This is a genomic window from Streptomyces sp. HmicA12, from assembly GCF_000373565.1.
GTDB lineage: Bacteria > Actinomycetota > Actinomycetes > Streptomycetales > Streptomycetaceae > Streptomyces.
The window spans coordinates 445,686-503,356 of record NZ_KB891797.1; the positions used below are offsets into that span (position 1 = coordinate 445,686).

Consider the following 57,671-nt stretch of genomic DNA (forward strand, 5'->3'; position numbering starts at 1 on the left):
AGCAGGGCGACGGCGGTCTCGTCGAGGCCGAGGCCATCGCGAGCCACGCCCCCGCGTACGGCGACGTCGCGAGCGCCTCCGACCCGGCCGACCCGGGCCGGCTGCTGCTCGGCCCGCTGCACCGGCACGCGGCCGTCGGCTTCCACCTCGACGCGCTCTACGCCACGCTCTTCGTCCGCCCCGTCCGGGCCGCGGCCGACCTGGTCCGCTTCCTGGACCGCGAGGTCGTCGAGACGTACGTGCGCGGAGCGGCCGAGACCCCCAAGGCGCTGGGCTGGGCCGTGCGCCGCGCCCAGACCGGAAACGTGCAGACCTACCTCAGCGCACTGCTCGCAGGCACCGTCGTCCTGGTGGTCGCCGTCGTCCTCGTCGCCACCGCCGGAGCGTGAGCAGCCGTGATCGATATCAGCGAATCCGTGATGCAGTTCCTTCTCGCATTGATCGTCGTCGGCCCGCTCATCGGCGCCGTCCTCGCCCTTCTCCCGGCCCCGCCCGGGCTGAAGGGAAAGTCCCCGGACCAGGCCGTGCTCCGCCACGGCGTGACCGTGACCGGCGTGATCCTCATCGCCACGATCGTCCTCGCGCTCGGCTTCGACCACGACCGGCCGTCGAGGATCCAGGCCACGACCGACATCAGCTGGATCCCGGCGCTGCACGTCCGTATCCACCTCGGCATCGACGGCATCTCCCTCCCCCTTCTGGTGCTCACGGCGCTGCTGACGTTCCTGTGCGCGCTGTACTCCTACTTCAAAATGCCGAGCGGGCCGTCCCCCAAGGCATTCGTGGCCCTGATCCTGCTGCTGGAATCGGGCACGCTGGCGACCTTCGCCGTCCTGGACCTCCTCCTCTTCTTCCTCGCGTTCGAGATGGTCCTCATCCCGATGTACTTCCTCATCGCGCGATGGGGCGGAGCCGAACGGCAGGCCGCCGCCTGGAAGTTCATCCTGTTCACGCTGCTCGGCTCGGTCGTGATGCTGCTCGGCATTCTCCTTATCGGCGTTAAGTCGGGCACGTTCGACATCATGGCACTCGCCACTGACAACGGCCGGGGTCTGACCACATCCGTGCAGGTCATCGCCGTTCTGGCGATCGGGATCGGGCTCGCGGTCAAGACCCCGATGTGGCCGCTGCACAGCTGGCTGCCGGACGCGCACACCGCCGCCCCGACCGTCGGCTCGGTCCTGCTGGCCGGCGTCCTGCTGAAGATGGGTACGTACGGATTCGTCCGGATCCTCCTGCCCGTCGCCCCCGACGGCTTCCGCACCTTCGCCCCGTACCTCGCCGCGTTCGCCGTCGTCGGGATCATCTACGGATCCCTGGCCTGCCTGAACCTCGCGAAGCAGGGCGCGAAGGGCGACCTCAAGCGCCTCATCGCGTACTCCTCCGTCGGCCACATGGGCTTCGTGCTGCTCGGCATCGCGACGATGACCCCGACCGGCGTGAACGGCGCGCTGTTCGCCAACATCGCCCACGGCCTCATCACCGGCCTGCTCTTCTTCCTCGTCGGCGCGCTCAAGGACCGGACCGGCACCAGCGACCTCGACACCCTCGCCGAGCAGGGCGGCATGGCCCTGTACGGCAAGGCCCCGCGCCTCGGCGGTCTGCTCGCCTTCGCCGCCGTCGCCTCGCTCGGCCTGCCCGGACTCGCCGGGTTCTGGGGCGAGATGCTGGCGCTGTTCGGCGCGTTCAAGCCCGCGGACGACCTCAGCCGCCCGGCCTTCCTCGTGTTCATGGCGATCGCCGCGTTCGGCACCCTGCTCACCGCCGCGTACATGCTCGTCGTGGTCCGCCGCGTCTGCATGGGGCCGCGGCCGACGGAAGCGGCCCCGGCCGTCGCCGACGTGCAGGGGTACGAGTTCGCCGCCTGGACCCCGCTCGTCGCCCTCACCGTCCTCGCGGGCCTGTGGCCCGCCGCCCTGCTCGGCCTCACGAACCCGGCCGTGCAGAAGCTCCTCGCAGGAGGCCTCCAGTGATCGCCGTCGCCGCGCCCTCCGTGGCCTCCCTCGTCCAGTCCGTCGACTGGGTCGCGATCGCGCCGCCCACCATCGCGGCGGTCGTCGCCCTCGTCGTGCTGGTCGCCGACCTGTTCGTGGGGGAGGGCCGCAAGGCGGTCCTCGGCTGGATCTCCGTCGCGGGCCTGGCCGTCGCCGCGCTCGCGCTCCTCCCGCTCGTCGGTGACGAACGCTCCACCTTCTGCCTCAAGGGCGTCCCGTACGACGCCTGTAGTTACACGGCGGACCGCTTCACCCTGGTCGTTCAGTTCCTGGTCCTCGGCGGTGCCCTGCTCACGGCGCTCCTGTCGATCAGCACCCTGAAGGACGCGAAGAACGCGAACAAGCCGCTCCCCGAGGGCGAGTTCTGGTTCCTTCTGCTGTCCTCCGCCGCGGGCGCCGCCCTGCTGCCCGCCTCCCGCGACCTCGCCACCCTCGTCGTCGCCCTCGAAGTCGCCTCGCTGCCCGCCTTCGCCCTCGTGGGCCTCAAGCACGGCGACAGGCGCTCCTCGGACGCGGCCCTGAAGTTCTTCCTGTCGTCCGTCACCGCGACCGCCGTGACCCTGCTCGGCGTGAGCTTCGTGTACGCGTCCACGGGCAGCCTGCACCTCACCCGGATCGCCTCCGAGCTCACCCACGTGGACGGTCAGCTCCACACGCTCGCCCAGGTGGGCGTGGGCCTCACGCTCATCGGCTTCGCCTTCAAGACGGCCGCCGTGCCGTTCCACTTCTGGGTGCCCGACACCTACGTGGGCGCGCCGCTGCCGATCGCCGCCTACCTGTCGGTCATCGGCAAGGCCGTCGGCTTCTCCGGCCTCATCCTCGTCACGGTCGTCGCGTTCCCCTCGTACGCCGACGTGTGGGGCCCGGCCCTCGCCGTCCTCGCCGCGCTCACGATGACCGTGGGCAACGTCGCCGCGCTGCGACAGCAGGCCACGCGCGCGTACAGCGCCGTCCGGCTGCTCGCCTGGTCCTCCGTCGGCCAGGCCGGCTACCTCCTGGTGCCGATCGCCGCGGCCGCCTACTCCGACGACCCGCAGAAGTCGATCGGCTCCACGCTCGCGTACGCCCTCATGTACGCGGCCGTGAACCTCGGCGCCTTCGCAGTGGCCGCCCTGGTGGCCCGTACGAAGCCGCTCAACCGGATCAGCGACTACACGGGCCTGTACGCCTCGCGCCCGCTCGCCGCGCTCGTCCTCGGCTTCTTCCTGCTGTGCCTGGCCGGTCTGCCGCCGGGCATCATCGGGCTCTTCGCGAAGGTCACGGTCTTCTCGGCGGCCGTCGACGCGGGTCTGGGCTGGCTCGCCGTCGTCATGGCCGTGAACGTCGTGATCGCGCTCTACTACTACCTCCAGTGGACCGCGACGCTCTTCCGCGCTCCTGAGGGCGAACCGGCGACATACAGGGTCTCCGCCCCGCTCACCGCCGCGATCGTCGGCACCGCGGTCATCGCGGTCGCCCTGTCCGGCGCGCCACAGATGATCCTTCGTTTTGCTTCGAGCGGCCTCTTCTGAGCACCCTCTTACGGCAACCTGGTAACAGGCCGTTGTAGGACACACTTGTTAGGGGACGTACGCCGTGCTGAGCGGGTTCAAGGACTTCATCCTTCGCGGGAACATCATCACGATGGCCATCGGCCTCGCGGTAGGTACCGCGTTCACAGCCGTGGTCACCGCACTCAGTACGGCGTTCATCGCGCCCCTGATCGGTATAGCCACGCAGTCGACGGGTGACTTCAGTGAGGCGCACTTCACGGTGGAGGGGACCGACTTCCCGTACGGCAAGTTCGTCAGCGCGATCATCGCCTTCCTGATCACCGCCGCGGTGCTGTACTTCCTGATCGTCGTCCCGATGATGAAGGTCCAGGCGCGCATCGACCGGGGCAAGCCGGTCGACATCAAGGCGGCGATGCGCGACTGCCCCCGCTGCTTCACACAGATCCCCGGGATCGCCACCCGCTGCGCCCACTGCACCAGCGAGATCAAGGCCGACCCGGAGGCGCTCGAACTGGCGGGCCTGCCCCAGCAGCGCTGACCCGTACGGCCTACACGCGCACCTCGCCCTCCGGCCGCGCACAAGGGAACTAGTCCTCCTCGTCTGGCGTTGACCAGTACGGGAGGGTCCACTGGACAGGGACACACGCAACCCGCGCACCGACCCGCGCACCCAGTGGCACAAGAGATAGAGCAGTGGGTTCCCCTGCCGCACCATCAGGAGGGCGTACCGTGCACCGCCGGCACAACGGGCTGAAGACCGCCGTACTCCTCGGAGGGCTCTCCGCCCTCATTCTCGTCATCGGCAGCTTCTTCGGCCGCACGGGGCTCATCGTGGGCCTCGTCATCGCACTCGGGACGAACGCGTACGCGTACTGGAACAGCGACAAGCTGGCCCTGCGCGCGATGCGCGCCCGCCCGGTCAGCGAGTTCGAGGCACCCGCCCTGTACCGGATGGTGCGCGAACTCTCCACACAGGCGCGTCAGCCGATGCCGCGCCTGTACATCTCACCGACCGAGGCGCCGAACGCGTTCGCGACGGGCCGCAACCCGCGCAATGCCGCGGTGTGCTGCACCGAGGGCATCCTGCGGATCCTGGACGAGCGCGAGCTGCGCGGCGTCATCGGGCACGAGCTCAGCCATGTCTACAACCGCGACATCCTGATCTCGTCGGTGGCCGGCGCCCTCGCCTCCGTGATCATGTTCCTGGTGAACTTCGCCTGGCTGATCCCGGTCGGCCGCTCGAACGACGACGACGGCCCCGGCATCTTCGGGATGCTCCTGATCATGATCCTGGGGCCGCTCGCCGCGTCCCTCATCCAGCTCGCCATCAGCCGCTCCCGGGAGTACGAGGCCGACGCCTCCGGTGCCCAGCTGACCGGCGACCCGCTGGCGCTGGCCAGCGCGCTGCGCAAGCTCGACGCCGGCACGAAGCAGCTGCCGCTGCCGCCCGAGCCGCGGATCGAGACCGCGAGCCACATGATGATCGCCAACCCCTTCCGTCCCGGACAGGGAATGTCGAAGATGTTCTCCACACACCCGCCGATGGCGGAGCGCATCGCCCGGTTGGAACAGATGGCTGGAGGCCGCCGCCCGTGAAGACGATCCTGAACGTCATCTGGCTGATCCTGAGCGGCTTCTGGCTGTTCCTCGGGTATCTGCTGGCAGGACTGCTGCTCTGCATCACGATCATCGGCATCCCCTTCGGGATCGCCGCCTTCAGGATCGGGATCTACGCCCTGTGGCCCTTCGGGTACACGGCGGTCGAGCGCAGGGACGCGGGCGCGGCCTCCTGCATCGGCAACGCGCTGTGGCTGATCCTGGCCGGCTGGTGGCTCGCCCTCGCGCACATCTTCACGGGCATCGCGCTGTGCGTGACGATCATCGGCATCCCGTTCGGCATCGCCAACTTCAAGATGATCCCCCTCTCGCTGCTGCCGCTCGGCCGCGAGATCGTCCGCACGGACCAGCCGTTCGCGACGCGGTAGTTCCTCCGGGCATCCTCCCGGGCGCACCCCTGTGACACGGTGGAACGCAACCGTGGGGCGCCTACATGTCGTCTTCCTGGGCAACAGTGGATCAAGCATTCCGTCGATCCACGGATACAGCACAACAGGAAGGCAGTTACGGCATGGGCATCATCAGCTGGATCATCCTGGGCCTGCTCGCCGGTGCCATCGCCAAGATCCTGCTTCCGGGCCGTGACCCGGGCGGCCTGGTCGGTACCACCCTCATCGGTGTCGCGGGCGCCTTCATAGGCGGCTGGATATCGAGCCGTTGGCTCGACCGCCCCATCAGCAAGGACTTCTACGACGGCGCCACCTGGGTCTCCGCGATCGGTGGCGCCCTTGTACTGCTGATCGTCTACCGCATCTTCTTCGGCAATTCCCGCGAGCGCCGCTGACCGACGGGCACCGCTGACCGAATGGCGCCGAGCGCCGCCCGGTTCCCTGTGCGCCCCCTGCGCGCCGGGGCGCAGCTCCCCCTCTTCAACTCGCCTTCGCGCAACCCCTGCTGACCATTCGCGAGGTCTCTCCACGGAACCGTGGGGCCTGAGCCACCCGTTGTGGAAGCATGCGAGTAACGGGGAGGTGGGAGCGTGGGGCCCGAGGCAGGGGAGCCCCACGTGACGCGTATGGAGTTCTTCACGGACGGAGTGCTCGATCCACAGGCGTGCGGGGACCAGCGGACCGCCGCCGTCCTGACCGCGGCGGCCCAGCGCGCCGGCCGACGGCTGCGCCCCAGTGACGTGGTGCACGCGGCGCTCACGGCCCGCGACGCGGCCCTGCTGTCCGCCCTCGACGTGGCACTCGTCGACGGCGCGGCGCCCGGCCACCTGCTGGAGGCCATAGCCGTCTACAACCCGCCGGGCGTGGCCTACGAGTTCGACGGCTCCCCGGAGCGGGTGGCGCCCGAACTGCTCGCCGCCTTCGAGGAGTTCGCGACCCGTAAGGACGGCGAGGACGCCAAGGAGGGCAAGGACGGCAAAGACGGCAGGGACGGCGAGCAGGTCGTGGGACCCGCCGTGCTCGACCTGCTCCTCGCCTGCGTCCTCGCCCACCCCGACGAGCAGGACCGTGACTTCCTCGGCGGCGTCCTCGACCTGGAGCGGGCCGCGGAGGCGTTACGCCGCCGGGTGCGGGTCCGCATGGAGGCGCCGCGCGAGCTGTTCGACGAGGGCTCGGGGCGGCTGCGCTCCGAAGGGTTCACGGCCGACGCCTGGACCGTCCTGGAGCAGGCCGCCGAGCGCGCCGCCGCACTCGGCTACGACCGGCTCCTGCCACCGCACTGCCTGCTCGCCCTGCTCGGCGAGACCGAAGGACTCGCCGAGCGCCTCCTGCGCCTCCAACTCCCGCCGCAGATCGGCCTGGTGAAGGCCATCGAGCTGATCTCCGCCGCCTTCCGCCTCTCCGACCGGTCGCGCCCCGAGCCGCCCCGGCTGCACCGCGACGACTGCGGCGAGGCCCTCGTCGCCCTGCTCGCCGCGGCCCGCCGCGCCGCGGCCCTGTGGGACGCCGAGCGGGTCGACACCCCGCACCTGCTCGCCGCGCTCCTCGACGACCCGCCGCAGCGCCTCGCCGTCGTGCTCGCCGGGGAACCGCTCCGCCTCGACCTGGACCGGCTGCGCGCCCACCTCGCGGAGAACCTGCGGGCCCGGCGCAGCGCCGCCCCGCGCGAGTCGGCGTACAAACTGCCCTCCTTCCTGCCGCCCGCGGAAGACCTCACCTGGCTGGCGAGCAGCGAGAAGCCCGCCCGCCATCTCGACCGCTACTTCGATCCGCTCTGCCGCGCCCTGCACCGCTCCGAGAGCAACCACGTGCTGATCACCGGCCTGCCGGGCGTCGGAGCCACCACTCTGCTGCGGGAGCTGGCGCGGCGCGCGGCGGCGGGTGAGATCCCGTTCCTGCGCCGCAAGCGGTTCCTGCGCGTGGACTGCCGGGACGTGGCGGAGGAGGAGAGCGCCGCCCAACTGGCCGGGATCATCGGCCACGTGGAGGGCCGCACCGACATGGTGGTGTGCGTGGACGGGCTCGGCCCGCTGCTGCGCGGCCCGCGCGGCAGCACCCATGTGCTCGAGCTGCGCCGCGCGCTCACCGAGCGCCGCCTCCACCTGGTCGGCGTGCTCGCCCCGACCGACTACGAGGATCTGCTCGCCGCCGACCACGAACTGCGCGACCTGACCAGCCGCATCGACATGACCGAGCCGGACCGCGACAGCGCCCGCGACATGGTGCGGCAGGCGGCGGACTCGCTCTCCGAGGAGTTCGGCGTCCAGGTCGAGGACCACGCGGTCGACCGGGCCGTCGTCCTGGCCGGCGAGTTCATCGCCCACCGCAAACTGCCCCAGTCCGCCGCGCGCGTGCTGCGCCGCGCCTGCGAGGACCTGCACTACGCGCGCGACCAGCTGGACGATCCCCGCACGGCGGTCACGTACGACGAAGTCGTCGACGTGGTGGCCGAGTTGTCGGGCGTGCCGCGCGGCCAGCTCGCCGGCGCCGCCTCCGGCGAGGACGACAGGGTGGACTACGAGGCGGCGCTCGGCACGCGCGTGGTCGGCCAGGAAGCGGCGGTCAAGGTCGTCTCCGAGCAGCTGCGGCGCATCAAGGCGGGCCTCGCGGACGCCGGTTCGGGCCCCGCCGCGGTGCTGCTGTTCGCGGGCCTCACCGGTGTGGGCAAGACGGAGCTGGCCAAGGCCGTCGCCGGGCTGTACTCGGCGTCCAAGCGGCTGCAGACGTACTCGATGGGCAACTTCACGGAGCCGCACAGCGTCGCGGGCCTCATCGGATCACCGGTCGGCTACCACGGCCACGACCGGGGCGGCCGGCTCATCAACGAGCTGAACGCGGACCCGTACTGCGTCTTCCTCCTCGACGAGGTCGAGAAGGCCCACCCCGAAGTGCTGCGCCCCTTCCTCAATCTCTTCGACGAGGGCTGGATCACCGACCAGCGCGGCGTGAAGGCCCACGCCGACCGGGCCATCTTCATCCTCACCACGAACGCCGGGCACGAGATGATCTCCCACGGCGCCCCGTACCGCGGCGACAAGGAGATCGCCACGGCCGTCGGCGAGCGCCTGGCCACGCTGCGCCACCGGCAGGGCGAGGCCGTCTTCACCCCCGAGTTCCTCGCCCGCATCGACCGCGTCGTCGTCTTCCGTCCCCTCGCCCAGGAGGCGATGTACGGCATCGGGCGGCTCATCGTCGAGCGGCGGCGCGCGCACTGGGCCGAGCGGCTGGAGAAGGACCTCGTCGTCTCCGACGAACTGCTGCGGTACGCGGCCGAGCTGGGCCACGATCAGGACGTCGCCGCCCGCGGCAGGGAGGGCGGCCGGATCATGCACGCGCTGCTGACCGACCTGGTGGACACGCCGGTCCTCGCGGCCAGGGAGGAGCGGCCCGCCGAGTTCCGCGCGGCCACGCGCATCGAGGTGACGTGCGAGGCGGCCGCGGCGTGGGATCACCCGTTCGCGGACCCGGCGGTGCGCCGCAGCGAGGTGCGGCTCGTACCGCCGGAGCCCGGTGACACGGCGGACGCGTCGCACACCGCCACGGGCGCGCGGGCGCACCACCGGCCACCGGAACCACGGAGCGCCGCCGAGGAGTCCTACGACACGGCGCGGTCACCCAAGGGCGGGGAGGTGCCGGATGGAGCGGACGGCTGACCCCGACCTGCGCGAGTTCGTCGGCCGGGTGATCGACGGACGCTATGAGCTGCGCGAATGGATCGGCGGGGGCGGGTTCGGCGGGGTGTTCCGCAGCGAGCAGTTCCTGTTCGGTCACGAGGTGCGCCCGGTCGCCTGCAAGGTGTCCCGGCGCCCGGACCTGACCGAGGAGAGCGCGGGCGAGCTCTTCGCCGACGTCCTCGTCCTCGCCAAGGCCATGGGCACCATGACCGACCTGGAGGCGCGCCGCCACCTCGTCCATGTCTACGACGCGGGCCTCGCCCGCGACCTGGGCGGCCGCGCGTACCTCGTCATGGAGTACGTCCAAGGAACCACGCTCGCGGACGAGTTCGCGCGCATGGGCCGCGTCCCGCCGCGCCTGATGGTGAAGTGGACCCGGCAGATCGCCGTCGCGCTGCGCGGACTGCACTGCCTGGTGCCCCCGCTGCTGCACCGCGACCTCAAGCCGGACAACGTACTGCTCGGCAACGACCGGGCCGTCCGCCTCATCGACTTCGGGCTCGCCGCCCGGATGCGCGCAGCGGGGCAGGCCGACGGTGTCGCCGGCACCACGCGGTACATGGCGCCGGAGACCGCCGCGGGGGCCAGCCTGCCCGCGTCCGACCTGTACTCGCTCGGTCTGCTGATGTACGAGGGGCTCACCGGCCGGCAGCCCTACGAGCACCTGGTCGTCCCGCTCGACCTGCCCGACCGGGCCCTGGGGGAGTGGCTCGTGGAGGCCAAGCGGAAAGCGCCGCCGGTCCGCCCGTCCGCCGTGGAGGGCTCCGTGGCGCCCGAGCTGGACGCGATCGTCATGCGCTGCCTGGAGCTGCGCCCCGAGGACCGGTTCCGCGGCGCGGACGACCTCATCGCCGCACTGGACGGCCTGCCCGGGCCCGGCGACGCCGCGCGACCGCAAGGGCTGGCCGAACTGGCGAAGGCGCGCAACCACGTGAAGGCCGGGCAGCCGCGGGAGGCCGTCGACCGGCTGCGGGTGGTGCTCGGCAGGGGCGGGGCACCGCGCGAGTTACTGCCCACGCTCCTGGCCGAACTGGCGGGCGCGCACGAGAAGTTGGGCGAGCACGCTGCCGCCGCCAAGCAGTGGGCGCAGGCGTTCGAGTACGTACGCGGCGGGATACGGCCCCCGGAGGGCATGAACCGCAAGGGACTCGCCCACCGGGCGGAGGCCGCGTTCCGCGCCGCGGGCAACAAGTTCCAGGCCGACCATTTCGCGCGGCTCGCGCGGGACGGGGGATGAGACGCATGCGATCACGGGGGAGCGCACGGGGGATGTCCGGGGGCTTAGGCCCGGGCGGTGCGGAAGCCGTCGAGGGGCCGCGCGGGGAGGCGCCCCGCACGAGGGCACCGGTCGCGAGGGCGCGGTGCGGGAAGGCACCGGTCACCAGGGCTCCGGGCCGGTGCGCGCCGCCCAGGAGCACACCGCCCGCAGGCGCGCCGTTCGCACGGGACGGGGTGTGACGGATGCAGCCGCAGCGCTCGATCCGCAAGAGTCTGTCCGGAGTGGGACGCCTGGAGAACGCCTGGGCCGGCGCGCTGGCGGAGAGCGATCAGGCCCGCGCGTTCGACCGGATGCGGGACGTCCTCAAGGGGTTCGAGGAACGGCCGGAGCAGACGGCCCCGCTGTGGCTGTCCTTCCAGGAGTCGTTCCTGGAACCCCGGTTCCGGCCGCTGCTCACCGCCGACGACCTGCGGCGGCTCGCGGACCTCGGCGAGCGCATGACCCAGGAGGGCCGCGTCGGACTGCACCAGACATGGATCCCGCTCGCCCAGGCGGTCCTGGGGCGCGGCACCCCCGACGACCGGGCGTGGGGCGTCGTCCTGCTCACCCGCCTGTACCGGGCCCCGCAGGCGTACGAGGAGGCCCGCGTCGGCGCGGCCGTGGCCCTGGTCGAGGCGAACGCGGAGAACGACTCGGCGCTGGACGTGTACGCCGACCTCGTCGGCCGGCACGCGCGCCCTCCCGCCGCGGTCCTGGACCACGTACGACGCCTCCTCTCGACGGGCTTCGACGACCCCGCCACGCGCGTGGAGCGGGCGGCGGCGCTGGCCGCCCGGCTCTCCACGGCCCGCCCCGGCGCCCCCGTCACCGACCGGGCGCTCGGCTTCGCGGCGCTGCTGCTGCACGGCAGGCCGGTCGACGCCATCGGGCACTTCGAGTCCGCCTGCCGCGCGGATCCCGGCGACCCGGTCGCGGTGCACGCACTGGTCGCCGCGCATCTGCAGGCGGGGCGCCACACGCGGGTCAGGGCCGCCGTCGCGGGCCACGAGGACCGGCTCACCCCGCGCGCGTGGCAGCTCATCGACCTGTGCCGGACGCTGACCTGGCTGGACGACGACACCTTCGTCGCCGACGCCGCGCAGGAACCGCTCGACGCTGCGCGGCTCACCGAGATCGCGGAGGGGCCCGACAGCGCGCCCTGGGTGCGGTACGCGCTGGGCCGCCGCCAGCTCCTCGAAGGCCGCGCCCACCCCGCCCACGAGGCACTGGCCGCAGCCGCCGCCGCGCAGCCCCGGCGCGACGATCTCGCCTACCACGCGACGTGGGGGCGGCTCCTGGACGGCCGCCGCAGGGAGATCGCCGACCGGGTCGACACCGACGCCCCCTGGCCGCTGGTCTGCCTGCTGCTCGACGCCGAGCCCGATCTGACCGTCCCCGCCGACGTGCAGGAACGCCTCGCGGCGGACGCCGGAGCATGCGCACCCGTCGTGCGCGCCAGGCTGCGCATGGCGCACGGCCGCCGCCCCGCCGGGGACCTGCCCGACTGGGACCACCTCGACCTGCGCGGCGCCGGCCTGCCGCACCGACTCGAAGCGCTGCGCACCATGCTCGCCGCCGAGCTGCAGCGCGGTCGCCCGCACGAGGTGGACCGGCTGATCCGACTGCCCCTCTTCCAGCGGCTGCCGCGCGCCGAACAGCGCCTGTGGGAAGGCGTCACGGCCCAGACCGCCGACCCGCGCAGGGCCGCCCGGCTGCTCGTCGAGGCCCACGCGCTCGGCCGCGACCGGGCCGCGCAGATCCGCGCCGCCGTGGAACTGCAGGCCGGGGACGCGGCGGCGGTCCACACCCTCCTCGAAGGCGCGGTGGGGCGGGCCGCCGAACTGCTGCGCGCGCGGGCCGAGATCGTCCAGGGCAGGCCCCGCGCGGCGGAGCGCCGCCTGCTGCGCGATGCCGTACGACAACTGCCCCGCGCGCGATACGAGTTGGGGCTCATAGATCTACGGAGAGCAGCGGTGCGCTGGGCCGTGGGCGAGGCGGAGGCCGCGCAGCAGGAGGCCGAGCAGGCCGCAGCCCGGCTCACCGACGCGGCGCTCACCGGGCAGGACGCTGTGCCGCCCGTGCCCCGGCAGGCCCGCGCGCTCGGTCAGGCGGCCCGGCTCCTCGCCGAGCGCGCGCTGCACCCGGGGCGGGGCCGCTCGCCCTGGCGCGTGGTGCGGCACCAGCCCGCATTCGCCCGCTTCCTGGGCCTGGCCCAGCTCCTGGCCGAACCGGACCACACCGAACCGGCCCTCGCCGAGGCCCTCACCGACTGGACCCCGGCGGCCGAGGCACCGGGCCTGACCGCGGCCCTGGCCCGTGCCCGCGCCCTCACCCCTGACCCCGACCCCGAACACGCCGCACTGCTCGTCGAGTTCCGCCGGCGCCACGGCCTTCCGGAGGCCCTGCCCGGCACCGACCCGCTGGCCACGCTGACAGCGGCCGCGGACGCGCTGGACGCGGAGGCCTCCGGGGGCGCCGAGAACGGGGCGGGGCGGCAGGCGGCGGTAAGGGTCTTGCGCGGAGAGGCCGGTGGCCCGGCCGGCCCGGCCGGGCCAGGCGGGCCAGGCGGGCCAGGCGGGCCAGGCGGGCCAGAAGGGAGGGGTGGGCGAGAGGTGCACGACAAGGCAGGAGGGAACGGCGGGAACGGCGGGAACGGCGGGTACGGCGCAGGAGACGGGGCGCACGTCCCCGCTGCCCCCGCCGCCAGAGTCCCGGCCGCCACCCAAGCCGCCGAACCCACCACCCCGCGCCCGGATCCCGATGGCGTGGCGCCGGCTCCCGACGCCGTCCCCGACGGCCCCGACGCGCGCCTCACCGGAGCCGCCCCGGACGACCCGGCACGTCAGGCCGCGGAGTTCCTCGCCCATGTGCTGGACGGCGGGACCGACCGTGAACCACCCCCGGCCGGCGGGCTGCCCGGCCTCGCCGCCCCGCTGCTCACCGCACAGGCCGCCGCGCTCGCCGACGGCGACCTGGCCGGTGCCGCGACGGTGCTCACCCAGGGACTCGCCGACCACGACCCCGCCGACTTCGCCGGGCTGCTCGACCTCGACGCCGTCGTGCCGGCCCTGTGCGCCCGCGTGGCCCGCGCGAAGCGGCGTGACGGCCGCGGCGACGCCCTGGTCGGCATCGTCCGGGCCCAGGCGGCCGCACTCCTCCAGAACGCCGGGAACGCGCCCCCCGCCCAGCCCCTCCAAGCCGCCGCGACCCATGCAGTCACCGGGGCCGTCCCAGCTGCCGCAACCACCTCAACCACCGGGGTGCCACAGGTCACCCCAGCCACCTCAACCACCGGGGTGCCACAGGCCACCCCAGCCACCCCAACCACCGGGGTCCCGCACATCACCTCAATCACCTCAATCACCTCAACCACCGGGGTCCCGCACGTCACCCCCACCACCACAGCTCTAAAAACCCTCGCCCACTGCGCCACTGCCCTGGGCGACCACCCCACCGCCGACGACCTCTGGCAGCGTCTCCTGGAGGCCGTACCGGCGGGGCCCGAAGTCCCCGAACACGCGCAGTACGGTGCCTACTTGTGCCACCGGGCCGTCATCGCCCACGAGGCCGGCGACACGACCGCCGCCTTCGCCCTCCTGCGCCGCGCGGCGCGGCACCTCCCGCCGGACCACCCCGTGCACCGGCAGCTCACGGACCTGGACCGCGACGACCGTATGGACGCGCTGCTCGCCGCCCTGTTCCCCGGCGCCGTCCCGGGCTTCGAGCGGCGCGGCCGCTATCGCGTCATCGAGGAGGCGGCCGCGCTCTACCCGGCCCTGTGGAACGCCTTGGAGCGGGACCGGCAGACCGCCATACTCCGCGAGTTGGCGACCCTCCTCGACATCGGCGACCCGGACGACCTCACCGTCGCGCACACCCTCGCCGTACTGCACCGCGAGGAGGCCCTGGCCGCCCTGGCCCGCGCCGGGGTCCCCGGCCCCGAGCTCGGCGCGGCCACCGCCCTGTGGGCCCTCCTCCTCGCCCACCCGGCGTTCTGGCGGCACGCAGGCATCGACGACGAGGAGGCGGCGGCCGAACTGCGCCGCGACCTCACCGACGAGCTCCTCACCCTGCACCGCACGCACGGCGCCCGCGCCCTGGACGCGGGCCGCACCGACGACTTCGCCGCGCAGCTGCGCGCGCTGAGAGCCGTACGGGAAGGGCCCGGCGCCACGCGCGCGTTGCTCGCCGGAGGGCCGCTCGCCGCCGCGGTTCCCGACGGGGTCGAGCCGGAGCTGTTCGCCGGCGCGGCCAAGCGCGCGGGCCGGCTGGTCGACGACTGGGCCGCCGACCTGGTGCGTACGGCGACCGAGCGGGTCGACGACCCGGCTGCCGTCGAGGCCCTGCCCGTGGGCGTGGACCGCGACTACGAGGCGGGCATCGCGCTCCTGGACGCCGCGATCCGGCAGGGCTTCGCCCCGGTGCCGGTGCTGACCGCCGTCCTGGAGTGGCACAACCAGTGGCAGTTCGGCCTGTACCGGCTCAGCGACTGGGACGCCGTGCGCGCGGTCCTGGTCAAGGCGATCCCGTACGCGGACCGGCTCGCCGAGCAGTGCGCCACCCACCGCCCGCACCTCAAGGAGAACCAGGTCCTCGGCTTCCACTTCCTGGAGCGCGGCCTGCTCAACGGCCGCAACGTGGAGGCGGTCCGCTTCCTCGAACAGGCCCAGGAGTGGGACCCGGGCAACCAGGAGGTGGACCGGTTCCTCGACTCCCGCCGCAAGGACCTCGTGTTCATCCCCGTGCGGGAGCACAACACCGAGGGCCGCTACGACGAGGCGCTCGCCCTGCTCGACGAGATCCCCGACACCGAGGAAGTCCACAAGACCCACGTCCAGCTGCGGGTCAACGCCCTGTACGGCAAGGGGAAGCGTGAGCTCAAGGAGCGTGACTTCGACGTGGCCGAGCGCTGTCTGCGCGAGGTCCTCGTCCTCGCCCCCGAGGTCACCGACGACCCGAAGCTGGTCCCGGACACGAACCAGGCCCTGTCCGCGCTCCTCAACAACCGCGCGGTCGTGTTCATCAACGCCGCCAACAACGCACCGGCCGGCGACACCGAGGCCCTGCTCGGCCTGGTGGCCGCACGGCCGCTGCTGCGCGAGGCCATCGACTTCAACCCCGCCAACAAGACCGCCGCGGAGAACCTGACCCGCGCGGAGGAGATGACCCGGAGATTCCTGAGATGACCACGGCAGATCGCCGCCCCAGCCCTCACCCCAATCCCTTCCACGTACTGGGCCTGCCGTCCGACGCCGACGAACAGAGCGTCGTGGAGCGGGCCGAGGACGGCATCCGCACAGCGGGCAGCGAGCAGGAACGCGCCCTGTACGACTGGGCGATGCGCGAGCTCATCGGCCACCCGCGCACCCGGCAGCGGCACGCGCTGACGGAGCCGCCGGACACCGGCTACCGCGACCGGGCCTGGGACGCGTTCGTGCGCAAGCACCGCACGAACCCGGCCGACCTGCGCCGCCACCGCCTCACGCCCGACGCCTTCGACCTTCCCTCTGCCGTACGACGCGTCGTACGGGAACTGCACCGGCCCGTCCCCGATGAGGCGCGGGCCGCCCTGGAACACCCGGCCACGGACACCCCGGGCCCGGAACTGGAGGCCCGCGATGTCCTCTTCGGCTGAAGCCGCCGCACAGTTCGCCGGACAGACCACCGCCGAGACGACCGAACCCCCCGCCCTGGACTGGGCCGAGTTCGCCGAGCGCCCGCTCCCCGAGGGCGGCGACGAGGCGGTCTCCCCGCAGGCCGAGCTCGCCGGGGTGCTGCAGCGCCGCCACGAGGACCTCAGCGCTGCGCGCGGAGAGGCGGCGCAGGCGGCGTCGGGCGCGCGCGACACGGTCTTCGAACTCGCCTCCCTGGTAGGGCGGTTGGAACAGCTGATCGCCGACAGCGAGCAACCCCTCGCGGACAGCGGCCAGGCCCGGCTGCACCGCAGGCTGCGCATCCTCAAGGAGCAGATGCTGCAGACCCTGCGGGACGACGCCGTCGAGGTGCGCGACCCGCTGGGCCTGCCCGCCGACGAGGTCGCCGACTGGGTGGACCCGGTCGGCTGGCGCTACGGACCCCAGTTCACCGCCGAGACGGTGGCCCAGACCGATGAGCCCGCCGTGTTCCACCGCGGCGCGGTGGTCCGCCTGGCCCGCGTCTTCATGGGCTCACCGGAACCCGAAGCAGCGCAGAAGCCCGAAGCCGCACCTGAGCCCGAAGCCGCACTCGAACCCGAACCCGTACTTGAACCCGAAGCCGCCCAGAAGCCCGAACCCGCACCTGAGCCCGAAGCAGCGCAGAAGCCCACCGAGACGGACAGAGCCCCGGACAGCGATCCGACCACCGAGACGGACAGAGCCCCGGACAGCGATCCGACCAGCGAAACGGCCGGCGACCCGGACAGCGAAACGGACAACGACGCATGACGCAGCAGAGCGCGAGCCAGCAGATCGTGAGCAAGGCCGTCGGGATCGACCTCGGCACGACCAACAGCGCCGTCGCGGTCATGGATCCCGCCGACGGCGACATCATCATCCACCGCGACCCGGTCACGAAGTCGTCCACGACGCCGAGCTGCGTCTGGCGCTCCCCGGCCGGCGGCGAGGCGGTCGTCGGCCGCAAGGCGTACGCCCGCAAGGGCAGCACCCCGGAGCCGGTCACCTCGGTGAAGCGCCTGATGGGCACGCGGACGACGGTGGACCTCGGCGGCGAGAAGCACACCCCCCAGCAGGTCTCGGCCGCGATCCTCGCCGAGATGAAGCGGCAGATCGAGGCCGACGTCGCCGCCTTCGACACCGAGGGCGTGCGCTGGATCGTGGACCGGGCCGTCGTCACCGTCCCCGCCTACTTCGACCAGCCGCAGATCGACGCCACGCGCGAGGCCGCCGAACAGGCCGGCCTCGAAGTCCTCGGCCTCCTCCACGAGCCGACCGCCGCCGCGAGCCACTACTGCTGGCGCACGGCGACGCAGAACGGCACGTTCCTCGTCTACGACCTGGGCGGCGGCACCTTCGACGTCAGCGTCCTGCGCTGCACGGCAGGCACCTTCGAGGTCCTCGGCATCAGCGGCAACAACCGCCTGGGCGGCGACGACATCGACGCCGCCATGGCCCGCCACCTCCAGAAGATGCTCCAGGCCGACGGTTACGCGCTCGACCTCGACCCGGAGAAGGACCCCGAGGACGCCCTGCGCTTCAGCCAGCTGAAGATCCTCGCCGAGGGCGCGAAGAAGGCCCTGTCGGAGCGCACCGACTACATCCTGCGCGACACCGGCCGCCTCACCGACAAGGAAGGCGAGCCGGTCGTCATCGAGACGCTCCTGGAGCGCGCCGAACTCGATTCCGTGGCACGGCCGTTCGTCGAGCGGACCTTCACCTACTGCGACGAGGCCATCGCCCGCGCCGCCGAGCGCGCCGGCATCACCCTCGCCGACGTCGACCACATCATCCTGGCGGGCGGCTCCACCCACATGCCGCTGGTGCGCCAGATGGTCACCGAGGAGCTGTGCGCCGCCCCGGCCCCCGACTCGCCCCGCCAGGTCAGGGCGGCCTGCGAAGGACCCGTCTACGAGCAGGTCGACACGGTCGTCGCCCTCGGCGCGGCCGTCCGCGCGGCGGCGGTCGGCGGACTCTCGGTGTACGACGAACAGCGCACCGTCCGCGTCTCCTTCCACGGCACCGCCACCACCGGGCGGTCCACCACCTCCATCGGCGGCACGGTGAAGGCGCTCACGGACACCCTCGACCTCACCGACGGCCAGGTCAGGCTCACCACCGCCGGGTTCGAGGACACCGTCGACCTCTCCGCCGAGGGCGCCTTCGCCTTCCGCGACGTCCCCGTGCAGCCCGACACCGAGTCGAGCCTCACCTTCGAGGTCTACGACGCTTATGGCGACCTGCGCGCCACCGCGGGCCGCCAGCTCGCCCACACCTCCGGCGAACAGCGGCCCACCGGCGGCACCGGCGGCGCCGCCATCACCGCCAAGGCCGTCCTCATGGAGGTCGACTACGGCGACGGCCGCACCGGCCGCGAGGAACTCGTACCGGCGATGCAACAGCTGCCGTACGAGCGGCCGTTCGAGTTCGCGCACCCGGGCAAGGAGCGTCTGGAGCTGCGCCTGTTCCAGCAGAGCGTGCCCATCCAGGTGATCACCGTCCTCGTCCCGTCGTCCACCCCGCGCGGCACCGCGATCCACCTCAACGTCGCCATGTACGAGAACGCGGCGATCGCCGTGCGCGGCTCCATCGGCGAGATCTCCTTCGACGTCCCCATCGAGCTGCCCGTCGAGCGCGAGATGCCGAGCGAGACGGAGACCGACGCGCTGTTCCAGCGGTTCAAGGAGAACATCGGCTACCTTCCGGCCGGCCCGCAGAACACCGCGAAGGCGCAGTGGGCGATGGCCGAGCGCGCCTTCAAGGAGGCCAAGCAGGGCGGCGACGTGGCGGGCGCGGTGCACGAGTTCCGCGAACTGGAGCAGGTGGCCGACGCCGTCTCCCGGTTCGGCGGCGAACTCCAGCCGCCCAAGCGGGACTTCGACGACCTGGTGGCCGACTGCCTGGGCCTGCACGCCCATCTGGTGGAGAACGGGGTGCCGGAGGGCAAGACCTTCGACGCCCCCGAGATCGCCCGCGGCATCGAGGAGCAGCGGCTGCGCGGCGAACAGGCGCACGCGGCCGGGGACCAGCGCGCGTACGGCGAGGTGATCCAGCAACTCCAGCGCGTCTTCGGCTACCTGCAGGGACTGATGCGCACCGAGCGGGCCACCGAGATCCCGCCCGCCGTGCGCGCGAGCGCCCAGCTGCAGGCCGACCTCAAGGGGACCGAGGAGCTCATCAGGGTCGCCGAGGCCACCGGTCGGTCCGCCGAGTCCCGTGAACTGGCCGACATCCACCACAAGTTGCGTTCCCAGGAGGCCAGGATCGCCACGGACCCGGAGGGCGTGCTGCGCGACATCAGCAAGCTGAACGCGCGCCTGCGCCAGCTCGCCCGGATGCTGATCGACATCGACGGCGGCAGCGACCACGGCGTCCCGATCTTCCTTCAGGGCGGCGGCCCCGGCCAGGGGAGGCACCAGTGACGGCGCCGGTGACCGCGACGGTCGCGGTGGTCTGCCCCATCCCGCGCTGCCGCGCGCACAACGAGGCGACGGCCGAGAGCTGCCGCCAGTGCGGCACCCCGCTGCGCGCCTTCGTACGCCTCGGTACGCACACCGCGCGGCTGTTCAACGAAGGGCTGGCCGCGGCCCGCGGCGGCGACTTCGCGGCGGCCCGCGACCGGTTCGCGGCGATCGTGCTCTGGTGCCCGCACGACGCGGAGGCCCGCAGCGCCCTCGGCCTCGCCTGCCACGAACTGGGCGACACGGCCGAGGCCCGCCGCCAGTGGCAGCAGGCCGTGGCCCGCCGCCCGCAGGACCGCACGGCGCGGGCGGGACTGGCCCTCCTTGAGGACGCGGGAGACGCGGGAGACGCGGCCGACGCGGGCGACGGGCCCGCCGCGGCTACAGCGGTACCTCGTCCTGCCGGTCCACCGCGTCCCGCAGCGCCTGAATGAGCAAATCGGGTTCCACGCCCAGCTTGTGCAGCAACTTGCGGGCCGTGGAGTCCCCGTCGGCGAGGAGTTCGATGAGCAGTGCCTCCTCGCCGACGGGAGCGCCGGTCTCCTCCGCCTCGGCGGTCAGCCGCTCCAGCTTGCCGCGGGTGCGCGAGTAGAACTCGGCGGGCCGCGGCCGCCCGAGCCGGGCCATCCGGCGGTACGCCTCCAGGCCCTCCTCGCCCTGCTCGGCGAGGGCGCCGCGCAGCACCTCACTGCCGGCCACCGCGAACGCCTGCACCAACAGGCTCGTACTGATCCGCTTCTCCCCGGTCGCCGCGAGCAGCCGCGCACTGCGCACCGCCGCGGCGGCCCCGGGCCCGAGCGCGGACAGATCGAGCCGCCGCTCGTCCTCCTCGGCCTGCTCGCCCGAGCCGGACGTGGGGGAGAGCAGCCGCTCGGGGCGCACCCCGAACAGCCGCAGCAGCTCGGCACAGTTGCCGCCCCCGGTCTTCAGGAACGCCACCGCGATGTCGTCGACGTCCACGGTGGTGCGCCCGTCGGCGACGGCGGCCGCGTCAGCACCCTCGATGACCCGGGCGATGGTGTCGGAGAAGCCGATCCGGCGCCGTCCGCCGTTCTGCGTCGACGTGCCGTTCGACGTTCCGTTGGTGGCCCCGTCGCCAGTGGCCCCGTCGCCAGTGGCCCCGCCGGCGGTAGCCCCGTTGGCGGTCAACGTAGAAGTACGCCACTCCTCCCCACTGTCCCCGGAGCCCGAGCCGGAGCCCGAGCCGGAGCCCGAGCCGCCCGTGGATCCGGCCGGCGCATGACTCTGCACCTCGCGCAGCAGCGCGGTCAGCTGCTGCAGCCGCCGGGCCCCGATCCGCGCGGCGGCCCGCCGGCTCACCTCCTCCGTGTCCAGCAGCGCGGTGAGCAGATCGACCGACGTGATGAGCCCGCGCATCTCCCCGAACCGCCGCGCCGAACGAAGCAGTTCACCGGCCTGCGACGAGTAGGGCAGCCACTTCCGCGACCCCTCCGGCGACGGCGTCGGCGACGGCACGGCGGCCTTCGCGGTGATCCGCACGCTCGGATCTCCGTACAGCACGAACGACGCCCAGGTCCCGTCCCCGGCGTCGGCCAGCTCCGCCCGCGCCCCGCGCACGGCGGCCCCCGCGTCCGTCTGCTCGTTCAGCTGCGCGTAGAAGGCCTCGGCGAACTTCAGCGCGCTCTCGTCGCCCACCGGAGTGCGCGTCCCGACCACGGTCTTGGCCCCCATCACCATGAAGGACATGCACGCGTTCATGGTCTGCGCGGCCTCGGCGAGCGCGCGCGCCCCGGAGTCGAGCGTCGGATTGGCGGAGGCGCACCCGTTGACGAAGACGATGGGCGGGGCCCCGCGCCGGGCCAGCGGCTGCAGCGCGTCGAGACCGATGAACTTCCGGTCGTGCACCAGCAGCCCGGCCGCGTCCGGTTCCCCGGACACGTGCCCCGAGTAGTGGAACAGGTCGTACGGAGCCGCCTTGTTGGCCAGCTCCCCGACGACCCGGGTCATGGTGGCGTCGGAACCGCTGAGCACGGTGCACTGCACACCGCGCTCGTCCAGCCACTCACTGATCCGCGCGATCTCCTTCCGCGCGGAGGCCAGGTCCCCGAGGGTGTCGCCGACCACGAGCGCCCGCCGGATCCGGTCGCTGCTGCGCCCGCCCACCACGGGCCCGTCGACCTTGGCCCGCCGCCCGATGTCATGAGCGAGCCCGAGGAAGTCCTCCTCGTCGTGGAGCAGCTCCCACGGCACGAGCGACTCGTTGCTCTGCACCAGCAGCGGCCCGGTCGCCTCCCGCAGCCGCCGTACGAGGTCGAGCTCCCCGGTCTGCGGGAACAGGGCGTCGTACAACTGCCCCCCGAGCCGCACGAGTTCGTCCCGCAGCCCACCCGCGTCCGTCGGATCGTTGCACTTCACGGCCTCGTCGATCTCTTTGCAGAGCCCCTTGATCAGGTCCTGGCTGACCGGGACGGTGTGCTCCTGCTCCAGCGGCCCGACCAACGACCCGTTCCCCGAACGGAGTTCGTACGAGTACTGGGTGCGGCCCGGCCGCAGTTCGGAGACCCGCACCTGCAGGGTCGTCATCATTGCCCGGGCCCGCCGGAGGCGTCGCCCGCCGTCCGGTGCCGGTCGTAGAACCGGGCGATCGCCTGGTCGGTGGCCCGGTCGGACGGATGCACCAGCTCCAGCGTCTCCCCGCCGATCGACACCCGCACCCGGGGCACGGCCTCGTCCTCGGCCGACGCGGCGGCCCGCAGCGCGGTCGCGGCGTGCCGGCGCGCCATCCACTGCCGCACGGTCTCCACGATCGCGACGACGTTCCCCACCCCGCCCACGATCAGCGTGGCCACTTCGACCAGCTCGGCGACGCGCTGATCGGACTCCGGCGCGGTCAGCAGCGTCCGCTCGACGCGGGCGGCCCCCGCGGCCGCCAGCGCCTCCCGCAGACCGTCCAGCTCGGCCGCCGCCGGATCGGGCCCGAACAGTTCGAGCTCCAGCGTCACCCCTCCCGACCCGGCGCCCCCCGCCGTCCCTGTCGCTCCTGTCGCCCCTGTCTTCATCCCTACCAACCTCCAAGCCCTGCCCCGCGGGCAGCGGAAACAGCAGTGCCACCAGCGTGACACCACGCCCCTCAGCAGACCATCGCATCGCGGCGATCGCCGTTGTTTCCAGGGAAGTTGATGCGGACGTGCGAAGGGGCGACACCCGTGGGTGCCGCCCCTGCCGACTGCCGTGAACCGCTGGTTCTACCGGTAGTTGACGAACTGCAGCGCGAAGTCGAAGTCCTGGCCCTTGAGCAGCGCCTGCACGGCCTGCAGGTCGTCACGGCTCTTGGAGCTGACCCGCAGCTCCTCGCCCTGCACCTGCGCCTTGACGCCCTTGGGGCCCTCGTCACGGATGATCTTCGCGACCTTCTTGGCGTTCTCCTGGGAGATGCCCTCCTCGATGGAGGCGAAGATCTTGTACTCCTTGCCGGACAGCTGCGGCTCGCCGGCGTCCAGCGCCTTCAGCGAGATGCCCCGCTTGATCAGCTTGGACTGGAAGACGTCGAGGATGGCCTTGACCCGCTCCTCGGAGTTGGCCTCCATCAGGATCTTCTCGCCGGACCAGGAGATGGAGGCGCCGACGTTCTTGAAGTCGTAACGCTGCGAGATCTCCTTGCCGGCCTGGTTGAGGGCGTTGTCGACCTCCTGCCGCTCGACCTTCGAGACGATGTCGAAACTGGAGTCGGCCATGTCCTGTGGCTCCTTGTATCGGGGTGTGGCGACGCGGTACCCGGTCCTGATCGGGTCCCGGTCGGGTGCGCACCGGGCAGTTGCACCGAGTGCAAAGCCTAGCCACCGCCCCGCCCGCCCCCGTCGATCAATCGGGTGGCGAAGCACCCCCTTCCATCGGGTATTGTTTACGTCGTTGCCAGCGAGCCCCGCCGAACAGCGGAGCCCGAGGCAGCAAACCCAAGGCGGTGTGCCCGAGCGGCCAAAGGGAGCAGACTGTAAATCTGCCGGCTCAGCCTTCCCAGGTTCGAATCCTGGCGCCGCCACACTTGGGGAAGCCCCCTCCGGACTCCGGAGGGGGCTTCGTCGTGTTCGGGGTGTGGTGGTGCGGCTCAGCGCAGCTGGACGTAGCCCTCCCGCAGCGGCCCTCCGACCAGGTCGAGGACCTTCTCCGCGGCCGCGGCCAGCGGCTCCGGGTCGCCCCGCTCCGCGACCGCCAGGCGGCCGGTGAGCAGGGCCTCGCCGAGCTGCGGGTCCGCGGCGAGGAGGCGGCGGGGGAGCCAGCGGCCGATGCCGGTCCAGGCGCCGTGGTGCGCCGTGAGCAGGTGGGACGCCTCACGGAGCAGGAGATCCGCCGTGGCCAGCTGCTCGTGGCGCTCGTCACCGCGGGTGTCGAGCAGATCGTCCAGGAAACAGGTCACGAGATAGCGGCCGCGCTCCCACTCGGCCGGTGTCAGCGCGGGCGGGCCCGCGTCGAGGAGCTCCCGGGCCCGGTCCCGCACCCGCGCGACATGGCCGTCCGGATCGAGGAGCACCAGCCCCTGCCCGTAGACGAACAGCATCGTGGCGCGGCGCTGGGCCCGGTCCCCCTCCAGAACGTCCGCGATGTCGCCGACGGCGTGCAGGAACAGCTCCGCCAGGCGGCCCTCGTGCCGGATCACCTCGCGGCGGCTGGACTCCGTGTCGGGCAGCAGCACCGCCAGATCGAGGTCGCTGGTCGCCCGAGCCTGGCCGCGCGCGGCCGAGCCGCCGAGCACGGCGCCGAGGGCCTGGGGGTAGTGCTCCGTCAGGAGCCGGCGGGCCTGGGCGGGCAGATCGGGCCCACTCCGCTGCGGGAGCGCTTGATCATCCATGCCGTACGGGTCTACCGGGCGGCACGCGCCCCTGTCCACGCTTTTGCGCCGCCCCGCCCTTGCCGGAAGCCCTGTGCCCCGCGCGCCCACTACCGGACCGCACCACCTGCCAACGGAGCCGCCTGACCCGTCACCAGAAAGCCCCCTCAGGAACCCTCCTGAGGGGGCTTCACCGTGTGTCCGCGCCGATCACCGCGCAGACTTGACCCATGTCGATCACAGCGCGCCGCAGAAACTGCCCCGAGTGCCGCCGCGATATCGCCGTCGTCGCGGGCCGCTTCGCCCGCCACGACCCTCCCGGCGCACGCGAGGCGGGCGAACTGGTCTCCTGCCCCGGCTCGCGCCGCCCGGCCCAGCTCGGCGCCGTGCAGGACGCCCTCGACGGGTACGTCGTCCCGCACGTTCCGGGCCAGATGCCGCTGTTCTGAGGCGCCCGCGCCTTCGCCCGTACATCGCGGGACGAGCCGGCGCGGGTACGTCGCCGCTACGGCAATCAGTTCCCGGCGATCGACTTCACCGCCACCGACACCGGCGCCGACCCGGAGACCAGCTCCAGGGTCAGCCCGGTCGTGGCGGGTGTGTCGAGCAGCTCCACCAGGACCGCGGCCACGTCGTCGCGCGGTACGGCCCCGCGCCCGGTCGACGCCTCCAGACGGACGAGGCCCTTGCCGGCGTCGTTCGTCAGCGACCCGGGCCGCAGGATCGTCCAGTCCAGACCGCTGCGGCGGCGTACCGCGTCGTCGGCCGCGCCCTTGGCCCGCAGGTACACGTCGAAGACGTCGTCGCCGGTGTGCGCGGCGTCCGCGCCCATCGACGACACCACGACGTACCGGCGTACCCCGGCCCGCTCCGCCGCGTCCGCGAACAGCACGGCGGCGTCCCGGTCCACGGTGTCCTTGCGGCCGGCGCCGCTGCCCGGACCCGCGCCCGCCGCGAAGACGGCCGCGTCCGCGCCCTGCAGATGCGCCGCGACCTCCTCGACGGACGCCGACTCGAGGTCGCACAGCACGGGCTCCGCACCGGCTTCCCGCAGGTCGTCGCCCTGCTCGGCCTTGCGGATGATGCCCGCCACCTCGTCCCCGCGCGCGGCGAGCAGACGCTCGAGCCGCAGCGCGATCTGACCATGACCACCAGCGATGACAATGCGCATGTTTCCGACCGTACGCCCGGCTCGGACGGTTTACCGCACAACCAACTGCACAACCGGCCGCACCACCGCACAACCATGTGGGCAACTCGGCGGTCACACGGGTATCGCGGCACCCTCACGTCATCGCCGCGGACGACTACGGGGAGTACGTCATCAGCGTCATACGCAACACCACTCTCACCGCGGCGGGCTGTGCGGCCCTGCTGCTCGCCACCACGGCCGCCTGCGGCACGGTGGAGAACCTCACCGCGGCGCAGAAGATCGACCGCGCCTCGGACAAGCTGGGCGAACGCACTTCCCTGTCCGTGGAGTTGGGCCTGGACGCGTCGCCCTCCGCGCTCACGAAGCTCGCGGGTTCGGACGACGAGGTCCTGCCGCCCGAGATGGCCAAGGCCCTCACCAAGTCCAGGATCAGCATCTCCGTACGGTCCAAGAAGCCGCTCGCCGACTCGGGCGAGAAGGACATCGTCGGCGCGGCCCTGAGGATGAGCGGCCCGCAGGGCGTGCTGGCCGAGTACCGCCTGGTCGGCGACCACGTGTACTACCGCATGGACCTGAAGGCCTTCTCCGGCCTCGCGGGCATGCCGGCCCCCACCGCCGACGACCTGCCCCCGGGCAAGGACGGCGAGATCTTCAAGAACGTCCTCGACGGCAAGTGGGTCAAGTTCAAGACCGACGACATCAAGAAGAGCGCCGCCGCGAAGAACGGCGCGAAGAAGGACGAGAAGGCGTCCTCGGGGTCGCTGGACTCCGCCACGCAGAAGAAGATCATGAAGGCGGTGCGCGGCGCCCTGACGGGCAACGTCACCCTGTCCGACAAGGGCGAGAGGAACGGCGCCGAGCACGTCACCGCGAAGGCGCCCCTGCGCACGCTCCTGAGCGACCTGGTCGACCGGCTGCGCCCCCTCACGGACGAACTCCCGGAAGGCGCCGAACTGCCCACGGCCAAGGACCTCAAGGAGGTGCCGGACAAGAAGGTCGCCGTCGACTTCGCCATCAAGGACGGCGCTCTGTCCCGCGTCTCCATGGACGTCGCGACCCTCGCGGACGACGCCCACGGCGCCAAGGTCCCGCTGTACCTGAAGTTCGGCGAGGCGGGCGACGTCAAGGCCCCGGCGGGCGCCACCGAGATCCCCGTGAAGGAGCTCGTGACGAGCGGCATGTTCGGGATGGCCGGGCCGGGTTACTCCGAGGAGGAGTTCGGCTCGTCGGGCTTCGACGAGCTGGACGAGGACTTCTAAGCCCCGCCCGAACTCAAGCCCGAGCTCAAGCCCCAACCCTCGTCCGAGCCCTCGCCTTCGTCCGAACCCGCGTCACACGGTTCGGGACGCGGTTCGGACGCGGTTCGGGACGCGGTTCCGGCTCCCGGCCGCGTACGTCACGTACGCGGCCGGGAGCAGTGACCTGCACGCCCTCAAGCCGGCCCCCCGCCCCCGTACTTGGCCGCCCGGCCCTGCCGCGGCAGATCGAGCGCCACCGCGGCCGCCGAGTCGCAGTACTCCCGCACCGCACTGGTCCGCGCCACAACACGCCCCCGGTGGACGACGATCCGGCTGTACGCGAGCGACAGCGCCCCCGCCAGCCTGTCGCCCCGCACCGCGAGCAACTCCGCGGGGAACCCGGCCTCCAGGCGCACCTCCGGCAGCCCGAGCGCCGCCCGCGCCGCCGAACTCACCGCCGCGTACGCGTCCTCGGCCCGCAGCCCGTACCGCGAGGCCAGCAGGTACGCGGCCTCCAGCGGATCGCCCCGGCCCACCGGGTTCGACACGTCCCGCAGCGCCCCGCTGCCCGCGGCCACCCGCACCCCGGCCGCCCGCAGCAGCCGCACCGGGGCGACCCCGCGCCCGTCCACCCCCGCGCACCCGCCCTGCGGCAGGCAGGCCACGCTCACCCCTGCCGCCGCGAGCCCGTCGACGGCCCGCCGCGCCGCCTCCGCGGGCAGCCGGCCGAGCCCGCCGAGCGGACCGATGACGACCCCGGTGCGCAGCCCGCCCGCGGCCGCCGCGAGCCGCCCGAGCCGGGCCGGATCGGCCCCGTCCGTGTGCAGGTCGACCGGGCAGCCGTGCTCGGCGGCGACCTCGAGCACCGCCTCCACGTAGCCGATGGGGTCGGGGTCGAGATCCGGGCACCCGCCGACCACGGAGGCGCCCATCTTCACGGCGTCCCGCAGCATCGCGAGCCCGTTCGCCCCGGCGGCCCCGGTCAGCAGCCGCGGCATCGCCACCGTCCGCAGATCAGCGAGCCCCACCAGCGAACGCCGCGCCTGCAGCACCGCCTCCAGCGAACCGAGCCCCTCCATCTCACCGATCCGCACATGGGAGCGCACCGCGGTGGCCCCGTGCCCGAGCTGCAGCAAGGTGGCCTCGGTGGCCCGGCGCTGGACCTCCTCGGCGTCGTAGGACACCGGCCCGTCACCGTCCGCCGACAGGGCCGTGTCGCCGTGCGCGTGCGGCTCGACGGGGGCGGGCAGCAGGAGGTAGCCGCTCAGGTCCACGCGCGAGCCGTGCGCGGTGAGGCTGCCGGCCGTGCCGACCGCCTCGATGCGCCCGCCGCCCAGCCGCACGTCCACGGTCCTGCCGTCGGTGAGCCGGGCGCCGCACAGCAACAGGCCCGAGGTGTCGGGCGCGTCGGAGGATTCGGGCGAGGGGGGCTGCGGCGGCGGACTGTCGGGCATCGGGCTCCAGAGGCTCGGGGACCGGATCTCGGGATCGGGCTCAGCAGGATCAAGATCATGCGGACCGGGTCGAGCCTAGGGCGGCGGAGAGTGCGCTTCGGGGAGGGCCGCAATAGTCGTACTGATGGGGTCCGAGGGGCAGTTGATCCTCCTGGGAAGGGGCCTCGCCCTTCCCGGCGACCGGGCCCACGAAACGGATTTGGGCGATCGGCGCGCAACCGTGTAATGTCTTCCTCGCTCGCCCCAATAGCTCAGTCGGTAGAGCGTCTCCATGGTAAGGAGAAGGTCTGCGGTTCGATTCCGCATTGGGGCTCTGGTGTGAAGTTCCCTCACCTTCGGGTGAGGGGTCATCTCATCAAAGCGGTGTAGCTCAGTCGGTAGAGCAAGCGGCTCATAATCGCTGTGTCACCGGTTCAAGTCCGGTCACCGCTACTGACAGTAGCCGATTGTGGGGTCGGTCCTTCGATCGGCTACTCTTTCATGCGTTAATCCGTCCAACTCGTCCGTCAAGGAGCACTCACGTGGCTGCCACCGACGTCCGCCCGAAGATCACGCTGGCCTGCGTGGAGTGCAAGGAGCGGAACTACATCACCAAGAAGAACCGGCGTAACGACCCGGACCGTCTTGAGATGAAGAAGCACTGCCCGCGTTGCAACGCGCACACCGCGCACCGCGAGACGCGATAAATCAGGCTCGTACACGAGGCCGTCCCCGTCAGGGGGCGGCCTCGTGTCGTTGCACGACCCGTTTCCGCGGTTCTCAGGAACGGGCAGCAGGAACACAGGCAGCAGGAACACACAGGAGGTGCCGAGTCCATGGCGCTCGACCAGTCCTTCGTGGGGCGGAGCTACCCGCCCACCACCGGGTACGAGGTGGGCCGGGAGAAGATCCGCGAGTTCGCGGAGGCCGTGGGGGACGCCAACCCCGCCTATGTCGACCGCGCGGCCGCGCAGAAGCTCGGCCACCCGGACGTGATCGCCCCGCCGACCTTTGTGTTCGCGATCACCTTCAAGGCGGCCGGTGAGGTCATTCACGACCCCGAGCTCGGACTCGACTACAGCCGCGTCGTGCACGGTGACCAGAAGTTCGCCTACACACGCCCGGTGCACGCCGGGGACACACTCTCCGTTACCTCCACCATCGAGGGCATCAAGTCGCTCGCGGGCAACGACATCATCGATGTCCGCGGAGAGGTCCACGACGAGAACGGTGAGCACGTCGTGACCGCCTGGACCAAGCTCGTCTCGCGCGCCGCCGACTCCGGGGAAGGGGCCTGATCGCCGTGGCTACCACCATCAAGTACGCCGATGTCGAGGTCGGCGCCGAGCTGCCGGCCCAGGCGTTCCCCGTGACACGCGCCACGCTCGTCCAGTACGCGGGTGCCTCCGGCGACTTCAACCCGATCCACTGGAACGAGAAGTTCGCGGTCGAGGTCGGCCTGCCGGACGTCATCGCGCACGGCATGTTCACCATGGCCGAGGCGATCCGTGTCGTCACCGACTGGACCGGCGACCCGGCCGCCGTCGTCGAGTACGGCGTGCGCTTCACCAAGCCGGTCGTCGTCCCGAACGACGACAAGGGCGCCGAGGTCGAGGTCAGCGCCAAGGTCGCGGCCAAGCTCGACGACAACCGCGTACGGGTCGACCTGGTCGCCATGAGCGCGGGCCAGAAGGTGCTCGGGATGTCGCGGGCGGTCGTTCAGCTGGTCTGACCGCCGCCGTCGCGCCGCCTTCATGTGCGCAGGTAAGGGGCGTCCTCCATGGGGGCGCCCCTTACGCATGTCCAGGGGTTGACTTAGGTAGTGATTGGCCACTAACTTTGTCGCATGGTCAGGATGAGTGCGGAGGAGCGGCGCGAGAGCGTCGTTCGCGCGGCGATGATCGAATTCGCCCGCGGCGGCTACAAGGGCACCTCCACCGAGGCGATCGCCAAGCGCGTGGGTGTCTCGCAGCCGTATCTCTTCCGCCTGTTCCCCGGGAAGCAGGCCATCTTCCTTGCCGCGTCCCGGCGTTGTTGCGAGCGGACCACCGAGGTCTTCCGCAAGGCGTCGGAGGGGCTGCACGGCGAGGAGGCCCTGCATGCCATGGGGAAGGCCTATCAGGCGCTCATCGCCGACGACCCGGACGTCCTGCTCATGCAGATGCAGATGTATGTCGCCGTTGCCTCCGCGGAGGCGGCCGGTGACCCGGAGTTCGGTGAGTCGCTGCGGGCCGGCTGGATGGAGATGTACGACACGGTCCAGCTGGCGCTGGGGTCGGGCGTCGGCGACACGACTCAGTTCCTCGCCTACGGGATGCTCGTCAACGTCCTGGTGTCGATGGGATTCCGGCCCGATCACCGGGTGTGGACCGGCTTCTACGAGTCGGCTCAGCCCAAGTAGTGCGGTGTGTGGCACGGGGTGCGCACTTTTGTACCCATGAAAGTTAGTAATCAATAACTAACCTTAGGGATCGCAGGGGGCAGCAATGTCACAGCAACAAGCATCGACTCGGCGCGGGGGAGCCGCCTGGGCCCTCGTCATCACCAGCCTCGCCGGATTCATGGCGGCCCTGGACAACCTCGTCGTCACCACGGCCCTGCCGTCCATCCGCCAGGACCTCGGCGGCGCCCTGGACGACCTGGAGTGGACGGTCAGCGCCTACACGCTCACCTTCGCCGTCCTGCTGATGTTCGGCGCCGCGCTCGGCGACCGGTTCGGGCGCAGGCGGCTCTTCCTGGTCGGCATCACGATCTTCACCGGGGCCTCCGCCGCCGCGGCGATGTCCACCGGGATCGACGCCCTGATCGCCGCCCGCGCGGTGCAGGGCGTCGGCGGCGCGATCATGATGCCGCTGACGCTGACCCTGCTCAGCGCCGCCGTCCCGGCCGCCAAGCGCGGCATGGCGTTCGGCATCTGGGGCGCGGCCAACGGGCTCGCGGTCGCCTCCGGGCCGCTCATCGGCGGCACCCTCACCGAGCACGTCTCCTGGCACTGGATCTTCTGGCTGAACGTCCCGGTCGGCCTCGCCCTGCTGCCGCTCGCCCGGCTGCGCCTGAAGGAGTCCCACGGCACCGGCGCCCCGCTCGACATCACCGGCACCCTGCTCGCCAGCGGCGGCCTGTTCGGCATCGTGTACGGCCTGGTCCGCGCGCCGATCGAGGGGTGGAGCGACCCGATCGTGCTCCTCGGCCTGTTCGGCGGGGCGGCCCTGCTCGTCGCCTTCGTGCGGCACGGGATGGTCAGCGCCAACCCCATGCTCCCCATGCGGCTCTTCCGCTCCCGCGCCTTCAGCGGGGTGAACGCCGCGAGCCTGCTGATGTTCCTCGGCATGTTCGGCTCGATCTTCCTGCTCAGCCAGTTCCTCCAGGGCGTGGTCGGCTACTCGCCCACCGAGGCCGGCCTGCGGATGCTGCCCTGGACCGGCATGCCGATGATCGTCGCCCCCATCGCCGGCTACCTCTCCGACCGGATCGGCGGCCGGTCCGTCGCCGCCGCCGGACTGTTCCTGCAGGCCGTCGGGCTCGGCTGGTTCGCCTTCGTGCTCTCCGCCGACGTCTCGTACGCGGCCCAGCTGCCCGGTCTGATCGTCAGCGGCATCGGAATGGCGCTCTACTTCGCCCCGGCCTCCAGCCTGGTCATGGCCAGCGTCCGACCCGAGGAACAGGGCATCGCCTCCGGTTCCAACAACGCGCTGCGCGAGGTCGGCGGCGCGCTCGGAATCGCGGTCATGTCGTCGATCTTCTCGGCGCAGGGCGGCTACGACTCCGCGCAGCACTTCGTCGACGGCATCCAGCCCGCGCTGTGGGTGGGCGCCTCCCTGGTCGCTCTCGGCGGTGTCGCGGCCCTGTTCATCCCGAAGACGCGACGCACGGTGACCACCGTGCGCGACGACGCCGAGGCCGCTCCGGTCCTCGAGAACGCCTGACACCCGCGGCACCTACGCAGCCGAAGGGAGCACCTCATGCCGACCCTGCCCTGGACCACGCCGAACACCCCGCCCGCGGGCGCGGAGGCCCTCGTCTTCGCCTCCCGTTTCGAGACCCGCACTCTGTGGGGCGCCTTCAAGTTCTTCCTCCGTACGCCGACCGTCTGGCGGCACGTAGGCAGGGCGCCCGGCGCCTACGGGGCCACCTTGAAGGCGCAGCCCTTCAAGCGGACCTTCTGGACGCTGTCCGCCTGGGAGTCGCCCGAGGCGCTGAAGGGCTTCGCGGCCTCCGCGCCGCACGGGCCCGTCGCCGCGGGCCTGCGCGGACAGATGAAGGACGCGCAGTTCCTCACCTGGAAGGCGCCGACCGACGACCTGCCGCTCGACTGGAAGGACGTCCTGCGACGCTTCCGGTGAGACCCGGTACGAGAACGGCCCCGTCAGCGCGGCGGGGCCGTTCTCGTACCCTGGAGCGCGTGCAGGAACTCCACGAAGCCCCTCTCGCCCCCCTGACCACCTTCCGGCTCGGCGGGCCCGCCACCCGGCTGCTCACCGCGACCACCGACGCCGAGGTGATCGACGCGGTGCGCGAGGCCGATGCCGCCGGCACCCCGCTGCTGATCATCGGCGGTGGCAGCAACCTCGTCATCGGCGACAAGGGATTCGCCGGCACCGCACTGCGCATCGCCACCGAGGGCTTCGAACTCGACGGTACGAAGCTGGAGTTGGCGGCCGGTGAGGTGTGGACCGACGCCGTGCGACGCACCGTCGAGGCGGGCCTCGCGGGCATCGAGTGCCTCGCCGGGATCCCCGGCTCCGCGGGCGCGACACCGATCCAGAACGTCGGCGCGTACGGCCAGGAGGTCTCCGCCACGATCACCGAGGTGATCGCCTACGACCGCACGACGGGCGAGACCGTCGCCCTTCCGAACGCCGAGTGCGCCTTCTCGTACCGCCACAGCCGCTTCAAGGCCGAACCCGACCGCTACGTCGTGCTGCGGGTGCGGTTCGAGCTGGAGGACGCGGGCGGCCTGAGCGCGCCCATCAAGTACCCCGAGACCGCGCGCACCCTCGGTGTCGAGGCGGGCGACCGGGTCCCCGCCGCGACCGCGCGCGAGACCGTCCTGAAGCTGCGCGCGGGCAAGGGCATGGTGCTCGACCCGGAGGACCACGACACCTGGTCGGCCGGTTCGTTCTTCACCAACCCGATCCTCACGGACGAGGAGTTCGCGGCGTTCCACGCGCGCGTGGCCGAGCGTCTGGGCCCCGACGCGAAGGCGCCCGCGTTCCCGGCGGGGGAGGGGCTGACAAAGACCTCCGCGGCCTGGCTCATCGACAAGGCGGGCTTCACCAAGGGCTACGGCACCGGCCCGGCCCGCATCTCCACCAAGCACACCCTCGCCCTCACCAACCGAGGCGAGGCCACGACGGAGGACCTGCTCGCGCTGGCCCGCGAGGTCGTGGCCGGGGTCCGCGAGGCGTTCGGGGTGACGCTCGTCAACGAGCCCGTGACGGTCGGCGTCAGCCTCTGAGCACAGCCTCTGAGCTGCGATTTCCCATTGACCGCGCAGGTGGTCGCCCCTGATAGTGACGGCGTCGAGTCGATCGACACGCACATCAGGGGTGGGGACCACACATGCAGGAGAAGAACGGGCAGTCCGTGCTGTCCGGGTGCGAGCGCGCGGAAACGCTGCTGCGCGCGGGGGAGTTGAGACAGGCCCGGGCCGCGGCGCAGGCGGGCATCGAGGAGGCGGGGCCGCACGCGGCCCTCTACCTGGTCCTCGCCCGGGCCCATGCCGCCGAGGACGACGACGACCACGACACGGCGGCGGAGCACGCGTACCGGACCGGGCTCGACGCCTTCCCGGACGACCTCGACCTGCTGGCCGCGTACGCGGAGTTCGGCGCGGCGGCCGACGGGGTCGAGCACCCCGGGCGGCTGGCCCGCGGCAAGAAGGCCGCCGAGCGGCTGCGCGAGCTGGCCCCCGACTCGCCGCAGGCGTGGCAGCTCGGCCGGGGCCCCGGTCCGAAGCCGCCCTCCGAGGCGCGCGTCCAGCGCTACGACGTGCGGATCCTGCTGGACTCCGGTGTCACCCTGCCCCAGGCCGCCGCGACCGCCGCGGAGGCCGCCGCCGCATGGCCGTACGACCGGCGGCTCGCGGTGCGCGCGGAGACCCTCGCCGCGCTCGCCCGGCCGATCGCCGCGCCCGCGCGCGTAGTGGTGCGCCGCCCGTACCTGACGGCTCTGGTGCTGGCCGTGGCCGCGTCCGCACTGCTGCTCACGGTGACGGCGTTCGCGCTCTCGCCCTGGGTGCTGCTCGCCGTCCTCGTGCTGACCGCTCCCGTGCGTCAGGAGCAGGCGCTGCTGCGCGGGGCGCGCCGCCGGGCTCTGGACCGGCTGCCGGTGGAGCACCGCGTGCCCGCGCCGGGAGCGCCCGGGCTCCCGCCCCTGCGGGTCGCCGACAAGCTGATGGTCGTCTTCGGGGCGGCGATCCTGGTGACCTCCGCGAGTGGCGCCATCGGCTGGAACTACGCGCGCAGCACCGCGTACCCGCACTACGAGGCCGAGGTGCCCCGGACGTTCCATGGTCTGCGGCAGCTCAAGGACAACCCCACGCTGGGCCTCTATGCCGCGCTCATGAACGAGGAGGAGATGCCCCCGGGAGGCAGGCGACTGCTGGCCGCCTACGGGGAGGAGGGGGCCGAGCAGCCCGCCGTGCTGCTGTTCGGCGCCACCGGCGACCTGCACGACGTCGAGCCCGGGGAACTGACCGGCGTCTTCCGCGAGGGCGTGGAGATGAGCGGCAGGCACGTGACCGGCACGTGGAACCCCGCGCCGGGACGACTCGGCGGCCGCGTCGAGTGCCTGACGGCCGAGCCGCTCCTCGGGGGTGCTCCGCAGGGAGCCTGCACCTGGGCGGACCGCGGCAGCTTCGGCACGGTCCTGGTCAGTGCGGAGGGCATGAGCCACGCCGGCATCGCGCGCGTGGCCGCGGAGCTGCGCGAACAGACGCTGACGCCGGAGCATGCCGACGAGGCATAGCCCTCAGTACGCCACCCCGACCCCCTGCTTCACCGTCGCCGGGTCGTCGACCATCGCCAGCATCGCGTGCGCCACGTCCGCGCGGGCGATGAAGCGGCCCGAGCGCGGGAAGCCGCCCACCACCGTGCGGTAGGAGCCGGTCAGCGGCTTGTCCTGGAGGCGGGGCGGCCGTACCGACGTCCAGTCCGTCGCGCTGGCCGCCAACTCGGCCTCCATGGCGGCCAGATCGACGTAGACCGGCTTCAGGGCCGCGCCGACGAGCCCGATCATCAGGCGGTCGGCGAACGGGGAGTCGGCGGGCTGCGGGCCCACCGGGCCCGCGCTGACCACGAGCAGCCGCCGGGTGCCCGCCGCCTCCATCGCCCGCAGGACCGACCGCGTCAGCTCCGCCGCGATGCCCGCGTCCGCGCGCCTGCGGGCCCCGAGCCCGGACAGCACCGCGTCCCGGCCCGCGACGGCCGGGCGCAGCGACTCGGGATCCCTCAGATCCGCCCGGAACACCTCCAGGCGCTCGCCGGTGACGGTGAACCGCGCGGGATCCCGCACCACCGCCGTCACCTCGTGCCCGGCCGCCAGGGCCTGCCGGACGAGCTCCTGCCCGATGCCGCCCGTCGCACCGAAAACCGTGAGCTTCATGGCGTACCTCCAAGGCGCGCGCTTCATTGGTGGGTGAGTACTCACTCACCCCTGCTCGCCCTTAGGGTGAGTGAGTACTCACCCCCGCGTCAAGGTTGGTTGGAGCCCGCATGGAAAGCACGGCCCAGAAGCCGGCCCGCGTCCGCATCGTCGACGCGGCCCACGAGCTCATGCTGAGCATCGGCCTCGCCCGCACCACCACCAAGGCGATCGCCAAGGCCGCGGGCTGCTCCGAAGCGGCGCTCTACAAGTACTTCGCCAACAAGGAGGAGCTCTTCGTGACGGTGCTCAACGAGCGCCTTCCGAAGCTGGGTTCTCTGCTCGGCCGCCTCCTTGCGGAAGGCGCCGGAAACCCCGGCCGCACGGTCGAGCAGAACCTCACGGACATCGCCCACGAAGCGGCGCTCTTCTACGAGCAGACGTTCCCGATGGCCGCCTCTTTGTATGCCGAGCCCCAGCTCAAGCGCCGCCATGAAGAGGTGATGCGCGAACTGGGCACCGGCCCGCACAAGCCGATCCAGGGACTCGACGCCTACCTGAGAGCCGAACAGAAGGCGGGCCGCATCGGCTCCGACGCCGACACCTATGCCGCCGCCTCACTCCTCCTGGGCGCCTGCGCGCAGCGTGCCTTCGCCTACGAGATGTCCCCGGACCGCAGGCCGCCGCAGCCGGTGGAGGAGTTCGCGGCGCACATCGCGCACACGCTGCTCACCGGGATCGCCTGAGCCGGGTCAGGCGGCCAGCCACTCCTCCACCCCGTTCAGGAGCTTCTCCTTGACGCCCTCCGGCGCCGCCGAGCCGCGTACCGACTGCCGTGCCAGCTCGGCCAGTTCGGCGTCCGTGAAGCCGTGGTGGCGGCGCGCGATCTCGTACTGCGCGGCGAGCCGCGAGCCGAACAGCAGCGGATCGTCGGCGCCGAGCGCCATCGGCACCCCGGCCTCGAAGAGCGTGCGCAGCGGGATGTCCTCGGGCTTCTCGTAGACGCCGAGCGCGACGTTGGACGCCGGGCACACCTCGCAGGTGACACCGGCCTCGGCGAGCCGCCGCAGCAGCCGCGGGCTCTCGGCGGCCCGCACGCCGTGCCCGATCCGGGTGGCGTCGAGATCGTCGAGGCAGTCGCGCACGGAGGACGGCCCGGTCAGCTCGCCTCCGTGCGGCGCCGACAGCAGTCCGCCCTCGCGCGCGATGGCGAAGGCCCGGTCGAAGTCCCTCGCCATGCCGCGCCGTTCGTCGTTGGAGAGCCCGAACCCGACGATGCCCCGGTCCGCGTACCGCACCGCGAGCCGCGCCAGCGTGCGGGCGTCCAGCGGGTGCTTCATCCGGTTCGCGGCGACGAGCACCCGCATCCCGAGCCCGGTCTCGCGCGAGGCGCTGTCGACGGCGTCCAGGATGACCTCCAGGGCGGGAATCAGCCCGCCGAGCCGAGGCGCGTACGACGTCGGATCCACCTGGATCTCCAGCCAGCCCGACCCGTCGGCGATGTCCTCCTCGGCGGCCTCGCGCACCAGGCGCTGGATGTCCTCGGGTTCCCGCAGACAGGAACGCGCCGCGTCGTAGAGCCGCTGGAAGCGGAACCACCCGCGCTCGTCGGTGGCCCGCAGCTTCGGCGGCTCTGCACCGGTCAGCGCCTCGGGCAGCCGAACCCCGTACTTGTCGGCGAGTTCGAGCAGGGTGCTGGGCCGCATCGACCCGGTGAAATGCAGATGCAGGTGGGCCTTCGGCAACTGACGTACATCACGTCCTACACGCTCCATCCCAAGATCCTGCCGTACACACCTGTCGTCCCGGTAGCGTCTTTCCACCTTCGAGTCCTTGCCCGAACGAAGAAACGGGCCGCCTCCTTAAGGAGGCGGCCCGCTCAACAAGCGGCTGCTGACGACTCAGTCCTGAGCCTCGGCCAGCAGCTTCTGCATACGGGAGACACCCTCGACGAGGTCCTCGTCACCCAGCGCGTACGACAGACGCAGGTAGCCCGGCGTGCCGAAGGCCTCACCCGGAACGACGGCGACCTCGGCCTCCTCCAGGATGAGCGCGGCGAGCTCGACGGAGTTCTGCGGACGCTTGCCGCGGATCTCCTTGCCGATGAGGCCCTTCACGGACGGGTACGCGTAGAAGGCACCCTCCGGCTCCGGGCAGAGCACGCCGTCGATCTCGTTGAGCATCCGCACGATGGTCTGGCGGCGGCGGTCGAAGGCCTTGCGCATCTCGTCCACGGCGGTCAGATCACCGGAGACGGCGGCGAGCGCGGCCGCCTGCGCGACGTTGGAGACGTTCGAGGTGGCGTGCGACTGCAGGTTCGTCGCGGCCTTCACGACGTCCTTCGGGCCGATGATCCACCCCACGCGCCAGCCGGTCATCGCGTACGTCTTCGCGACACCGTTGACCACGATGCACTTGTCGCGCAGCTCCGGAAGGATCGCGGGCAGCGAGGTGAACTTCGCGTCCCCGTAGACGAGGTGCTCGTAGATCTCGTCCGTCATGACCCACAGGCCGTGCTCGACGGCCCAGCGGCCGATCGCCTCGGCCTCGGCCTCGCTGTACACGGCGCCCGTCGGGTTCGACGGCGACACGAACAGCACGACCTTCGTGCGCTCGGTGCGCGCGGCCTCCAACTGCTCGACGGAGACGCGGTATCCGGTCGTCTCGTCGGCCACGACCTCCACCGGCACACCGCCGGCGAGACGGATCGACTCCGGGTACGTCGTCCAGTACGGCGCCGGGACGATGACCTCGTCGCCCGGGTCGAGGATCGCGGCGAACGCCTCGTAGATGGCCTGCTTGCCGCCGTTGGTCACCAGGATCTGCGAGGCGTCGACCTCGTAGCCGGAGTCGCGCAGCGTCTTGGCGGCGATCGCGGCCTTCAGCTCGGGCAGACCGCCGGCCGGCGTGTAGCGGTGGAACTTCGGGTTCTTGCAGGCCTCGATGGCCGCCTCGACCACGTAGTCGGGCGTCGGGAAGTCGGGCTCACCGGCGCCGAAGCCGATCACCGGACGCCCGGCGGCCTTGAGGGCCTTGGCCTTGGCGTCGACGGCGAGGGTCGCGGACTCGGAGATGGAGCCGATGCGGGCGGACACCCGGCGCTCGGTGGGGGACGAACCAGCGGACGGAGAAGGAGTTGCAGCGCTCATAACCCCATCGTTCCAGACCCGAAACCCGCCCGGCACACGGGTTTCCAAGACCGTCGGATCCGAGGTTGATCCACTTCGCGTCCCCATTCGTTCGACGGAGGGCCGCGAAGCACGTACACTCACTGCTCGTTGGCCTTCACCGGCCGCACCAACCGATCGCACTCCGTGCAGCCGGGCGGATGCGGTACGTTGGGGGAAACAAAGGGTCGTAGCTCAATTGGTAGAGCACTGGTCTCCAAAACCAGCGGTTGGGGGTTCAAGTCCCTCCGGCCCTGCTACACACTCCTTCGCCAGGATGTGTGCGCATGTACGTACTGCATTGCACCGCCGTGCGGCTCAACCGGGCGCGGCACGGCCACGACCCGGAATCAGGTGAGGACGAGTGACGGACGCCGTGGGCTCCATCGACATGCCTGATGCCCAGGATGAGGCGCCGGAGTCCAAGAAGGCTCGTAAGGGCGGCAAGCGCGGCAAGAAGGGCCCCTTCGGCCGCCTCGCACTCTTCTACCGCCAGATCGTCGCGGAACTCCGCAAGGTCGTCTGGCCGACTCGCAGTCAGCTTTCGACGTACACCACCGTGGTGATCGTGTTCGTCATCGTCATGATCGGTCTCGTGACCGTGATTGACTATGGGTTCAACCACCTCGTCAAGTACGTCTTCGGCTAAAGCCGAAAGCGGAGGGCGCCCTGACCGGCGCCCCTTTCGCGCGTTCCACCCCTTGTATCCAGGAAGAAGCAGCCACCGTGTCTGACCCGAACCTGAACGACGCCATCGAGTCGGCGGAGTCCGTGGAGGACCAGCTCGACATCGTCGAGGCGGCGGACGCCGAGGACCCGGACCAGGCCGAGGCTGCCGACATCGCCGCCGGCGAGCCCGCCGAAGAGGCAGCCCTCGAGGTCGAGGAAGCCGACAGCGAGACCGATGCCGACGTCGATGACGCCGAGGACGAGGCCGTCGAGGCCGAGATCGAGCAGCTCGAGGAAGAGCAGGAGCAGGTCGACCCGATCACCGCTCTGCGCGACGAGCTCCGCGGCCTGCCCGGCGAGTGGTACGTCATCCACACCTACGCGGGCTACGAGAAGCGCGTGAAGGCGAACCTGGAGCAGCGTGCCGTCTCGCTCAACGTCGAGGACTTCATCTACCAGGCCGAGGTCCCCGAGGAAGAGATCGTCCAGATCAAGAACGGCGAGCGCAAGAACGTCCGGCAGAACAAGCTGCCCGGTTACGTTCTCGTCCGCATGGATCTGACGAACGAGTCCTGGGGCGTCGTCCGCAACACCCCCGGCGTCACCGGCTTCGTGGGCAACGCCTACGACCCGTACCCGCTGACCCTGGACGAGATCGTCAAGATGCTCGCCCCGGAGGCCGAGGAGAAGGCCGCCCGTGAGGCCGCCGAGGCCGAGGGCAAGCCGGCTCCGGCCCGCAAGGTCACCGTCGAGGTCCTGGACTTCGAGGTCGGCGACTCGGTCACCGTCACCGACGGCCCGTTCGCGACGCTGCAGGCCACGATCAACGAGATCAACGCCGACTCGAAGAAGGTCAAGGGCCTCGTCGAGATCTTCGGCCGCGAGACCCCGGTCGAGCTCAGCTTCGACCAGATCCAGAAGAACTAGTACCTACTAGCACCTTCTGGGCACATAGCTTCCGAACAGGTCAGATGGGCTCTCAAAAGCCTGTCTGACCTGCTCGGTTTTTAGCCGCGCATGGATACCCGTTATCGTTGTGCGGTATGCCTCCATCCGGATGATCTGGACGATCATCGTTCACGGGTGGCGGCTGAACACTCTCACTAAGACCCGGAGAGAGAGCACATGCCTCCCAAGAAGAAGAAGGTCACGGGGCTCATCAAGCTCCAGATCCAGGCCGGCGCCGCCAACCCGGCTCCGCCGGTCGGCCCCGCGCTGGGCCAGCACGGCGTCAACATCATGGAGTTCTGCAAGGCCTACAACGCCGCGACCGAGTCGCAGCGCGGTTGGGTCATCCCGGTGGAGATCACGGTCTACGAGGACCGCTCCTTCACCTTCATCACCAAGACCCCGCCGGCCGCGAAGATGATCCTCAAGGCCGCTGGTGTCGAGAAGGGCTCGGGCGAGCCGCACAAGACCAAGGTCGCCAAGATCACCGAGGCGCAGGTCCGCGAGATCGCCACGACCAAGATGCCCGACCTCAACGCCAACGACCTGGACGCCGCGTCGAAGATCATCGCCGGCACCGCCCGTTCCATGGGCATCACGGTCGAGGGCTGACACCCACCTCGTAGGACATTCCGTGGCAGGGCCTGCTCGGCCCGTACCACGACTCCTCTAGAACTCAGGAGCAGTAAGTGAGCAAGCGCAGCAAGACTCTCCGCGCTGCGGACGCCAAGATCGACCGGGACAAGTTCTACGCCCCGCTCGAGGCGATCCGTCTCGCCAAGGAGACCTCCGCGACGAAGTTCGACGGCACCGTCGAGGTCGCCTTCCGCCTGGGCGTTGACCCGCGCAAGGCCGACCAGATGGTCCGTGGCACCGTGAATCTTCCGCACGGCACCGGCAAGACCGCCCGGGTCCTGGTCTTCGCGACCGGTGACCGTGCTGCGGCCGCGGAGGCCGCCGGCGCCGACATCGTCGGCTCCGACGAGCTCATCGACGAGATCTCCAAGGGCCAGCGCCTGAACGAGTTCGACGCCGTTGTCGCCACCCCGGACCTCATGGGCAAGGTCGGCCGCCTCGGCCGCGTGCTCGGTCCCCGTGGCCTGATGCCGAACCCGAAGACCGGCACCGTGACCCCTGACGTGGTCAAGGCCGTGAACGAGATCAAGGGCGGCAAGATCGAGTTCCGCGTCGACAAGCACTCGAACCTGCACTTCATCATCGGCAAGGTGTCCTTCGACGACACCAAGCTGGTGGAGAACTACGGTGCGGCCCTCGACGAGATCCTTCGTCTGAAGCCGTCCGCCGCCAAGGGTCGCTACATCAAGAAGGCCGCCATCGCCACCACGATGGGCCCCGGCGTTCCGGTCGACCCGAACCGCACCCGCAACCTCCTCACCGAGGAGGACCCGGCCGCGGTCTGAGCCCTCTTCGAGGCTCGCTGAAGTCGGCGACGGGCCCCGCATCTCCTTCGGGAGGCGCGGGGCCCGTTCCTCTTTTCCGGCCCGTGCGGGTACGCGGCTGCGCTAGCGTCGCCGTGATCGAACCGGGGGAGTGGATGAGGCACGGACGGGTGGCGGCGCTGGCCGCCGTGGGCGCGCTGCTCGCGGGCTGCGGCGGGGCGAAGGGCCCCGGCGCGGGGGCGGCCGCCGACGCGCTGCGCACGGCCCGCCAGAAGGTCGCCGCGGCCGGTTCGGCGCGCGTCGAGGCGACCATGCGCAACGGAGCCCGCCTCTCCTCCCGCAGCACGGGAACCCTCAGCTGGTCCGACGGCGTCGAGGGCACCCTGACGGTGCGCGTCACCGGCGGCGAACTGGCGGCCTCCACGCGCAGGCTGGGCGGCGACCCGTCCCAGGCGCGCTTCCTTCCGGACGGCTACTACACGCGGATGACGGACAGGTTCGCCGCCCTGCAGGACGGCAGGCATTGGATCCGTTACCCGTACGACGCGACCAGCGACCTCACGCCGGCCGACTGCCTCAAGGCGCTCGGCGCGGCCGATGACGTCCGGAAGGTGGGGCGGGTGACCGTGCGCGGCACCGAGACCACCCACTACGAGGGCACCTCCGGCAAGCGGCATTTGGAGGTGTGGCTCGACGCCCGCCACCTCCTGGTCCAACGCGCCTACCGGGAGGGCGAGTTCACCACCACCGTGCGCTACAGCGACTACGGCACCGCCGCCGCCACGGCCACGCGACCGCCCGCGCACGACACCGTCGATTTCGACGACGTTGTAACGGAGGGTTGACCCATGGGCCCGTTGTCCTAGGGCGCCGTTAGTGTGCAGGTAGTACGCATGTTCCAAGGGGTGGGATTGAGATGACTGTTGTCGTACGTCGCACGGTCGGCGCCGCCGCCGCGACCGCACTGCTGTGTACCGGGGCCGTGGCCTGCTCCGGTGGATCCGACCAGGACGGCGCGAAGAAGGCGTCCTCGCAGAGCCAGGGCCGCTCGCAGATCAGCGAGGTGCTGACGGCCGCGTACAAGAAGACCTCGGCGGCCAAGTCCGCCAAGGTCGAGATGACGATGAAGACGCCGGCCGCGGCCGGCGGCGGCGGGACCATGAAGATGTCCGGCACGATGGGCTGGGACCCGACCGTCATGGATATGACGATGTCCGGCTCCGCCCTCACCGCCGGCGACGCGGACGCGCCCGAGAGCGTCCGCATGGTCTGGCAGGACGACGTGATGTACATGGACATGGGGGCCAAGGCCGCCAAGGACATGGACGGCAAGCGCTGGATGAAGATGGACCTCGGCGCCATCGCGAAGCAGGCCGGCGACGAGAAGGCCGCGAGCCAGATGACCGGCGGCCTGGACAACATGAACCAGGACCCGGCCAAGCAGATCGCGATGCTGCTCGACTCGCCGAACCTGAAGCACATCGGCTCGGCCACGGTCGACGGCGTGAAGACCCAGCACTACAAGGGCACGCTGACCGTCGACGAGATGGTGGCGAAGAACGACTCGCTGAAGGTCCTCGGCAAGTCCGACCGCGACAAGCTCCTGAAGAACGTGGAGAAGGCCGGCATCAAGGACTACGACACCGAGCTGTGGGTCAGCGAGGACGACCTGCCGGTCCGGATGGACGTCACCATGGACAGCGCCCAGGGCGCGGTCGAGATGTCGCAGAAGTTCTCGGACTACGGGGCCGCGGTGAAGGTCGACACACCGCCCGCGAGCCAGACCTTCGACCTCATGGAGATGCTCAAGGAGATGGGTGCGGGCGCCTCCGCCGGCGCCTCCGCGGGGACCTCCGGCAGCGGAGCCTGAGCGGATTTGCTCGACACGTCAGCTTTCGCGTAACCTTCCAGGGAAGCCAAAGACCGCTGGTCGTTGCCGTGCGCTCGTAAGAGGGTTCGGTGGCCGAAGGATCCGCTGAAACTGCGGACGACCCGCGCAGGTGACCGTGGAAGTGCTCCCGTACGAATCCGTTCGTATCGGTCGAGCTCACGCCCCGTGCGCCTGCGCCGGGGCGTTTCGTTTTGCCAGTCTCCTTCTGAGCGGTCCTCATCACCCGGAAGGAGGCCGACGCTCTATGCCGACGCCCGACAAGGCTGCCGCGGTAGCCGAGCTCACGGACAAGTTCCGCAGCTCGAACGCCGCTGTGCTGACCGAGTACCGGGGTCTCACCGTGGCCCAGCTCAAGCAGCTGCGCCGTTCCCTCGGTGCGAACTCCGAGTACGCCGTGGTGAAGAACACGCTGACCAAGATCGCGGCCAACGAGGCCGGGATCAACACGCTGGACGACCTCTTCACGGGTCCGACGGCGGTTGCCTTCGTCACCGGTGACCCGGTGGAGTCGGCGAAGGGTCTTCGTGACTTCGCCAAGGACAACCCCAACCTCGTCATCAAGGGCGGTGTCCTTGACGGCAAGGCGCTGTCCGCCGACGAGATCAAGAAGCTTGCGGACCTCGAGTCCCGCGAGGTTCTGCTCAGCAAGCTGGCCGGTGCGTTCAAGGGCAAGCAGTCGCAGGCTGCTCAGCTCTTCCAGGCGCTCCCGTCGAAGTTCGTCCGCACCGCGGAGGCGCTTCGGGTCAAGCAGGCCGAGCAGGGCGGTGCCGAGTAATTCGGCTCGCACATTGACCGCCGCCTGAGGCGACGGTCGAAGCGGGCCGACAGTACGCCCGCCTACATGGACAACCGGCACCAGCCGAATTAGTGGAAGGATCGCCCATCATGGCGAAGCTCAGCCAGGAAGACCTGCTCGCCCAGTTCGAGGAGATGACCCTCATCGAGCTCTCCGAGTTCGTGAAGGCCTTCGAGGAGAAGTTCGACGTCACCGCCGCCGCGGCCGTCGCCGTCGCCGGCCCCGCCGGTGCCGCTGCCCCCGCCGAGGCCGAGGCCGAGCAGGACGAGTTCGACGTCATCCTCACGGGTGCCGGCGAGAAGAAGATCCAGGTCATCAAGGTCGTGCGTGAGCTGACCTCCCTGGGCCTGAAGGAGGCCAAGGACCTCGTCGACGGCACCCCGAAGCCGGTCCTCGAGAAGGTCGCCAAGGACGCCGCGGAGAAGGCCGCCGAGGCCCTCAAGGGCGCCGGCGCCTCCGTCGAGGTCAAGTAAGACCTCTTCGAGTCTGCTGACTCTTCTTCGGTGAAACTGCTCCCTCGGGAGCTGTAACGCCGACGTACCGAAGGGCGATCACCCAACTGGGTGGTCGCCCTTCGGCGTTGTCTGGCTCGCAGGCCGAGGGTGCCTTGCACTGTCGGTCGCGCAGAGTATGGTGATCTTCGTTGTGCCTGGAGCCACCCCTGTTCGGCCAAGAGGGGGCCTTGACGAACAGCACGCAGCGCGCAATTCTCAGGACGCGTCGTCACAACGATCCGGATCCGAGGCATGGATCGACGACGAAGAGGGCAGTAAGGATGTGCGCTCAGCGCACAGGGCATGCCACAGACAGCGAACGGTTGAGAACAACGAGGGTCTCAAAAAACCCGCACTGGACATCAGTGGGCCTTCTGGCTACACTGTCCCTTTGCGCTGCCTGTTAGCTGCTCCCTGCCCGTCACCAGGGGCATGCCCTCGCTTGAGCACAGTGGACTGAATCAGCCCTGACCAGGGCTTTCTGTCCCTCTGCATGGCTTGGGACCGGTACGCGCGTAGTGAGTCCGAGCCCTCGGAAGGACCCCCTCTTGGCCGCCTCGCGCAACGCCTCGACCGCGAATACGAACAACGGCGCAAGCACCGCCCCGCTGCGCATCTCCTTTGCAAAGATCAAGGAGCCCCTCGAGGTTCCCAACCTGCTCGCGCTGCAGACCGAGAGCTTTGACTGGCTGCTCGGCAACACCGCTTGGCAGAGTCGGGTCGAGGCGGCTCTGGAGTCGGGCCAGGACGTCCCCACCAAGTCCGGTCTGGAGGAGATCTTCGAGGAGATCTCCCCGATCGAGGACTTCTCCGGGTCGATGTCCCTGACGTTCCGCGATCACCGTTTCGAGCCTCCCAAGAACTCGATCGACGAGTGCAAGGAGCGCGACTTCACGTTCGCCGCCCCGCTCTTCGTCACCGCCGAGTTCACCAACAACGAGACCGGCGAGATCAAGTCCCAGACGGTCTTCATGGGCGACTTCCCGCTCATGACGAACAAGGGCACCTTCGTCATCAACGGCACCGAGCGTGTCGTTGTCTCCCAGCTGGTCCGCTCGCCGGGTGTCTACTTCGACTCCTCCATCGACAAGACGTCCGACAAGGACATCTTCTCGGCCAAGATCATCCCGTCCCGGGGTGCCTGGCTGGAGATGGAGATCGACAAGCGCGACATGGTCGGTGTCCGCATCGACCGCAAGCGCAAGCAGTCCGTCACCGTTCTCCTGAAGGCTCTCGGTTGGACCACCGAGCAGATCCTCGAGGAGTTCGGCGAGTACGAGTCCATGCGCGCCACCCTGGAGAAGGACCACACCCAGGGCCAGGACGACGCGCTCCTCGACATCTACCGCAAGCTGCGCCCGGGCGAGCCGCCCACGCGCGAGGCTGCTCAGACGCTGCTCGAGAACCTCTACTTCAACCCGAAGCGCTACGACCTCGCGAAGGTCGGCCGCTACAAGGTGAACAAGAAGCTCGGCGCGGACGAGCCGCTGGACGCCGGCGTGCTCACCACCGACGACGTCATCGCGACCATCAAGTACCTGGTCAAGCTGCACGCCGGTGAGACCGAGACGGTCGCGGAGTCGGGTCGTTCGATCATCGTCGAGACCGACGACATCGACCACTTCGGCAACCGCCGTATCCGTAACGTCGGTGAGCTGATCCAGAACCAGGTCCGTACGGGTCTCGCCCGTATGGAGCGCGTCGTGCGCGAGCGCATGACGACCCAGGACGTCGAGGCGATCACGCCGCAGACCCTGATCAACATCCGCCCCGTGGTGGCGTCGATCAAGGAGTTCTTCGGTACCTCGCAGCTGTCCCAGTTCATGGACCAGAACAACCCGCTGTCGGGGCTGACGCACAAGCGTCGTCTGAACGCCCTCGGCCCGGGTGGTCTCTCCCGTGAGCGGGCCGGCTTCGAGGTGCGAGACGTGCACCCGTCGCACTACGGCCGCATGTGCCCGATCGAGACGCCCGAAGGCCCGAACATCGGTCTGATCGGTTCGCTCGCCTCGTACGGACGGATCAACCCGTTCGGCTTCATCGAGACGCCGTACCGCAAGGTCGTCGAGGGTGTCGTCACCGACGACGTCGACTACCTGACCGCCGATGAAGAGGACCGCTTCGTCATCGCGCAGGCCAACGCGCCGCTGACCGAAGAGCTCCGGTTCGAAGAGGCCCGCGTGCTGGTCCGCCGCCGTGGCGGCGAGGTCGACTACGTCCCGGGTGACGACGTCGACTACATGGACGTCTCGCCGCGCCAGATGGTGTCGGTCGCGACCGCCATGATCCCGTTCCTCGAGCACGACGACGCCAACCGTGCCCTCATGGGCGCGAACATGATGCGTCAGGCCGTGCCGCTGATCAAGTCCGAGGCGCCGCTCGTCGGCACCGGCATGGAGTACCGCTGCGCCACCGACGCCGGTGACGTGCTCAAGGCCGAGAAGGACGGTGTGGTCCAGGAGGTCTCCGCGGACTACATCACCATCACGAACGACGACGGCACGTACTCCACGTACCGCCTGCACAAGTTCTCCCGCTCCAACCAGGGCACCTCTGTGAACCAGAAGGTCGTCGTGGACGAGGGCGCGCGGATCATCGCCGGTCAGGTCCTGGCCGACGGTCCCGCGACCGAAGAGGGCGAGATGGCCCTCGGCAAGAACCTGCTCGTGGCGTTCATGCCGTGGGAGGGTCACAACTACGAGGACGCGATCATCCTGTCGCAGCGCCTCGTGCAGGACGACGTCCTCTCCTCGATCCACATCGAGGAGCACGAGGTCGACGCCCGTGACACCAAGCTCGGCCCGGAGGAGATCACCCGGGACATCCCGAACGTCTCCGAGGAGGTCCTCGCGGACCTCGACGAGCGCGGCATCATCCGCATCGGTGCGGACGTCGTCGCCGGCGACATCCTCGTCGGCAAGGTCACGCCCAAGGGCGAGACCGAGCTGACGCCGGAGGAGCGCCTGCTCCGCGCGATCTTCGGTGAGAAGGCCCGTGAGGTCCGTGACACCTCGCTGAAGGTGCCGCACGGCGAGATCGGCAAGGTCATCGGCGTCCGCGTCTTCGACCGTGAAGAGGGCGACGAGCTGCCGCCGGGCGTGAACCAGCTGGTTCGTGTCTACGTGGCGCAGAAGCGCAAGATCACGGACGGTGACAAGCTCGCCGGCCGCCACGGCAACAAGGGCGTTATCTCGAAGATCCTTCCGATCGAGGACATGCCGTTCCTCGAGGACGGAACTCCGGTCGACATCATCCTCAACCCGCTGGGTGTGCCGTCCCGAATGAACCCGGGACAGGTTCTGGAGATCCACCTCGGCTGGCTCGCCAGCCGCGGCTGGGACGTCTCCGGCCTCGGCGAGGAGTGGGCGCAGCGCCTGCAGGCCATCGGCGCCGACCAGGTCGCCCCGGGCACCAACGTCGCCACCCCCGTCTTCGACGGTGCGCGTGAGGACGAGCTCGCGGGTCTGCTGCAGCACACCATCCCGAACCGCGACGGCGAGCGCATGGTGCAGCCGACCGGTAAGGCGAGGCTGTTCGACGGCCGCTCCGGCGAGCCGTTCCCGGACCCGATCTCGATCGGGTACATGTACATCCTCAAGCTCCACCACCTGGTCGACGACAAGCTGCACGCGCGTTCGACCGGTCCGTACTCGATGATCACCCAGCAGCCGCTGGGTGGTAAGGCCCAGTTCGGTGGCCAGCGCTTCGGTGAGATGGAGGTGTGGGCGCTGGAGGCATACGGCGCCGCGTACGCCCTCCAGGAGCTGCTGACCATCAAGTCCGACGACGTCACCGGCCGCGTGAAGGTCTACGAGGCCATCGTCAAGGGCGAGAACATCCCCGAGCCCGGCATTCCCGAGTCCTTCAAGGTGCTCATCAAGGAAATGCAGTCCCTGTGCCTCAACGTGGAGGTGCTGTCCTCGGACGGCATGTCCATCGAGATGCGCGACACCGACGAGGACGTCTTCCGCGCAGCGGAGGAGCTCGGCATCGACCTGTCCCGGCGCGAGCCGAGCAGCGTCGAAGAGGTCTGACGGGAGTCCGGTGCGGGGGCTCAGGGATGAGCCCCCGCACCGACCCCGCGACCCCCGTTTCAGACCACAGACTTACAACCCTGAGAGGGATTGACGCATAGTGCTCGACGTCAACTTCTTCGATGAGCTCCGGATCGGTCTGGCCACCGCTGACGACATCCGTCAGTGGAGCCACGGCGAGGTCAAGAAGCCCGAGACCATCAACTACCGCACCCTCAAGCCCGAAAAGGACGGACTCTTCTGCGAGAAGATCTTCGGTCCGACCCGGGACTGGGAGTGCTACTGCGGTAAGTACAAGCGCGTCCGCTTCAAGGGCATCATCTGCGAGCGCTGCGGCGTGGAGGTCACCCGCGCCAAGGTGCGTCGTGAGCGGATGGGCCACATCGAGCTGGCCGCTCCCGTCACGCACATCTGGTACTTCAAGGGCGTTCCGTCGCGGCTGGGCTACCTGCTCGACCTCGCCCCGAAGGACCTCGAGAAGGTCATCTACTTCGCCGCGTACATGATCACGTACGTGGACGAGGAGCGCCGTACCCGCGACCTGCCCTCCCTCGAGGCGCACGTCCAGGTCGAGCGTCAGCAGGTCGAGAACCGCCGCGACTCGGACCTCGAGGCCCGCGCCAAGAAGCTCGAGACCGACCTGGCCGAGCTCGAGGCCGAGGGTGCCAAGGCCGACGTGCGCCGCAAGGTGCGCGAAGGTGCCGAGCGTGAGATGAAGCAGCTGCGCGACCGTGCCCAGCGCGAGATCGACCGTCTCGACGAGGTGTGGAACCGCTTCAAGAACCTCAAGGTCCAGGACCTCGAGGGCGACGAGCTGCTCTACCGCGAGCTGCGTGACCGCTTCGGCACGTACTTCGACGGTTCGATGGGTGCCGCGGCGCTGCAGAAGCGTCTCGAGACCTTCGACCTCGACGAGGAGGCCGAGCGCCTCCGCGAGATCATCCGTACCGGCAAGGGCCAGAAGAAGACCCGTGCGCTCAAGCGCCTCAAGGTCGTCTCCGCGTTCCTGCAGACCTCGAACAGCCCCAAGGGCATGGTTCTGGACTGCGTGCCGGTCATCCCGCCGGACCTGCGTCCGATGGTGCAGCTGGACGGTGGCCGCTTCGCGACCTCCGACCTGAACGACCTGTACCGCCGCGTGATCAACCGCAACAACCGCCTGAAGCGCCTTCTCGACCTCGGTGCGCCCGAGATCATCGTGAACAACGAGAAGCGCATGCTCCAGGAGGCCGTCGACGCCCTGTTCGACAACGGTCGTCGTGGTCGCCCGGTCACCGGTCCCGGTAACCGCCCGCTGAAGTCCCTCAGCGACATGCTGAAGGGTAAGCAGGGTCGTTTCCGTCAGAACCTTCTCGGTAAGCGTGTGGACTACTCCGCGCGTTCCGTGATCGTCGTCGGTCCGCAGCTGAAGCTGCACCAGTGTGGTCTGCCGAAGGCCATGGCGCTGGAGCTCTTCAAGCCGTTCGTGATGAAGCGCCTGGTCGACCTGAACCACGCGCAGAACATCAAGAGCGCCAAGCGCATGGTGGAGCGCGGCCGCACGGTCGTGTACGACGTCCTCGAAGAGGTCATCGCCGAGCACCCGGTTCTGCTGAACCGTGCTCCCACCCTGCACCGCCTCGGCATCCAGGCCTTCGAGCCGCAGCTGGTCGAGGGCAAGGCCATCCAGATCCACCCGCTCGTCTGCACCGCGTTCAACGCGGACTTCGACGGTGACCAGATGGCCGTCCACCTGCCGCTCTCCGCGGAGGCGCAGGCCGAGGCCCGCATCCTGATGCTGTCCTCGAACAACATCCTCAAGCCCGCCGACGGCCGTCCGGTGACGATGCCGACCCAGGACATGGTCCTCGGTCTGTTCTTCCTCACCACCGACGGTGAACTCCGTGACGTCAAGGGCGAGGGCCGCGCGTTCGGCTCCGTCGCCGAGGCGATCATGGCGTTCGACGCCGGCGAGCTGGCTCTGCAGTCGCAGGTCGACATCCGCTTCCCGGTGGGCACCATCCCGCCGCGTGGCTGGACGCCGCCGGTGGCCGAGGAGGGCGAGCCGGAGTACCAGTCGGGCGACAGCTTCCGGCTGCGTACGACCCTGGGCCGCGCGCTCTTCAACGAGCTGCTGCCCGAGGACTACCCGTTCGTCGACTACTCGGTGGGCAAGAAGCAGCTCTCCGAGATCGTCAACGACCTGGCCGAGCGCTACCCCAAGGTCATCGTGGCGGCGACGCTCGACAACCTGAAGGCGTCCGGCTTCTTCTGGGCGACCCGTTCCGGCGTCACCGTGGCCATCTCCGACATCGTCGTTCCCGAGGCGAAGGTCGAGATCGTCAAGGGCTACGAGGCCCAGGACGAGAAGGTCCAGAAGCAGTACGAGCGCGGTCTCATCACGAAGGAAGAGCGCACTCAGGAGCTCATCGCGATCTGGACCAAGGCGACCAACGAGGTTGCCGAGGCGATGAACGCGAACTTCCCGAAGACCAACCCCATCTTCATGATGGTTGACTCGGGTGCCCGAGGAAACATGATGCAGATGCGTCAGATCGCCGGTATGCGTGGTCTGGTGTCGAACGCCAAGAACGAGACGATCCCGCGTCCGATCAAGGCCTCCTTCCGTGAGGGCCTGTCGGTGCTGGAGTACTTCATCTCGACTCACGGTGCTCGTAAGGGTCTGGCGGACACGGCTCTGCGTACCGCCGACTCGGGTTACCTCACCCGTCGTCTGGTCGACGTCTCCCAGGACGTCATCATTCGCGAGGAGGACTGCGGCACCGACCGTGGCCTCAAGCTCAAGATCGCCGAGCGCGGTGCCGACGGCACGCTGCGCAAGACGGACGACGTCGAGACCAGCGTCTACGCCCGCATGCTGGCCGAGGACATCGTCGTCGACGGCAAGGTCATCGCGCCGGCCAACGTCGACCTCGGTGACGTGCTCATCGACGCCCTGGTCGCCAACGGCGTGGAGGAGGTCAAGACCCGCTCGGTCCTGACCTGTGAGTCGGCGGTCGGCACCTGTGCCTTCTGCTACGGCCGCTCGCTGGCCACCGGCAAGCTGGTCGACATCGGTGAGGCGGTCGGCATCATCGCCGCCCAGTCCATCGGTGAGCCCGGTACCCAGCTGACGATGCGTACCTTCCACACCGGTGGTGTGGCCGGTGACGACATCACCCAGGGTCTGCCCCGTGTCGTCGAGCTCTTCGAGGCTCGTACGCCGAAGGGTGTCGCCCCGATCTCCGAGGCCGCGGGCCGTGTCCGCATCGAGGAGACCGAGAAGACCAAGAAGCTCGTCGTCACCCCGGACGACGGCAGCGACGAGACGGCGTTCCCGATCTCGAAGCGTGCCCGTCTGCTCGTGGGCGAGGGCGACCACGTCGAGGTCGGCCAGAAGCTGACCGTGGGTGCCACCAACCCGCACGACGTGCTGCGCATCCTGGGTCAGCGTGCCGTCCAGGTCCACCTGGTCGGCGAGGTCCAGAAGGTCTACAACTCGCAGGGTGTGTCGATCCACGACAAGCACATCGAGATCATCATCCGGCAGATGCTGCGCCGCGTGACGATCATCGAGTCCGGCGACGCGGAGCTGCTGCCGGGCGAGCTCGTCGAGCGCTCGAAGTTCGAGACCGAGAACCGTCGTGTGGTCACCGAGGGCGGTCACCCCGCCTCCGGCCGTCCGCAGCTGATGGGTATCACCAAGGCCTCGCTGGCGACGGAGTCCTGGCTGTCGGCCGCCTCCTTCCAGGAGACGACCCGAGTGCTGACGGACGCGGCGATCAACGCCAAGTCCGACAGCCTCATCGGCCTCAAGGAGAACGTCATCATCGGTAAGCTCATCCCGGCCGGTACGGGTCTGTCCCGTTACCGCAACATCCGGGTGGAGCCCACCGAGGAGGCCAAGGCCGCGATGTACTCGGCCGTCGGCTACGACGACATCGACTACTCGCCGTTCGGCACCGGCTCCGGCCAGGCCGTTCCGCTGGAGGACTACGACTACGGTCCGTACAACCAGTAGGCGAGCAGTACCTGTTCGACCCGCAGGGCGGTCACCCCGAGGAAGTTCGGGGTGGCCGCCCTGCGGCGCGTTGGCGCATGATGGGGGCAACGCAGTGTCGGTCCGGGGGAAGTGGTGTCGTGACGAATCCGCAGTGGCAGCCGGCGCCCTGGCCGCCGCACCAGAGCCAGCAGCCCTCCATGCTCGCCGCGCACTCCGACCGGGAGCGTGCGGTCGACGTTCTGCGGGCCGGTTTCGCCGAGGGGCGGCTCCAGCAGCCCGAGTACGAGAAGCGGGTCGAGCGGGCCTATCAGGCGCGCACGGTGGCGGAGCTGAGCACGCTCGTCGCGGACCTGCCGCAGGGGCCCACACCGCAGCAGCAGATGCCGATGGCGCACGTACCGCAGACGTTCCGGCCGATGCCGCCCGCGCCCACCAACGGCAAGGCGATCGGCGCGCTGGCCTGTGGTGTGGGTACGTTCTTCAGCGGGGGCATCACCGCCATCCCGGCGGTGATTCTGGGGCACATGGCCCGAGGTGAGATCCGTCGCACACGGGAGCAGGGCGACGGGATGGCCGTCGGCGGGCTCGTGCTGGGCTGGCTGTGGATCGGACTCTGGGCATTCATCCTGGTCATCGCCCTGCTGGCGAGCGCGGGATCAAGCTAGGGCCGGTGCCGGCGGGGGTGCGATCCGGCCACGCTCCGGAAACCCCCGGCTACCGGGACGAATGCCCCGGGCGGGCTGCGAAAGCCCGGCGTGTCGTAGTGGACTGCATTTGTTTTGACCGAAGTCCGTGAGGTAGGTACGCTCAGACCTTGTGCCTGGGGTGTGCCTTGGGCTCGTGTGCGTGTCTTCAGCCGCACGGCGAGTTCGGATCAGGACCTGTCGGATCTGATCATGGCCACCGCAATCTGCCGCTTCCCGCCCTTCGGCGGGGGTCTGCAGTATTCGACACACCCGACCGCGTGGGTCGGAAGCGTTCCAGGTTAGCTTTACTACTCGGCACACAGAAACCGGAGAAGTAGTGCCTACGATCCAGCAGCTGGTCCGGAAGGGCCGGCAGGACAAGGTCGAGAAGAACAAGACGCCCGCACTCGAGGGTTCGCCCCAGCGCCGTGGCGTCTGCACGCGTGTGTTCACGACCACCCCGAAGAAGCCGAACTCGGCCCTCCGTAAGGTCGCGCGTGTGCGTCTGACCAGCGGCATCGAGGTCACGGCCTACATTCCGGGTGAGGGACACAACCTGCAGGAGCACTCCATCGTGCTCGTGCGCGGCGGCCGTGTGAAGGACCTGCCCGGTGTTCGCTACAAGATCATCCGCGGTTCGCTTGACACCCAGGGTGTCAAGAACCGCAAGCAGGCCCGCAGCCGCTACGGCGCCAAGAAGGAGAAGTAGAAATGCCTCGTAAGGGCCCCGCCCCGAAGCGCCCGGTCATCATCGACCCGGTCTACGGTTCTCCTCTGGTGACCTCCCTCATCAACAAGGTGCTGCTGAACGGCAAGCGCTCCACCGCCGAGCGCATCGTGTACGGCGCCATGGAGGGCCTGCGTGAGAAGTCGGGCGCCGACCCGGTCATCACGCTGAAGCGCGCGCTCGAGAACATCAAGCCGACCCTTGAGGTCAAGTCCCGCCGTGTCGGTGGCGCGACCTACCAGGTCCCGGTCGAGGTCAAGCCCGGCCGCGCCAGCACCCTCGCGCTCCGCTGGCTCGTCGGCTACTCCCGCGCCCGTCGCGAGAAGACGATGACCGAGCGTCTGACGAACGAGCTGCTCGACGCCTCGAACGGCCTCGGCGCTGCCGTCAAGAAGCGCGAGGACACGCACAAGATGGCCGAGTCCAACAAGGCCTTCGCGCACTACCGCTGGTAGTCGCTACCCACATCGAGACCGAGAGAAGACTGAAGCCTTATGGCTACCACTTCACTTGACCTGGCCAAGGTGCGCAACATCGGCATCATGGCCCACATCGACGCGGGCAAGACGACGACGACCGAGCGGATCCTGTTCTACACCGGCGTCTCGTACAAGATCGGTGAGGTCCACGACGGCGCTGCCACGATGGACTGGATGGAGCAGGAGCAGGAGCGTGGCATCACGATCACCTCTGCTGCCACCACCTGTCACTGGCCGCTCGAGAACGACGACTACACGATCAACATCATCGACACCCCCGGGCACGTCGACTTCACCGTTGAGGTGGAGCGCTCCCTGCGTGTGCTCGATGGTGCTGTGACGGTGTTCGACGGCGTCGCCGGCGTTGAGCCGCAGTCCGAGACGGTGTGGCGTCAGGCCGACCGTTACGGCGTGCCGCGCATCTGCTTCGTGAACAAGCTGGACCGCACGGGTGCCGAGTTCCACCGCTGCGTCGACATGATCGTCGACCGCCTCGGTGCGACCCCGCTCGTCATGCAGCTGCCCATCGGTGCCGAGGCCGACTTCCAGGGTGTCGTCGACCTCGTCACGATGAAGGCGTTCGTCTGGTCCGCCGAGGCCGCGAAGGGCGAGGCGTACGACATCGTCGACATCCCCGCCACGCACACCGAGGCTGCCGAGGAGTACCGCGGCAAGCTGCTCGAGGCCGTCGCGGAGAACGACGAAGAGATGATGGAGCTGTTCCTGGAGGGCACCGAGCCCACCGTCGAGCAGCTGCACGCCGCCGTGCGTCGCATCACCATCGCCTCCGGCAAGGGCGGCGACACCACCGTCACCCCCGTGTTCTGCGGCACCGCGTTCAAGAACAAGGGCGTTCAGCCCCTGCTCGACGCCGTCGTGCGCTACCTGCCGACCCCGCTCGACGTCGAGGCCATCGAGGGCCACGACGTCAAGGACCCCGAGGTCGTCGTCAAGCGCAAGCCGTCGGACGACGAGCCGCTGGCCGCTCTGGCCTTCAAGATCATGAGCGACCCGCACCTCGGCAAGCTCACCTTCGTCCGGGTTTACTCGGGCCGCCTGGAGTCCGGCACCGCGGTGCTGAACCCCGTCAAGGGCAAGAAGGAGCGCATCGGCAAGATCTACCGCATGCACGCGAACAAGCGTGAGGAGATCGAGTCGGTGGGCGCCGGTGACATCGTCGCCGTCATGGGTCTGAAGCAGACCACCACGGGCGAGACGCTCTGTGACGACAAGCAGCAGGTCATCCTGGAGTCCATGGACTTCCCGGCGCCTGTCATCCAGGTCGCCATCGAGCCGAAGTCCAAGGGTGACCAGGAGAAGCTGGGTGTCGCCATCCAGCGCCTCTCGGAGGAGGACCCCTCCTTCCAGGTGCACTCGGACGAGGAGACCGGCCAGACCATCATCGGTGGTATGGGCGAGCTTCACCTCGAGGTGCTCGTCGACCGCATGAAGCGCGAGTTCCGCGTCGAGGCGAACGTCGGCAAGCCCCAGGTCGCGTACCGCGAGACGATCCGTCAGGCCGTCGAGCGCGTGGACTACACCCACAAGAAGCAGACCGGTGGTACCGGTCAGTTCGCCAAGGTGCAGATCGCGATCGAGCCGATCGAGAGCGGCGAGTCCTCGTACGAGTTCGTCAACAAGGTCACCGGTGGCCGCATCCCCCGGGAGTACATCCCGTCGGTGGACGCGGGTGCGCAGGAAGCCATGCAGTTCGGCATCCTGGCCGGCTACGAGATGACGGGCGTCCGCGTCACGCTTCTCGACGGTGCCTACCACGAGGTCGACTCCTCGGAGCTCGCCTTCAAGATCGCCGGTTCGCAGGCCTTCAAGGAGGCCGCGCGCAAGGCGAAGCCCGTGCTGCTCGAGCCGATGATGGCCGTCGAGGTCACCACGCCCGAGGACTACATGGGCGACGTCATCGGTGACATCAACTCCCGCCGTGGCCAGATCCAGGCCATGGAGGAGCGCAGCGGCGCTCGCGTCGTGAAGGGCCTCGTGCCCCTCTCGGAGATGTTCGGCTACGTCGGCGACCTCCGCAGCAAGACGTCGGGTCGCGCAAGCTACTCAATGCAGTTCGACTCCTACGCCGAGGTTCCGCGGAACGTCGCCGAGGAGATCATCGCGAAGGCCAAGGGCGAGTAACTCACTCGAGTTCACGCTTTAGGCTTGACTCCGGAGCCCGATCGGGCATTCAGGGGCGAAAGCTTCTGAATGCCCCCGGGCCCTGGCTTTCCAGCAAAGATCACCTGGCGCCGATGAAGCAAGGCGTACAGAACCACTCCACAGGAGGACCCAGTGGCGAAGGCGAAGTTCGAGCGGACTAAGCCGCACGTCAACATCGGCACCATCGGTCACATTGACCACGGTAAGACGACCCTCACGGCCGCCATTACCAAGGTGCTGCACGACGCGTACCCGGACATCAACGAGGCGTCCGCGTTCGACCAGATCGACAAGGCTCCTGAGGAGCGCCAGCGCGGTATCACGATCTCGATCGCGCACGTCGAGTACCAGACCGAGGCGCGTCACTACGCCCACGTCGACTGCCCCGGTCACGCGGACTACATCAAGAACATGATCACGGGTGCCGCGCAGATGGACGGCGCCATCCTCGTGGTCGCCGCCACCGACGGCCCGATGCCGCAGACCAAGGAGCACGTGCTC

49 protein-coding genes and 4 tRNA genes (2 of these 53 cut by a window edge) are annotated in these 57,671 nt (G+C 70.2%); 44 read left to right on the forward strand and 9 right to left on the reverse strand.

The window, feature by feature from the left end:
• The 14 genes from B072_RS0102190 to B072_RS0102255 all read left to right on the forward strand — a co-directional run.
• Nucleotides 1-389 carry the 3' portion of an NADH-quinone oxidoreductase subunit L gene (locus B072_RS0102190; RefSeq protein WP_018528299.1) on the forward strand. Its footprint begins 1,633 nt before the window's first position, so only the last 389 of its 2,022 coding nucleotides appear in the window; its start codon lies beyond the left edge, outside the window; the stop codon is at nt 387-389.
• A 6-nt stretch (nt 390-395) separates the two neighbouring features.
• Nucleotides 396-1,973: a complex I subunit 4 family protein gene (locus B072_RS0102195; protein ID WP_018528300.1), complete on the forward strand. Its 1,578-nt coding sequence runs from the start codon at nt 396-398 to the stop codon at nt 1,971-1,973.
• Nucleotides 1,970-3,505 (forward strand): NADH-quinone oxidoreductase subunit N, encoded by a 1,536-nt coding sequence (locus B072_RS0102200; protein ID WP_018528301.1) that lies wholly within the window; start codon nt 1,970-1,972, stop codon nt 3,503-3,505. Before B072_RS0102195 ends, B072_RS0102200 begins: the two co-directional genes overlap by 4 nt.
• A 64-nt stretch (nt 3,506-3,569) precedes the next feature.
• Complete coding sequence (gene mscL, locus B072_RS0102205; protein WP_018528302.1) at nt 3,570-4,025, forward strand: large conductance mechanosensitive channel protein MscL; 456 nt, start codon at nt 3,570-3,572, stop codon at nt 4,023-4,025.
• A gap of 191 nt (nt 4,026-4,216) precedes the next feature.
• Entirely contained in the window at nt 4,217-5,083 is an 867-nt protein-coding gene (gene htpX / locus B072_RS0102210; RefSeq protein WP_018528303.1) for a zinc metalloprotease HtpX, read from the forward strand.
• Nucleotides 5,080-5,472 carry a YccF domain-containing protein gene (locus B072_RS0102215; protein ID WP_018528304.1) on the forward strand — a complete coding sequence of 131 codons (393 nt, stop codon included), beginning with the start codon at nt 5,080-5,082 and terminating at the stop codon, nt 5,470-5,472. Before htpX ends, B072_RS0102215 begins: the two co-directional genes overlap by 4 nt.
• 143 nt (nt 5,473-5,615) lie before the next feature.
• Nucleotides 5,616-5,888 carry a GlsB/YeaQ/YmgE family stress response membrane protein gene (locus B072_RS0102220; RefSeq protein WP_018528305.1) on the forward strand — a complete coding sequence of 91 codons (273 nt, stop codon included), beginning with the start codon at nt 5,616-5,618 and terminating at the stop codon, nt 5,886-5,888.
• 231 nt (nt 5,889-6,119) lie between these two features.
• A complete protein-coding gene (locus tag B072_RS0102225; protein ID WP_018528306.1) occupies nt 6,120-9,146 on the forward strand; it encodes an AAA family ATPase in 3,027 nt (1,008 codons plus the stop codon).
• A complete protein-coding gene (locus B072_RS0102230) occupies nt 9,130-10,404 on the forward strand; it encodes a serine/threonine-protein kinase (protein ID WP_026245372.1) in 1,275 nt (424 codons plus the stop codon). The genes B072_RS0102225 and B072_RS0102230 overlap by 17 nt, the downstream gene beginning before the upstream one ends.
• A gap of 224 nt (nt 10,405-10,628) precedes the next feature.
• Nucleotides 10,629-15,611, forward strand: coding sequence for a hypothetical protein (locus B072_RS48000; RefSeq protein WP_026245373.1), 4,983 nt, complete (start codon nt 10,629-10,631; stop codon nt 15,609-15,611).
• Nucleotides 15,608-16,060: a hypothetical protein gene (locus B072_RS0102240; RefSeq protein WP_018528307.1), complete on the forward strand. Its 453-nt coding sequence runs from the start codon at nt 15,608-15,610 to the stop codon at nt 16,058-16,060. The genes B072_RS48000 and B072_RS0102240 overlap by 4 nt, the downstream gene beginning before the upstream one ends.
• Nucleotides 16,044-16,850, forward strand: a complete 807-nt coding sequence (locus tag B072_RS0102245; RefSeq protein ID WP_018528308.1) for a hypothetical protein — start codon at nt 16,044-16,046, stop codon at nt 16,848-16,850. Before B072_RS0102240 ends, B072_RS0102245 begins: the two co-directional genes overlap by 17 nt.
• Nucleotides 16,847-19,501, forward strand: coding sequence for an Hsp70 family protein (locus tag B072_RS45330; RefSeq protein ID WP_018528309.1), 2,655 nt, complete (start codon nt 16,847-16,849; stop codon nt 19,499-19,501). Before B072_RS0102245 ends, B072_RS45330 begins: the two co-directional genes overlap by 4 nt.
• The gene (locus B072_RS0102255) at nt 19,498-19,974 is read left to right on the forward strand and encodes a tetratricopeptide repeat protein (RefSeq protein WP_018528310.1); all 477 of its coding nucleotides are present in this window, start codon (nt 19,498-19,500) and stop codon (nt 19,972-19,974) included. The genes B072_RS45330 and B072_RS0102255 overlap by 4 nt, the downstream gene beginning before the upstream one ends.
• Here B072_RS0102255 and B072_RS0102260 read toward each other — a convergent pair.
• The 3 genes from B072_RS0102260 to B072_RS0102270 form a co-directional block, all read right to left on the reverse strand.
• Nucleotides 19,922-22,087 (reverse strand): CHAT domain-containing protein, encoded by a 2,166-nt coding sequence (locus tag B072_RS0102260; protein WP_078506250.1) that lies wholly within the window; start codon nt 22,085-22,087, stop codon nt 19,922-19,924. The genes B072_RS0102255 and B072_RS0102260 overlap by 53 nt on opposite strands.
• Nucleotides 22,084-22,503: a hypothetical protein gene (locus tag B072_RS47580; RefSeq protein WP_018528312.1), complete on the reverse strand. Its 420-nt coding sequence runs from the start codon at nt 22,501-22,503 to the stop codon at nt 22,084-22,086. Before B072_RS47580 ends, B072_RS0102260 begins: the two co-directional genes overlap by 4 nt.
• A gap of 243 nt (nt 22,504-22,746) precedes the next feature.
• Nucleotides 22,747-23,235, reverse strand: coding sequence for a YajQ family cyclic di-GMP-binding protein (locus B072_RS0102270; RefSeq protein WP_018528313.1), 489 nt, complete (start codon nt 23,233-23,235; stop codon nt 22,747-22,749).
• Nucleotides 23,236-23,458: 223 nt separating this feature from the next.
• Here B072_RS0102270 and B072_RS0102275 point away from each other — a divergent pair.
• A tRNA-Tyr gene (locus B072_RS0102275) sits at nt 23,459-23,540 on the forward strand.
• Nucleotides 23,541-23,606: 66 nt separating this feature from the next.
• Here the strand turns inward: B072_RS0102275 and B072_RS0102280 are convergent.
• Nucleotides 23,607-24,347, reverse strand: coding sequence for a nucleotidyltransferase domain-containing protein (locus B072_RS0102280; protein WP_018528314.1), 741 nt, complete (start codon nt 24,345-24,347; stop codon nt 23,607-23,609).
• Between the two features lie 215 nt (nt 24,348-24,562).
• On the opposite strand from B072_RS0102280, the gene B072_RS0102285 reads away from it, so the two are divergent.
• Entirely contained in the window at nt 24,563-24,775 is a 213-nt protein-coding gene (locus B072_RS0102285) for a hypothetical protein (protein ID WP_026245374.1), read from the forward strand.
• 65 nt (nt 24,776-24,840) lie between these two features.
• On the opposite strand, the gene B072_RS0102290 is transcribed toward B072_RS0102285, so the two are convergent.
• Entirely contained in the window at nt 24,841-25,497 is a 657-nt protein-coding gene (locus B072_RS0102290) for an SDR family oxidoreductase (RefSeq protein ID WP_018528316.1), read from the reverse strand.
• 77 nt (nt 25,498-25,574) lie between these two features.
• On the opposite strand from B072_RS0102290, the gene B072_RS0102295 reads away from it, so the two are divergent.
• Nucleotides 25,575-26,738, forward strand: a complete 1,164-nt coding sequence (locus tag B072_RS0102295; protein ID WP_018528317.1) for a hypothetical protein — start codon at nt 25,575-25,577, stop codon at nt 26,736-26,738.
• Nucleotides 26,739-26,911: 173 nt separating this feature from the next.
• Here the strand turns inward: B072_RS0102295 and B072_RS0102300 are convergent, their stop codons facing one another.
• Entirely contained in the window at nt 26,912-28,171 is a 1,260-nt protein-coding gene (locus B072_RS0102300; RefSeq protein WP_018528318.1) for an amidohydrolase family protein, read from the reverse strand.
• 240 nt (nt 28,172-28,411) lie between these two features.
• On the opposite strand from B072_RS0102300, the gene B072_RS0102310 reads away from it, so the two are divergent.
• The 10 genes from B072_RS0102310 (at nt 28,412) to B072_RS45335 (ending at nt 35,119) form a co-directional block, all read left to right on the forward strand.
• Nucleotides 28,412-28,484: transfer RNA gene (locus B072_RS0102310), tRNA-Thr, on the forward strand.
• A 46-nt stretch (nt 28,485-28,530) separates the two neighbouring features.
• Nucleotides 28,531-28,603: transfer RNA gene (locus tag B072_RS0102315), tRNA-Met, on the forward strand.
• An 89-nt stretch (nt 28,604-28,692) separates the two neighbouring features.
• The gene (gene rpmG / locus B072_RS0102320) at nt 28,693-28,857 is read left to right on the forward strand and encodes a 50S ribosomal protein L33 (protein WP_004571794.1); all 165 of its coding nucleotides are present in this window, start codon (nt 28,693-28,695) and stop codon (nt 28,855-28,857) included.
• Between the two features lie 129 nt (nt 28,858-28,986).
• The gene (locus tag B072_RS0102325) at nt 28,987-29,448 is read left to right on the forward strand and encodes a MaoC family dehydratase N-terminal domain-containing protein (RefSeq protein WP_018528320.1); all 462 of its coding nucleotides are present in this window, start codon (nt 28,987-28,989) and stop codon (nt 29,446-29,448) included.
• A 5-nt stretch (nt 29,449-29,453) separates the two neighbouring features.
• Nucleotides 29,454-29,882: a MaoC family dehydratase gene (locus B072_RS0102330; RefSeq protein WP_018528321.1), complete on the forward strand. Its 429-nt coding sequence runs from the start codon at nt 29,454-29,456 to the stop codon at nt 29,880-29,882.
• Nucleotides 29,883-29,996: 114 nt separating this feature from the next.
• Nucleotides 29,997-30,551: a TetR/AcrR family transcriptional regulator gene (locus tag B072_RS0102335; RefSeq protein ID WP_078506252.1), complete on the forward strand. Its 555-nt coding sequence runs from the start codon at nt 29,997-29,999 to the stop codon at nt 30,549-30,551.
• A gap of 85 nt (nt 30,552-30,636) precedes the next feature.
• On the forward strand, nt 30,637-32,076 hold the full coding sequence (locus B072_RS42200; protein WP_051127062.1) for a DHA2 family efflux MFS transporter permease subunit: 1,440 nt from the start codon (nt 30,637-30,639) through the stop codon (nt 32,074-32,076).
• Nucleotides 32,077-32,112: 36 nt separating this feature from the next.
• On the forward strand, nt 32,113-32,493 hold the full coding sequence (locus B072_RS0102345) for a hypothetical protein (protein WP_018528324.1): 381 nt from the start codon (nt 32,113-32,115) through the stop codon (nt 32,491-32,493).
• A 50-nt stretch (nt 32,494-32,543) separates the two neighbouring features.
• Nucleotides 32,544-33,608, forward strand: coding sequence for a UDP-N-acetylmuramate dehydrogenase (locus tag B072_RS0102350; RefSeq protein WP_078506270.1), 1,065 nt, complete (start codon nt 32,544-32,546; stop codon nt 33,606-33,608).
• Nucleotides 33,609-33,712: 104 nt separating this feature from the next.
• Nucleotides 33,713-35,119: a hypothetical protein gene (locus tag B072_RS45335; RefSeq protein ID WP_018528326.1), complete on the forward strand. Its 1,407-nt coding sequence runs from the start codon at nt 33,713-33,715 to the stop codon at nt 35,117-35,119.
• Nucleotides 35,120-35,122: 3 nt separating this feature from the next.
• Here the strand turns inward: B072_RS45335 and B072_RS0102360 are convergent, their stop codons facing one another.
• Entirely contained in the window at nt 35,123-35,755 is a 633-nt protein-coding gene (locus tag B072_RS0102360; RefSeq protein WP_018528327.1) for an NAD(P)-dependent oxidoreductase, read from the reverse strand.
• 110 nt (nt 35,756-35,865) lie between these two features.
• Here B072_RS0102360 and B072_RS0102365 point away from each other — a divergent pair, with 110 nt between their 5' ends.
• A complete protein-coding gene (locus tag B072_RS0102365) occupies nt 35,866-36,480 on the forward strand; it encodes a TetR/AcrR family transcriptional regulator (protein ID WP_018528328.1) in 615 nt (204 codons plus the stop codon).
• A 6-nt stretch (nt 36,481-36,486) separates the two neighbouring features.
• Here the strand turns inward: B072_RS0102365 and B072_RS0102370 are convergent, their stop codons facing one another.
• Together B072_RS0102370 and B072_RS0102375 are read right to left on the reverse strand one after the other, a co-directional pair.
• Nucleotides 36,487-37,509, reverse strand: a complete 1,023-nt coding sequence (locus B072_RS0102370; protein ID WP_026245376.1) for an adenosine deaminase — start codon at nt 37,507-37,509, stop codon at nt 36,487-36,489.
• A 126-nt stretch (nt 37,510-37,635) separates the two neighbouring features.
• Nucleotides 37,636-38,883: a pyridoxal phosphate-dependent aminotransferase gene (locus B072_RS0102375; RefSeq protein ID WP_026245377.1), complete on the reverse strand. Its 1,248-nt coding sequence runs from the start codon at nt 38,881-38,883 to the stop codon at nt 37,636-37,638.
• Between the two features lie 202 nt (nt 38,884-39,085).
• On the opposite strand from B072_RS0102375, the gene B072_RS0102380 reads away from it, so the two are divergent.
• From B072_RS0102380 to tuf, 16 genes are all read left to right on the forward strand, one after another.
• Nucleotides 39,086-39,158: transfer RNA gene (locus B072_RS0102380), tRNA-Trp, on the forward strand.
• 107 nt (nt 39,159-39,265) lie between these two features.
• Nucleotides 39,266-39,550, forward strand: a complete 285-nt coding sequence (gene secE / locus B072_RS0102390) for a preprotein translocase subunit SecE (protein ID WP_018528331.1) — start codon at nt 39,266-39,268, stop codon at nt 39,548-39,550.
• 77 nt (nt 39,551-39,627) lie between these two features.
• Entirely contained in the window at nt 39,628-40,497 is an 870-nt protein-coding gene (gene nusG, locus B072_RS0102395; protein WP_018528332.1) for a transcription termination/antitermination protein NusG, read from the forward strand.
• 198 nt (nt 40,498-40,695) lie between these two features.
• Entirely contained in the window at nt 40,696-41,130 is a 435-nt protein-coding gene (rplK, locus tag B072_RS0102400) for a 50S ribosomal protein L11 (protein ID WP_016645192.1), read from the forward strand.
• 77 nt (nt 41,131-41,207) lie between these two features.
• A complete protein-coding gene (gene rplA / locus B072_RS0102405; RefSeq protein WP_018528333.1) occupies nt 41,208-41,939 on the forward strand; it encodes a 50S ribosomal protein L1 in 732 nt (243 codons plus the stop codon).
• A 134-nt stretch (nt 41,940-42,073) separates the two neighbouring features.
• A complete protein-coding gene (locus tag B072_RS42210; protein WP_158689133.1) occupies nt 42,074-42,763 on the forward strand; it encodes a hypothetical protein in 690 nt (229 codons plus the stop codon).
• A 71-nt stretch (nt 42,764-42,834) separates the two neighbouring features.
• Nucleotides 42,835-43,788 carry a hypothetical protein gene (locus B072_RS0102415; protein ID WP_018528335.1) on the forward strand — a complete coding sequence of 318 codons (954 nt, stop codon included), beginning with the start codon at nt 42,835-42,837 and terminating at the stop codon, nt 43,786-43,788.
• A 265-nt stretch (nt 43,789-44,053) separates the two neighbouring features.
• Nucleotides 44,054-44,584, forward strand: a complete 531-nt coding sequence (gene rplJ / locus B072_RS0102420) for a 50S ribosomal protein L10 (protein WP_018528336.1) — start codon at nt 44,054-44,056, stop codon at nt 44,582-44,584.
• Between the two features lie 110 nt (nt 44,585-44,694).
• Nucleotides 44,695-45,078: a 50S ribosomal protein L7/L12 gene (gene rplL / locus B072_RS0102425; RefSeq protein ID WP_018528337.1), complete on the forward strand. Its 384-nt coding sequence runs from the start codon at nt 44,695-44,697 to the stop codon at nt 45,076-45,078.
• Between the two features lie 569 nt (nt 45,079-45,647).
• Nucleotides 45,648-49,133, forward strand: a complete 3,486-nt coding sequence (gene rpoB, locus B072_RS0102430) for a DNA-directed RNA polymerase subunit beta (RefSeq protein ID WP_018528338.1) — start codon at nt 45,648-45,650, stop codon at nt 49,131-49,133.
• A 100-nt stretch (nt 49,134-49,233) separates the two neighbouring features.
• The gene (locus tag B072_RS0102435) at nt 49,234-53,133 is read left to right on the forward strand and encodes a DNA-directed RNA polymerase subunit beta' (RefSeq protein ID WP_018528339.1); all 3,900 of its coding nucleotides are present in this window, start codon (nt 49,234-49,236) and stop codon (nt 53,131-53,133) included.
• A gap of 119 nt (nt 53,134-53,252) precedes the next feature.
• Nucleotides 53,253-53,780 (forward strand): DUF1707 and DUF4190 domain-containing protein, encoded by a 528-nt coding sequence (locus B072_RS0102440; protein WP_018528340.1) that lies wholly within the window; start codon nt 53,253-53,255, stop codon nt 53,778-53,780.
• Between the two features lie 358 nt (nt 53,781-54,138).
• Nucleotides 54,139-54,510, forward strand: a complete 372-nt coding sequence (rpsL, locus tag B072_RS0102445; RefSeq protein WP_003948652.1) for a 30S ribosomal protein S12 — start codon at nt 54,139-54,141, stop codon at nt 54,508-54,510.
• A 2-nt stretch (nt 54,511-54,512) separates the two neighbouring features.
• On the forward strand, nt 54,513-54,983 hold the full coding sequence (gene rpsG, locus B072_RS0102450) for a 30S ribosomal protein S7 (RefSeq protein ID WP_018528341.1): 471 nt from the start codon (nt 54,513-54,515) through the stop codon (nt 54,981-54,983).
• A 39-nt stretch (nt 54,984-55,022) separates the two neighbouring features.
• Nucleotides 55,023-57,149: an elongation factor G gene (fusA, locus tag B072_RS0102455; RefSeq protein ID WP_018528342.1), complete on the forward strand. Its 2,127-nt coding sequence runs from the start codon at nt 55,023-55,025 to the stop codon at nt 57,147-57,149.
• Nucleotides 57,150-57,302: 153 nt separating this feature from the next.
• Nucleotides 57,303-57,671, forward strand: the 5' end (the start) of a protein-coding gene (gene tuf, locus B072_RS0102460) for an elongation factor Tu (protein ID WP_018528343.1). The gene runs 825 nt beyond the window's last position; the window shows 369 of its 1,194 coding nt (coding positions 1-369); the start codon lies at nt 57,303-57,305; the stop codon falls past the right edge of the window.

Bases quoted from the DNA above. Each gene is read 5' to 3' on its own strand.
- B072_RS0102325 (WP_018528320.1), top strand. From the start codon at position 28,987: ATGGCGCTCGACCAGTCCTTCGTGGGGCGGAGCTACCCGCCCACCACC.
- B072_RS0102345 (WP_018528324.1), top strand. From the start codon at position 32,113: ATGCCGACCCTGCCCTGGACCACGCCGAACACCCCGCCCGCGGGCGCG.
- B072_RS45330 (WP_018528309.1), top strand. From the start codon at position 16,847: ATGACGCAGCAGAGCGCGAGCCAGCAGATCGTGAGCAAGGCCGTCGGG.
- B072_RS0102230 (WP_026245372.1), top strand. From the start codon at position 9,130: ATGGAGCGGACGGCTGACCCCGACCTGCGCGAGTTCGTCGGCCGGGTG.
- B072_RS0102240 (WP_018528307.1), top strand. From the start codon at position 15,608: ATGACCACGGCAGATCGCCGCCCCAGCCCTCACCCCAATCCCTTCCAC.
- B072_RS45335 (WP_018528326.1), top strand. From the start codon at position 33,713: ATGCAGGAGAAGAACGGGCAGTCCGTGCTGTCCGGGTGCGAGCGCGCG.
- B072_RS0102415 (WP_018528335.1), top strand. From the start codon at position 42,835: ATGACTGTTGTCGTACGTCGCACGGTCGGCGCCGCCGCCGCGACCGCA.
- B072_RS0102360 (WP_018528327.1), bottom strand. From the start codon at position 35,755: ATGAAGCTCACGGTTTTCGGTGCGACGGGCGGCATCGGGCAGGAGCTC.
- B072_RS42210 (WP_158689133.1), top strand. From the start codon at position 42,074: ATGAGGCACGGACGGGTGGCGGCGCTGGCCGCCGTGGGCGCGCTGCTC.
- B072_RS0102220 (WP_018528305.1), top strand. From the start codon at position 5,616: ATGGGCATCATCAGCTGGATCATCCTGGGCCTGCTCGCCGGTGCCATC.
- fusA (WP_018528342.1), top strand. From the start codon at position 55,023: ATGGCTACCACTTCACTTGACCTGGCCAAGGTGCGCAACATCGGCATC.
- B072_RS0102280 (WP_018528314.1), bottom strand. From the start codon at position 24,347: ATGGATGATCAAGCGCTCCCGCAGCGGAGTGGGCCCGATCTGCCCGCC.
- rplK (WP_016645192.1), top strand. From the start codon at position 40,696: ATGCCTCCCAAGAAGAAGAAGGTCACGGGGCTCATCAAGCTCCAGATC.
- B072_RS0102270 (WP_018528313.1), bottom strand. From the start codon at position 23,235: ATGGCCGACTCCAGTTTCGACATCGTCTCGAAGGTCGAGCGGCAGGAG.
- B072_RS42200 (WP_051127062.1), top strand. From the start codon at position 30,637: ATGTCACAGCAACAAGCATCGACTCGGCGCGGGGGAGCCGCCTGGGCC.
- B072_RS0102335 (WP_078506252.1), top strand. From the start codon at position 29,997: ATGGTCAGGATGAGTGCGGAGGAGCGGCGCGAGAGCGTCGTTCGCGCG.
- B072_RS0102245 (WP_018528308.1), top strand. From the start codon at position 16,044: ATGTCCTCTTCGGCTGAAGCCGCCGCACAGTTCGCCGGACAGACCACC.
- rpsG (WP_018528341.1), top strand. From the start codon at position 54,513: ATGCCTCGTAAGGGCCCCGCCCCGAAGCGCCCGGTCATCATCGACCCG.
- B072_RS0102370 (WP_026245376.1), bottom strand. From the start codon at position 37,509: ATGGAGCGTGTAGGACGTGATGTACGTCAGTTGCCGAAGGCCCACCTG.
- B072_RS0102260 (WP_078506250.1), bottom strand. From the start codon at position 22,087: ATGATGACGACCCTGCAGGTGCGGGTCTCCGAACTGCGGCCGGGCCGC.
- B072_RS0102225 (WP_018528306.1), top strand. From the start codon at position 6,120: ATGGAGTTCTTCACGGACGGAGTGCTCGATCCACAGGCGTGCGGGGAC.
- B072_RS0102375 (WP_026245377.1), bottom strand. From the start codon at position 38,883: ATGAGCGCTGCAACTCCTTCTCCGTCCGCTGGTTCGTCCCCCACCGAG.
- B072_RS0102300 (WP_018528318.1), bottom strand. From the start codon at position 28,171: ATGCCCGACAGTCCGCCGCCGCAGCCCCCCTCGCCCGAATCCTCCGAC.
- B072_RS48000 (WP_026245373.1), top strand. From the start codon at position 10,629: ATGCAGCCGCAGCGCTCGATCCGCAAGAGTCTGTCCGGAGTGGGACGC.
- rplL (WP_018528337.1), top strand. From the start codon at position 44,695: ATGGCGAAGCTCAGCCAGGAAGACCTGCTCGCCCAGTTCGAGGAGATG.
- rplJ (WP_018528336.1), top strand. From the start codon at position 44,054: ATGCCGACGCCCGACAAGGCTGCCGCGGTAGCCGAGCTCACGGACAAG.
- B072_RS0102365 (WP_018528328.1), top strand. From the start codon at position 35,866: ATGGAAAGCACGGCCCAGAAGCCGGCCCGCGTCCGCATCGTCGACGCG.
- B072_RS0102290 (WP_018528316.1), bottom strand. From the start codon at position 25,497: ATGCGCATTGTCATCGCTGGTGGTCATGGTCAGATCGCGCTGCGGCTC.